51 protein-coding genes and 1 pseudogene (2 of these 52 running past the window's edge) are annotated in these 57,671 nt (G+C 54.0%); 33 read left to right on the forward strand and 19 right to left on the reverse strand.

Features of this window, described 5'->3' with window-relative positions; translation table 11 throughout:
• The 3 genes in view from H8B13_RS09340 to H8B13_RS09350 are tightly spaced (at most 55 nt apart) and all read left to right on the forward strand, a layout consistent with a single transcriptional unit that may run on beyond the window.
• A protein-coding gene (locus H8B13_RS09340; RefSeq protein WP_187310966.1) for a 3-dehydroquinate synthase crosses the window boundary here: on the forward strand, positions 1-130 show its 3' portion. It extends 1,028 nt beyond the left edge of the window; 130 of the gene's 1,158 nt are visible here — the last part of the coding sequence; its start codon lies beyond the left edge, outside the window; the stop codon is at positions 128-130.
• 49 nt (positions 131-179) lie between these two features.
• Positions 180-1,451, forward strand: coding sequence for a metabolite traffic protein EboE (gene eboE / locus H8B13_RS09345; protein WP_187310537.1), 1,272 nt, complete (start codon positions 180-182; stop codon positions 1,449-1,451).
• Between the two features lie 55 nt (positions 1,452-1,506).
• On the forward strand, positions 1,507-2,889 hold the full coding sequence (locus H8B13_RS09350; protein ID WP_187310538.1) for an alkaline phosphatase family protein: 1,383 nt from the start codon (positions 1,507-1,509) through the stop codon (positions 2,887-2,889).
• A 57-nt stretch (positions 2,890-2,946) separates the two neighbouring features.
• Here the strand turns inward: H8B13_RS09350 and H8B13_RS09355 are convergent, their stop codons facing one another.
• Positions 2,947-3,306: a transmembrane 220 family protein gene (locus H8B13_RS09355; RefSeq protein ID WP_315985119.1), complete on the reverse strand. Its 360-nt coding sequence runs from the start codon at positions 3,304-3,306 to the stop codon at positions 2,947-2,949.
• Positions 3,307-3,744: 438 nt separating this feature from the next.
• Between H8B13_RS09355 and H8B13_RS09360 the strand changes: the two genes are divergently transcribed.
• Complete coding sequence (locus H8B13_RS09360) at positions 3,745-5,877, forward strand: ATP-binding protein (protein WP_187310540.1); 2,133 nt, start codon at positions 3,745-3,747, stop codon at positions 5,875-5,877.
• A 47-nt stretch (positions 5,878-5,924) separates the two neighbouring features.
• On the opposite strand, the gene H8B13_RS09365 is transcribed toward H8B13_RS09360, so the two are convergent.
• Positions 5,925-7,322, reverse strand: a complete 1,398-nt coding sequence (locus tag H8B13_RS09365; RefSeq protein WP_187310541.1) for a mercuric reductase — start codon at positions 7,320-7,322, stop codon at positions 5,925-5,927.
• Between the two features lie 150 nt (positions 7,323-7,472).
• On the opposite strand from H8B13_RS09365, the gene H8B13_RS09370 reads away from it, so the two are divergent.
• Positions 7,473-8,219, forward strand: a complete 747-nt coding sequence (locus H8B13_RS09370) for a hypothetical protein (RefSeq protein WP_187310542.1) — start codon at positions 7,473-7,475, stop codon at positions 8,217-8,219.
• A 212-nt stretch (positions 8,220-8,431) separates the two neighbouring features.
• On the opposite strand, the gene sucD is transcribed toward H8B13_RS09370, so the two are convergent.
• Complete coding sequence (sucD, locus tag H8B13_RS09375; RefSeq protein ID WP_187310543.1) at positions 8,432-9,325, reverse strand: succinate--CoA ligase subunit alpha; 894 nt, start codon at positions 9,323-9,325, stop codon at positions 8,432-8,434.
• Positions 9,326-9,627: 302 nt separating this feature from the next.
• On the opposite strand from sucD, the pseudogene H8B13_RS09380 reads away from it, so the two are divergent.
• A pseudogene (locus tag H8B13_RS09380) lies at positions 9,628-10,602 on the forward strand (PLP-dependent cysteine synthase family protein); the annotation flags it as partial.
• Between the two features lie 66 nt (positions 10,603-10,668).
• Positions 10,669-11,100, forward strand: a complete 432-nt coding sequence (locus H8B13_RS09385) for a two-component system response regulator (protein ID WP_187310545.1) — start codon at positions 10,669-10,671, stop codon at positions 11,098-11,100.
• Between the two features lie 197 nt (positions 11,101-11,297).
• Here the strand turns inward: H8B13_RS09385 and ade are convergent, their stop codons facing one another.
• Positions 11,298-12,965: an adenine deaminase gene (gene ade, locus H8B13_RS09390; RefSeq protein ID WP_187310546.1), complete on the reverse strand. Its 1,668-nt coding sequence runs from the start codon at positions 12,963-12,965 to the stop codon at positions 11,298-11,300.
• Between the two features lie 96 nt (positions 12,966-13,061).
• On the opposite strand from ade, the gene H8B13_RS09395 reads away from it, so the two are divergent.
• The 3 genes from H8B13_RS09395 to H8B13_RS09405 all read left to right on the forward strand — a co-directional run bounded on the left by H8B13_RS09395 (position 13,062) and on the right by H8B13_RS09405 (position 14,409).
• A complete protein-coding gene (locus tag H8B13_RS09395) occupies positions 13,062-13,223 on the forward strand; it encodes a hypothetical protein (protein ID WP_187310547.1) in 162 nt (53 codons plus the stop codon).
• A gap of 11 nt (positions 13,224-13,234) precedes the next feature.
• Positions 13,235-13,906, forward strand: coding sequence for a hypothetical protein (locus H8B13_RS09400; protein WP_187310548.1), 672 nt, complete (start codon positions 13,235-13,237; stop codon positions 13,904-13,906).
• Positions 13,907-14,013: 107 nt separating this feature from the next.
• Entirely contained in the window at positions 14,014-14,409 is a 396-nt protein-coding gene (locus H8B13_RS09405) for a hypothetical protein (RefSeq protein ID WP_187310549.1), read from the forward strand.
• A gap of 195 nt (positions 14,410-14,604) precedes the next feature.
• Here the strand turns inward: H8B13_RS09405 and H8B13_RS09410 are convergent, their stop codons facing one another.
• Positions 14,605-14,853, reverse strand: a complete 249-nt coding sequence (locus H8B13_RS09410) for a hypothetical protein (RefSeq protein ID WP_187310550.1) — start codon at positions 14,851-14,853, stop codon at positions 14,605-14,607.
• Positions 14,854-14,942: 89 nt separating this feature from the next.
• On the opposite strand from H8B13_RS09410, the gene cmk reads away from it, so the two are divergent.
• The 4 genes from cmk to H8B13_RS09430 all read left to right on the forward strand — a co-directional run bounded on the left by cmk (position 14,943) and on the right by H8B13_RS09430 (position 18,434).
• Positions 14,943-15,689, forward strand: a complete 747-nt coding sequence (cmk, locus tag H8B13_RS09415) for a (d)CMP kinase (RefSeq protein WP_187310551.1) — start codon at positions 14,943-14,945, stop codon at positions 15,687-15,689.
• 209 nt (positions 15,690-15,898) lie between these two features.
• Positions 15,899-16,783, forward strand: coding sequence for a 4-hydroxy-3-methylbut-2-enyl diphosphate reductase (locus tag H8B13_RS09420; RefSeq protein WP_187310552.1), 885 nt, complete (start codon positions 15,899-15,901; stop codon positions 16,781-16,783).
• Between the two features lie 83 nt (positions 16,784-16,866).
• Positions 16,867-17,415, forward strand: coding sequence for a DUF502 domain-containing protein (locus H8B13_RS09425; RefSeq protein ID WP_187310553.1), 549 nt, complete (start codon positions 16,867-16,869; stop codon positions 17,413-17,415).
• A 218-nt stretch (positions 17,416-17,633) separates the two neighbouring features.
• Entirely contained in the window at positions 17,634-18,434 is an 801-nt protein-coding gene (locus tag H8B13_RS09430) for an alpha/beta fold hydrolase (RefSeq protein ID WP_187310554.1), read from the forward strand.
• Here H8B13_RS09430 and H8B13_RS09435 read toward each other — a convergent pair.
• The gene (locus tag H8B13_RS09435; RefSeq protein ID WP_187310555.1) at positions 18,415-19,002 is read right to left on the reverse strand and encodes an O-acetyl-ADP-ribose deacetylase; all 588 of its coding nucleotides are present in this window, start codon (positions 19,000-19,002) and stop codon (positions 18,415-18,417) included. The two genes, H8B13_RS09430 and H8B13_RS09435, sit on opposite strands and share 20 nt — an antisense overlap.
• 204 nt (positions 19,003-19,206) lie before the next feature.
• On the opposite strand from H8B13_RS09435, the gene H8B13_RS09440 reads away from it, so the two are divergent.
• From H8B13_RS09440 to H8B13_RS09460, 5 genes are all read left to right on the forward strand, one after another.
• The gene (locus tag H8B13_RS09440; protein WP_187310556.1) at positions 19,207-19,692 is read left to right on the forward strand and encodes an ATP-dependent zinc protease; all 486 of its coding nucleotides are present in this window, start codon (positions 19,207-19,209) and stop codon (positions 19,690-19,692) included.
• A 54-nt stretch (positions 19,693-19,746) separates the two neighbouring features.
• Positions 19,747-20,697 (forward strand): 30S ribosomal protein S6--L-glutamate ligase, encoded by a 951-nt coding sequence (gene rimK / locus H8B13_RS09445; protein WP_187310557.1) that lies wholly within the window; start codon positions 19,747-19,749, stop codon positions 20,695-20,697.
• A 48-nt stretch (positions 20,698-20,745) separates the two neighbouring features.
• Positions 20,746-21,795, forward strand: coding sequence for a succinylglutamate desuccinylase/aspartoacylase family protein (locus H8B13_RS09450; RefSeq protein ID WP_261990301.1), 1,050 nt, complete (start codon positions 20,746-20,748; stop codon positions 21,793-21,795).
• A 134-nt stretch (positions 21,796-21,929) separates the two neighbouring features.
• Complete coding sequence (locus H8B13_RS09455; RefSeq protein ID WP_187310558.1) at positions 21,930-22,598, forward strand: OmpH family outer membrane protein; 669 nt, start codon at positions 21,930-21,932, stop codon at positions 22,596-22,598.
• A 281-nt stretch (positions 22,599-22,879) separates the two neighbouring features.
• Entirely contained in the window at positions 22,880-23,215 is a 336-nt protein-coding gene (locus H8B13_RS09460) for a hypothetical protein (RefSeq protein ID WP_187310559.1), read from the forward strand.
• A gap of 77 nt (positions 23,216-23,292) precedes the next feature.
• Here H8B13_RS09460 and H8B13_RS09465 read toward each other — a convergent pair whose 3' ends face one another.
• From H8B13_RS09465 to H8B13_RS09480, 4 genes are all read right to left on the reverse strand, one after another.
• Positions 23,293-23,832, reverse strand: a complete 540-nt coding sequence (locus H8B13_RS09465; RefSeq protein ID WP_187310560.1) for a hypothetical protein — start codon at positions 23,830-23,832, stop codon at positions 23,293-23,295.
• Positions 23,833-23,911: 79 nt separating this feature from the next.
• Positions 23,912-24,574, reverse strand: coding sequence for an NAD-dependent epimerase/dehydratase family protein (locus H8B13_RS09470; protein WP_187310561.1), 663 nt, complete (start codon positions 24,572-24,574; stop codon positions 23,912-23,914).
• A gap of 164 nt (positions 24,575-24,738) precedes the next feature.
• A complete protein-coding gene (locus H8B13_RS09475) occupies positions 24,739-25,575 on the reverse strand; it encodes a S1 RNA-binding domain-containing protein (RefSeq protein ID WP_187310562.1) in 837 nt (278 codons plus the stop codon).
• A gap of 158 nt (positions 25,576-25,733) precedes the next feature.
• Positions 25,734-27,653 (reverse strand): hypothetical protein, encoded by a 1,920-nt coding sequence (locus tag H8B13_RS09480; RefSeq protein ID WP_187310563.1) that lies wholly within the window; start codon positions 27,651-27,653, stop codon positions 25,734-25,736.
• Positions 27,654-27,958: 305 nt separating this feature from the next.
• On the opposite strand from H8B13_RS09480, the gene H8B13_RS09485 reads away from it, so the two are divergent.
• The 5 genes from H8B13_RS09485 (at position 27,959) to H8B13_RS09505 (ending at position 31,969) form a co-directional block, all read left to right on the forward strand.
• Entirely contained in the window at positions 27,959-29,224 is a 1,266-nt protein-coding gene (locus H8B13_RS09485) for a putative DNA modification/repair radical SAM protein (protein ID WP_187310564.1), read from the forward strand.
• Between the two features lie 226 nt (positions 29,225-29,450).
• Positions 29,451-29,633, forward strand: coding sequence for a hypothetical protein (locus H8B13_RS09490; RefSeq protein ID WP_187310565.1), 183 nt, complete (start codon positions 29,451-29,453; stop codon positions 29,631-29,633).
• A gap of 62 nt (positions 29,634-29,695) precedes the next feature.
• Entirely contained in the window at positions 29,696-30,580 is an 885-nt protein-coding gene (locus tag H8B13_RS09495; RefSeq protein ID WP_187310566.1) for an alpha/beta fold hydrolase, read from the forward strand.
• A 95-nt stretch (positions 30,581-30,675) separates the two neighbouring features.
• Positions 30,676-31,026, forward strand: coding sequence for a hypothetical protein (locus H8B13_RS09500; protein WP_187310567.1), 351 nt, complete (start codon positions 30,676-30,678; stop codon positions 31,024-31,026).
• Between the two features lie 109 nt (positions 31,027-31,135).
• Positions 31,136-31,969 carry a TIGR03915 family putative DNA repair protein gene (locus tag H8B13_RS09505; RefSeq protein ID WP_187310568.1) on the forward strand — a complete coding sequence of 278 codons (834 nt, stop codon included), beginning with the start codon at positions 31,136-31,138 and terminating at the stop codon, positions 31,967-31,969.
• Positions 31,970-32,141: 172 nt separating this feature from the next.
• Here the strand turns inward: H8B13_RS09505 and H8B13_RS09510 are convergent, their stop codons facing one another.
• The gene (locus H8B13_RS09510) at positions 32,142-33,065 is read right to left on the reverse strand and encodes an AraC family transcriptional regulator (protein ID WP_187310569.1); all 924 of its coding nucleotides are present in this window, start codon (positions 33,063-33,065) and stop codon (positions 32,142-32,144) included.
• 124 nt (positions 33,066-33,189) lie between these two features.
• Here H8B13_RS09510 and H8B13_RS09515 point away from each other — a divergent pair, with 124 nt between their 5' ends.
• The gene (locus H8B13_RS09515; protein WP_187310570.1) at positions 33,190-34,716 is read left to right on the forward strand and encodes an aldehyde dehydrogenase family protein; all 1,527 of its coding nucleotides are present in this window, start codon (positions 33,190-33,192) and stop codon (positions 34,714-34,716) included.
• Positions 34,717-34,778: 62 nt separating this feature from the next.
• Here H8B13_RS09515 and H8B13_RS09520 read toward each other — a convergent pair whose 3' ends face one another.
• Positions 34,779-35,153 carry a four helix bundle protein gene (locus H8B13_RS09520; protein ID WP_187310571.1) on the reverse strand — a complete coding sequence of 125 codons (375 nt, stop codon included), beginning with the start codon at positions 35,151-35,153 and terminating at the stop codon, positions 34,779-34,781.
• A 58-nt stretch (positions 35,154-35,211) separates the two neighbouring features.
• On the opposite strand from H8B13_RS09520, the gene H8B13_RS09525 reads away from it, so the two are divergent.
• Positions 35,212-35,613 carry a DUF779 domain-containing protein gene (locus H8B13_RS09525; protein ID WP_222841392.1) on the forward strand — a complete coding sequence of 134 codons (402 nt, stop codon included), beginning with the start codon at positions 35,212-35,214 and terminating at the stop codon, positions 35,611-35,613.
• An 85-nt stretch (positions 35,614-35,698) separates the two neighbouring features.
• Here H8B13_RS09525 and H8B13_RS09530 read toward each other — a convergent pair whose 3' ends face one another.
• From H8B13_RS09530 to pbpC, 3 genes are all read right to left on the reverse strand, one after another.
• Positions 35,699-36,163 carry a YybH family protein gene (locus H8B13_RS09530; protein WP_187310572.1) on the reverse strand — a complete coding sequence of 155 codons (465 nt, stop codon included), beginning with the start codon at positions 36,161-36,163 and terminating at the stop codon, positions 35,699-35,701.
• A gap of 89 nt (positions 36,164-36,252) precedes the next feature.
• Positions 36,253-36,810, reverse strand: a complete 558-nt coding sequence (locus H8B13_RS09535) for a YMGG-like glycine zipper-containing protein (RefSeq protein WP_187310573.1) — start codon at positions 36,808-36,810, stop codon at positions 36,253-36,255.
• A 256-nt stretch (positions 36,811-37,066) separates the two neighbouring features.
• The gene (gene pbpC / locus H8B13_RS09540) at positions 37,067-39,409 is read right to left on the reverse strand and encodes a penicillin-binding protein 1C (RefSeq protein WP_187310574.1); all 2,343 of its coding nucleotides are present in this window, start codon (positions 39,407-39,409) and stop codon (positions 37,067-37,069) included.
• Between the two features lie 794 nt (positions 39,410-40,203).
• Between pbpC and H8B13_RS09545 the strand changes: the two genes are divergently transcribed.
• Positions 40,204-42,936, forward strand: coding sequence for a S8/S53 family peptidase (locus H8B13_RS09545; protein ID WP_187310575.1), 2,733 nt, complete (start codon positions 40,204-40,206; stop codon positions 42,934-42,936).
• Positions 42,937-43,033: 97 nt separating this feature from the next.
• Here H8B13_RS09545 and H8B13_RS09550 read toward each other — a convergent pair whose 3' ends face one another.
• Complete coding sequence (locus tag H8B13_RS09550) at positions 43,034-43,804, reverse strand: protease inhibitor I42 family protein (protein ID WP_187310576.1); 771 nt, start codon at positions 43,802-43,804, stop codon at positions 43,034-43,036.
• Between the two features lie 283 nt (positions 43,805-44,087).
• Positions 44,088-49,691, reverse strand: a complete 5,604-nt coding sequence (locus tag H8B13_RS09555; protein WP_187310577.1) for an alpha-2-macroglobulin family protein — start codon at positions 49,689-49,691, stop codon at positions 44,088-44,090.
• Positions 49,692-49,800: 109 nt separating this feature from the next.
• Here H8B13_RS09555 and H8B13_RS09560 point away from each other — a divergent pair, with 109 nt between their 5' ends.
• From H8B13_RS09560 to H8B13_RS09585, 6 genes are all read left to right on the forward strand, one after another.
• Positions 49,801-50,232, forward strand: coding sequence for a hypothetical protein (locus tag H8B13_RS09560; RefSeq protein ID WP_187310578.1), 432 nt, complete (start codon positions 49,801-49,803; stop codon positions 50,230-50,232).
• Positions 50,233-50,329: 97 nt separating this feature from the next.
• On the forward strand, positions 50,330-51,139 hold the full coding sequence (gene blaOXA / locus H8B13_RS09565) for a class D beta-lactamase (protein WP_187310579.1): 810 nt from the start codon (positions 50,330-50,332) through the stop codon (positions 51,137-51,139).
• A 150-nt stretch (positions 51,140-51,289) separates the two neighbouring features.
• A complete protein-coding gene (locus H8B13_RS09570; RefSeq protein WP_187310580.1) occupies positions 51,290-52,195 on the forward strand; it encodes a LysR family transcriptional regulator in 906 nt (301 codons plus the stop codon).
• Positions 52,196-52,267: 72 nt separating this feature from the next.
• Positions 52,268-53,467, forward strand: coding sequence for a threonine synthase (locus H8B13_RS09575; protein ID WP_187310581.1), 1,200 nt, complete (start codon positions 52,268-52,270; stop codon positions 53,465-53,467).
• A 283-nt stretch (positions 53,468-53,750) separates the two neighbouring features.
• Positions 53,751-54,632, forward strand: a complete 882-nt coding sequence (locus tag H8B13_RS09580; RefSeq protein WP_261990302.1) for a M28 family peptidase — start codon at positions 53,751-53,753, stop codon at positions 54,630-54,632.
• A 254-nt stretch (positions 54,633-54,886) separates the two neighbouring features.
• Complete coding sequence (locus H8B13_RS09585; protein WP_261990303.1) at positions 54,887-56,299, forward strand: ammonium transporter; 1,413 nt, start codon at positions 54,887-54,889, stop codon at positions 56,297-56,299.
• A 5-nt stretch (positions 56,300-56,304) separates the two neighbouring features.
• On the opposite strand, the gene H8B13_RS09590 is transcribed toward H8B13_RS09585, so the two are convergent.
• Together H8B13_RS09590 and H8B13_RS09595 are read right to left on the reverse strand one after the other, a co-directional pair.
• Positions 56,305-57,102, reverse strand: a complete 798-nt coding sequence (locus tag H8B13_RS09590; RefSeq protein ID WP_187310582.1) for a ZIP family metal transporter — start codon at positions 57,100-57,102, stop codon at positions 56,305-56,307.
• Between the two features lie 325 nt (positions 57,103-57,427).
• On the reverse strand, positions 57,428-57,671 hold the 3' portion of the coding sequence (locus H8B13_RS09595) for a DUF167 domain-containing protein (RefSeq protein ID WP_187310583.1). 32 nt of this gene lie beyond the right edge of the window; only the last 244 of its 276 coding nucleotides appear in the window; its start codon lies off the right edge, out of view; it ends in the stop codon at positions 57,428-57,430.

Raw genomic sequence — 57,671 nt, forward strand, 5'->3', positions numbered from 1 at the left:
GGAATTTCGGGAGCACCTGGGGGGCAAATTGACCATTATGCTGCTGGAAAAAATAGGCCGCGGCGTAGAAGTCCACGAAATGGATGGACGACTGGTGGAGGAGGCTGTCAGAAAACTGCAGCAGTACTAATCAGCGGCCCAAATGGTAGTCGTTGGCGTTAACCTCGGGACTATAAGCTATGGAAATTCAGAACGGCTATCAGCTCACGTATTGCACTAATATCCACCCTGGCGAAACCTGGGCTGCTGTTTTTGAGAGCCTGCAGATGTATGCGCTGCCCGTGAAGGCGCGCGTTTCACCCAATAAACCCTTTGCAATTGGCTTGCGCCTTTCTGACGTTGCCAGCAAAGAATTGGAGCAAGGCGAGCAATTAACGGAGTTCAAATTGTGGCTGGCGGAGCACGATTTGTATGTGCCCATTATAAACGGGTTTCCTTTTGGCAGCTTCCACGGAGAAGCGGTGAAAGATGACGTGCATCGGCCCGACTGGACAACACGCGAGCGTTTAGAATACACCAAACGCTTAGCCCGTCTGCTCGCATTTTTGTTGCCTGAGGGGATAGTGGGGGGCATTTCTACGTCGCCGCTCTCCTACAAACCGTGGCTGGCGGGCAATGCACAGCAAACCCAAACGGTGTTGCAGAGTAGTACCCAGCATCTGGCGGAACTGGTGGAAGAACTCGTCAGAATACGGGCGCAATCTGGGCGGCATATTCACCTCGACATTGAGCCCGAACCAGATGGGCTGCTCGAAACGTCAGCAGAATTTATTGATTACTACGAAACGTATTTGCTGCCCCAGGTTTCAGGTCATTTAGAAGCACAGCTTGGGATAAGTCAGCAGCGCGCAGTTCAAGCAGTTTATGACAGCGTTCAGCTATGCTACGACGTGTGTCATTTTGCTTTGGCCTACGAAGATCCTGCTGCCGTGCTGGAGCAATTAGCGGCCAAAAGAATCAAGGTTGGGCGCGTGCAAATCAGTGCCGCGTTGAAGGCAGATTTGCCCCCCAATAGTGAAGAGCGACACGCTTTAGCTCAGCAATTCAGCGCTTTTTCTGAATCTACTTACCTGCACCAGGTGCTGGTTCGTAACTACGATAATAGCATTACCCAATATCCCGATTTGCCGGCCGCCTTACCTCATATTATGGACGCGCAGGCTACGGAATGGCGCTCACACTTTCACGTTCCCGTTTTTCTGGAACGCTATAATTTGTTGCAGTCCACGCAGCCGGAAATACAGAAAATATTACGGTTGTTAGCCGCGCAGCATTTTACTACTTATCTGGAAGTTGAAACCTATACTTGGGAGGTGTTGCCGCCTGAAATAAAGCAGGATTTGGTGTCCTCTATCGAGAGAGAATTGAACTGGGTAAAGCAAAATGTAGAGCTGTCTGAACTACAGTTAAACGAGTCAGATATCACTTATAAAATGGGCGTATCCGCATAAGACATTATTAGCGGAATTACATCGAATTATTCCGCCGATTAACCCCCAGATAGATATGCGAAAAACAGTCGTAATTGACGTTGTCGGCCTTACCCCAGCTTCCGTTGGAGAGAATACGCCTTTTCTAAAAAAGTGGTCAGAAGGTGCTAAAGTAGCTTCCATAGGCCATGTGTGGCCGGCGGTAACCTGCTCGGTACAAGCTACCTACCTGACTGGTAAATGGCCGACGGAGCATGGCATCGTTGGGAACGGCTGGTATTTTCGGGATGAATGTGAGCCTAAATTTTGGCGCCAGTCTAATAAGCTGGTGGAAGCGCCGAAAATCTGGGATGTTGCCAAAGCCCTTGATCCAACATTTACCTGCGCTAACATCTGCTGGTGGTATGCCATGTACAGCACCGCCGATTATGCAGTAACTCCGCGTCCGCAATACTTGTCGGATGGGCGCAAGATGCCAGATTGCTATACTTTTCCGATGGAATTGCGCCCCCAGCTGGAAGCCAAGCTGGGCACGTTTCCGCTGTTTGATTTTTGGGGCCCTCGCACGACCATTAAATCCAGCCGGTGGATTGCCGACGCCGCGATAGAAACGGATAAGCTTCACGACCCGACCCTGACGCTGGTGTATTTGCCCCACCTCGACTACAATACCCAGCGCTATGGCCCCGCCGATGCACGTGTTGCTGCTGATCTGCGCGAGATAGACGGGGTTTGCCAGCACTTGGCTACGTATTATGAAAGCAAAGGTGCCCATGTCATTTTCCTGTCGGAGTATGGTATTGCTGCCGCCTCCCGTCCGGTGCACTTAAATCGGGTGCTTCGGGAGAACGGGTACTTGTCTATTCGGGAGGAGCGGGGGCTGGAACTGTTGGATGCCGGCACCTGCCAGGCTTTTGCACTGGCTGACCACCAACTGGCCCATATTTACGTGAATGATCCGTCCAAGCTCACGGCTGTTCGGCAATTGCTGGAGGCGGTGCCCGGCGTGGAGAAAGTGCTTGGACCGGAGGAAAAAGTAACTTACCACTTAGACCATCCGCGAGCTGGCGAGCTGATTGCCATTGCTGAGAAAGGCGCTTGGTTTACGTACTACTATTGGCTTGATGATGCTAAGGCACCCGATTTTGCCCGCATTGTTGACATTCATCGCAAACCCGGCTACGATCCGGTGGAGATGTTTACGAACCCAAACATCAAGTTTCTGGTGCCTAAAATCGGCCTGAAACTGCTGCGCAAAAAGCTAGGCTTCCGCATGCTCATGGACGTGATTCCGCTGGATGCCGGCTTGGTGAAAGGCTCGCATGGTCGGCCACCGGAAGCGCCCGCCGAAGGCCCGCTACTCATGAGTCGCAGCGCCCACCTTATTCCGACGGATAGCATAGAAGCTCCAGCTGTTTTTGACGTCATTCTCGCGCATTTGCAGAGCAAGTACAACTGAGCAGACAGCAGGTGACAATATGGGTTTTGGTGAAGCGAATAAAGCGGTTGCAATTGCTTACACCTCCCCCATTTTTACTTTGAAGCGGGTCAGATAAAGCCAGTAAATGAATAAGGAAACCGCGCAAATAAGTAAGCCTAGCGCTTCGCGCCCTTCCTCAATATTGATATCCTTCATGCCATTCTTCAGGGCGACACCTTCCCAATGGGCTGGCCACTGAAAAAAGCCCCCCACAAAGAAGGCGATGCTTGCAAGGAGAATAGGTAAAGGGGATACTTTCCGGCCGGTAAAAATAATAGCAGACACAACGGCTGGGAAAAGGTATATCGGGACCCAGATATAGGGGTCGGGGTCATTGTATTGGACTGCGGCAAACCCAATAAACAGTATTGTCATTACCCCAGAGAAGAGTCGCATCAGCTTATAAAAGATTAGGTTTTAATTCTGGGCTTTGCCGGTCAATACGGTTGCCTTTAATAAAAGAGAAGGTAGCGCAATATTTCACACAGACACTTATTTTCTGTACCAATAAGATACTAAATGCACCATTACTTATTGACTTTATTAGCTTGAAAAGTAATTGTTTAATGCCCTCAAAATTGACGGCGCACATTTGCTGAGTGCGTTCAGCCAAACTGAATAGTATAAGCCGCTTCTATTCGACTGGGGGGCTTTTTAGCAAGCAATGCAATAGTCCATACCATATATCTGAAGTTCAGCTCAAAAAAATAGTTTTCAGGCTGGAATTAGCAGCTACTTCTGTACCGTTGTGTCTTTATAAGTATTGGTACAATTCATATCTTGTAATGGATTGTGCCGGTACTGTAAGTATTGGCCCACGAAGCGCTGGCCTGTATGAAGAAGCTCCTGTTCATCTGCTGCCTGAGCGTACTTTCGATAGGTGTAGGTGCGCAGGATACGGCCACCCAACTGCGGCACGTGGCAGTGCGAAGCTATCTTCAGCCCGACACAATCCGGGTAAACCGACTCATAGCGTTTGCGGAAAAGGAAAAGACAACCAGCAATGCTTTAGCGAGTTATCAGGAAGCATTAAGTTTATCTCGGCAGCTTAACTATAAATCTGGGGAAGCTCAGGCATTGAAGGGGCTGGGTTCTTATTATCGCTTCAGGGGCGAGTATAAAGAAGCATTTACCTATACACGCCAGGCTCAGGAGCTATTCCAGCAACTCGATGATAGGCTGAATCAGATCTCATGTCTATACAACTTGGCCTTTATCTACTATGGTCTGGGGGACTTTACCCAAGCAATGACCCATGGGCTTGATGGTTTGAACTTGGCTGAGTCTATGCAAAACCAGAAATGGTTGACACTTATGAATTACCAGATCGGGCTGGCGTGCGTGATTGTAGGAGAGTATGCCAAGGCCCGACAGTACTTGATGCGCGGCTTGAAGCTGGCTAACAAGGCAGGTGATACGGAAGGTGAGGCGTTTTGCCAGAATGGGCTGGGGAGACTGGCCGATGCTCAAGGCAAGCGTTTGGAAGCGCTTCAACATTTTGATAAGCAAATGGTCTTGGCTCATGAAGCGGGCAACGAGCGGTTGGTTACGCTCGGGCAATTGCGTAGCGCGGAAATGAATGAGCGACTGGGGCGCTATGCGGAGACCTTTGCCGTGGGGCGGCTCGGGCTGCGGAGGCTGCACCAAATGGAAGATGTAGGTAACATTCCACTTATCGAAGTCATTTTTGCGCGCGCCTTCCTGCATACCGGACGTCCTGACAGTGCGATGGTATATGGGCGAGCCAGCTTACGAGCGAGCCAGCGAAGCGGCACCAAACAGGTAATTCACGACGCCGCCGACGTGCTGGCCCAAGCGAGTGCCCAACTGGGGCGCTTCGAAGATGCCTACCGTTACCAAACGCTGTTTACGGCATACAAGGACAGCCTTAGTACTCAAGATATTATCCGGCGGACGGCCGCACTGCAGTATACCTATGAACTGGATAAGAAACAGTCGCAGATACGGCTGCTGACCCGCAATGAGGAGTTGAATCGCCAGCAGAGCCAGCAGCAGAAACTGCTGCTGATTGGGGCGTTGGTTGCTTTAGCGGTAGTGGCTGGATTAAGTGTGCTGCTCTGGAACAACAATCAGGAAAAGCAGCGGGCCAATGCCCAGCTTCAACGCCAGCAGGAAGAGCTACAAGCTGCACAGGCTCAACTAATTCAGCGGGAAAAGATGGCCTCGCTGGGCGAGTTTACCGCTGGTATTGCCCACGAGATTCAAAACCCGCTGAACTTCGTGACCAACTTTGCTGAGGTGTCGGCTGAGCTTGTAGGTGAGCTGGGAAATGCCCAACAAAGCCAAAACCGCGATGCAGCATTAGAGGCGGATCTACTGGCGTATTTAGCGCAAAATCTACATAAGATTCGGGAGCACGGGAGCCGCGCCGCGCGCATTGTGCAGAGCATGATGGAGCATGCCCGCCCCAGCACCGGCGAGCGCCAACTAACCGACTTAAACGCCCTCTGCGACGAGAATCTGCGGCTTGCCTACCACGGGCAGCGGGCCAAGGACCCCAACTTTGAGGTTAAATTCACCACCAACTTCGATTCAGATCTGGGCTTGGTGCCAGTGGTGCCCCAGGAAATAGGGCGGGTGCTCCTGAATCTGTACACCAATGCCTTTTACGCCGTAAGCCAACAGGCTGCCCGGCAGGAAAGTGGCTATCAGCCACAGGTGCTGGTAACTACCCGCCGCCGCAATGGACAGGTGAAAGTGCGGGTGCGCGACAATGGTGTTGGCATTCCAGAAGCTATTCAGGAGAAAATTTTCCAGCCCTTCTTCACCACCAAACCTGCGGGCGAAGGCACGGGTTTGGGCCTTTCACTGAGCTACGATATCGTAACAAAGGGCCATGGTGGCACGCTCTCGGTGGAAAGTCAGGAAGGCAAATACACGGAAGTAATTGTATCCTTGCCTGTGGGTAAAGTAGAGCAGGAAGAAAAGTCTTATTCCTACTTCTGATCGGAATCGGCTTTTGCTTCCCGATCAATAAGTAGTGCCTGATATATTTATTTTTTCGGCTTTTCCAGCTTGGAGAACGCATTGTTCAGTGCTTCAGCCCAAAGCGGATGCGCAAATATCATCTGCTGCAACACCTGATATTTAAGTTTGCCGGTCATGGCCAGTTGCAGCATCGTCATGATTTCGCCGCCTTCAGCGCACAGAATAGCAGCCCCGATGATCTGGTCTTTGTCATCAACCATCACCTTAAAAAAGCCCCCTAGACGGCCCGTTTCGCGGGCGCGGCCAATGTTGGATACGGGCATGACGGCCACGCGATAAGAAATGTTCTTTTCCTGTGCCTGCTCCTCCGATAAACCAATACGACCTAGCTGCGGGTCGGTGAAAACGGTGTAGGGGAGGGGGCGTTGCTTGGCCGAGCGCGATTTGCCCCCCAGCAGCGCGTCGCGGACAATACGGTAGTCGTCGTAGCTGAGGTGGGTAAACTGAGGGCCTCCGTGCACGTCGCCGAGGGCATACACGCCACGCACGTTGGTTTGGAGGCGGCTGTTTACCTTGATGTAGCCTTTATCATCAACCCGAACGCCAGCCGCCGCCAGATTCAGTTTATCTGAGTTAGGCGTGCGGCCGGTGGCAATGAGCAGGTGGGTGCCGCTTAAGCGTCGCTCGCCGCTGCGGGTGCGGGCCGTAACAGTGATTTGCCCCCCAGCGCCTTTAGTCGTGCGGTAAGCCTCAGCACCGAGCACAAACTCAACGCCTTCAGCCTCCAATAATTCCTGCAAGGTGGCGCATACGTCTTCATCTTCGTGCTCCAGCACCTGCGCGCCCGATTCGATAATAGTGACGCGACTACCGAAGCGCCGAAACATCTGACCGAACTCCAGCCCGATGTAGCCGCCACCCAGAATCAGCAGATGCTCGGGTAGCTCCGTCAGGTCGAGCAGCTCGGTGGTAGTCAGGAAGCCGGTTTCAACTAATCCTTCCATCTCCGGAATAGCGGCGCGAGTACCGGTATTAATGAAAATGAGTGGCGCGGTTAACTCTTTTTCAGGGCCGCTTTCCATGGCTACGCGCACGCTATGCGGCCCCGTAAAAACGGCGCGCCCGGCCAGCACTGTAATGCCGGGGTGCTCTTGGGTGAGATTTTTGCGCACGCCTTCTCGCATAGGTTCAATCACGGCTTCTTTGCGGGCCACTACGACGGCCATGTCTACGTGCGGCGCATTGGTTTGTATTCCAAAGTCGGCGGCGGTTCGCACTTGGTGGGCGCGCTCCGCTGAGGCCAGCATGGTTTTGACGGGCGAGCAGCCGTAGTTGATGCACGAACCGCCCAGTAAATACTCTTCAATCAGCACCACGCGCCGGCCGGTGTCGGCGAGAGCTGTCGCCAGTGGATTGCCGGCCTGGCCGGAGCCAATTATCACAACATCATAGGAATCAGGCATAGAATGCGGAAATCAGAGAGCGAGAAGACAAGTAATGCGCGGGGCAATGCTATTTTTGCCCCCCAGAGCTATTCCTATACGGGTCAGCTTGCCAGCCGACTACCATAGCGGTTTGTTGGCTCAGGTAACTTTAACAATAACTTCCGCCTTGTGGCTAACCGATTTTTGTGCCGCCTTGCCCTGTTTGCCGTTCTACCGGGGCTAGGCGCTTGTACGTCCTTGTACTTTCCGCCGCCGCCTAATGTGCCCTTGCTCACACAGAAAGGGGAATTTAGCGGCGGTATTCATACCAATCTGGATAACAACCTCGCTTTGCAAGGCGCTTATGCCATCGGCGAGCATATCGGCGCCATCGGCACGTTTACTACGCTGAATACCGACAAAAAACGCAAAGCCGAGGAGCACCGGTTTGCCGAAATAGGCGGCGGTTACTTCACCCGCCTCCCCGACAAGCGCGCGCTGGAGGTGTACGTAGGCCTCGGCGCCGGCTCCACCAAACGCACCGATTTCAAAACCGAGAATGATATTAAAACCGTGGAGCGCACGGTAGAGGGCGACCTGAACAAATATTTCCTGCAGGTAAACTATAGCTCGAAAGAGAAGAAGTCGTTTCACCTTTTCGGGAACGACTTTCCCGTTTCGTACGGCACAGCCCTGCGATTGAGCTACTTAGAGCTAAGCGACTTGCGCGTCGATGGCATAGCTACCACACCCGAAGACAACGTTTTTGTAGAGCCCATCACCTTCACCCGTGTGCAGGTAGCAGGCCCGGTGCAGCTGCAGCTGATTAGTGGCGGTATGTTTGGCTTGCGCAGCCAGAAGTATTTAAAAGCTTCTAACTCGGTTTTTAATTTTGGTGTGGTCGTGAATGTTGGGGGGCAAAGTGGGAGGAAGTAACATCGAGATTAAATATTAGATACAGCACCACTTAAAATACAAGCTGTCATCCTGAGGCACGAAGGACTCTCTGCCGTTGAAGCGAGTTGTTCAAATGTGAGAAGGTCCTTCGTGCCTCAGGATGACAGGCAATAACAGGGGCAAATCCTCAACACAAAAAAGCCCCCCAGAAATTTTCTGGGGGGCTTTTTTTACAATTAAAGCAGTCGGAACTACGCGGTAACCTGTTCGCCTTGCAGTACACGCAGCATCGTGTCGCCAATCTCGGCGGGAGAGTCTACAACGTGGATGCCGCACTCGCGCATGATGGCCATTTTAGCAGCGGCCGTGTCATCGGCGCCGCCTACGATGGCACCAGCGTGGCCCATACGACGGCCGGGAGGTGCAGTTTGCCCAGCAATAAAGCCTACAACGGGCTTCTTGTTGCCTGTTTCCTTGATCCAGCGAGCAGCTTCCGCTTCCATGCCGCCACCAATTTCACCGATCATCACGATGCCTTCAGTTTCGGGGTCGTTCATGAGTAGCTCCACTGCTTCTTTAGTAGTGGTGCCGATGATTGGGTCACCACCAATGCCGATAGCCGTGGTCTGGCCCAGGCCGGCTTTGGTGAGCTGGTCAACCGCTTCATACGTCAGTGTGCCCGACTTAGAAACGATACCGATTTTGCCTTTGGTGAAGATAAAGCCTGGCATGATACCCACTTTGCACTCACCGGCGGTCATTACGCCGGGGCAGTTTGGCCCAATCATACGCAGACCGTCGCGGCCTTTCAGATATTCCTTTACCGCAATCATGTCCTTGGTCGGGATGCCTTCGGTGATGGTCACGATGACTTTGATGCCCGCGTCGGCGGCTTCCATGATAGCATCGGCGGCGAAAGCTGGGGGCACGAAAATGATGCTCGTGTCGGCGCCGGCCTGCTCTACAGCTTCAGCCACGGTGTTGAACACAGGACGGTCGAGGTGGGTAGTGCCGCCTTTGCCGGGCGTTACGCCGCCAACTACGTTGGTGCCATATTCAATCATCTGCTGAGCATGAAACGAGCCTTCGGAGCCCGTAAAGCCTTGCACAATCACTTTAGAATCCTTATTGACCAGAACGCTCATTAGGAGAAAGGTTAGGAGGAAAATGCGATATAGGGTGGTAATGGGGAATGACTTAGCAAGTCATCGGTGCGCAAAAGTAGGCTTTTTTGGGGGGGAGGCAAGCCGAGCGGCCGCTTCCAGTACGGAAGGTAGCAGAGGAACAGATTACTTGCTAAACCCATAGGACATATTAGGGCACATCAGGGCTCTTTTTCTATCAAGGTTTGCGTATGCTTATAGCCATATGTTGACTAGCAGCGCGGGGCTAAGAAGGTAAATTCGTACCTTTGCGGTCCACCCAACTACTCTGCGTACCCAACTGTATGTATCTGAATAACATAGTTGAAGCCATCGGCAATACGCCCCTGGTCAAACTCAATAAAGTGGCCGACGGCATCAAAGGCACAGTGCTGGCTAAGGTTGAATACTTTAATCCGGGCAATTCTGTGAAGGACCGCATGGCCGTGCGCATGGTAGAGGACGCGGAAAAAGCCGGCTTGCTCAAGCCCGGCGGCACCATCATCGAAGGTACCAGCGGCAATACTGGTATGGGCTTGGCCTTGGCAGCCATTGCAAAGGGCTACAAGTGCATCTTTGTGATGAGCGACAAGCAAAGCAAGGAAAAGCAGGACATCCTACGTGCCGTGGGTGCCGAGGTGGTTATCTGCCCCGTAGATGTAGCTCCCGATGATCCGCGCTCTTACTACTCTGTGGCCCGTCGCCTGAATGCGGAGACGCCAAATTCTTTTTACCCGAATCAGTACGACAACCTTTCTAACACGGCTGCTCATTACGAGAGCACTGGCCCTGAACTGTGGGCTCAGACCGACGGAAAGATCACCCATTTGGCTTGTGGTGTAGGCACTGGCGGTACTATTTGTGGAACCGCTAAGTATCTGAAAGAGCAGAACCCGTCGCTAATTACGGTAGGACTTGATACCTACGGCTCGGTGTTCAAGAAGTATAAGGAGACGGGCGTTTTCGACGAAAACGAAATTTATCCTTACAAAACCGAAGGTATTGGAGAAGACATTCTGCCCAAAAACGTCGACTTCGACCTGATCGACCTTTTCATTAAAGTGACCGACCAGGACGCGGCCGTAATGACGCGCCGGTTGGCCAAAGAAGAAGGGCTATTTGTGGGCTGGTCCTGCGGATCGGCGGTGTATGGGGCATTGGAGTATGCTCGTGAGCATTTGCAGGAAGATGACACTATGGTGATTATCCTGCCTGACCACGGCACTCGTTACTTAGGAAAAATTTACAACGACGACTGGATGCGCGAGCAAGGATGGCTGTAAAGAAAAAATATCTTTATTGCCCGCTTCCGGTTTAATGTTCTCCTTATAGAAATAAAAAGACTTATGACCGTGACTAAAAAGCTGCGCAATATCGTGTTGGTGGATGATAACGAGACCACCTGTTTTCTGAACAATCGCTTGCTCACCCGCCTCGATGTGGCCGATAACGTGCTGGTTTTCACCCGTGCTCAGCAAGCTTATGACTTCTTCTGGGGCGAGGGCCGCAACCTGGTTGACCCGCTGCCCAACGAAACGCCAGCTTTGGTCTTTGTTGATCTGAAGATGCCCGGAATGGATGGCTTTGAGTTTTTGCAGCGCTATAGCGCTCTGCCTGAGGAAGTAAAGGCACGCACGGTGCTGGCGGTACTTACCACCTCCATGCACGCCGCCGACACTGCCCGCGTGGCGCAGTATACGGATGTGGAATATCTGGCCAAGCCACTTACGGAGGAGAAGCTGAACAAGCTGATGAGTAAGCGTTTCGCGGAGGTGTAATCTTTACGGTTTAATTTTTATCAAAAAGGCCGCAGCACTTTGGTGCTGCGGCCTTTTTGATTTGGTATTTATACCAACAGACCGTCATGCAGAGCGGCAGGGAAGCATCTCGCTCGCTTCGTTGAGTTAGCATCGCAACATCAGCACGAGAGACGCTTCGCTGCCGCTCTGCATGACGGTCTAATAATGTGTTAGACTTAAACCACTGCCTCTACGAACTGAAACGCTTCGCCATCAAACAGGCCTTTGTCGCTGAGCTTTAAGCTGGGGATTACTAGCAAGGCCATGAAGGACAATGTCATAAACGGCGCGGCGAGCGGCGAACCTAGCTCTTTGGCTAATGCATCAACGGCGGCGTACGCCTCGGCTACGCGGTAGCCGTCCTTATCGGACATGAGGCCGGCTACGGGCAAGGGCAGTAATATCTCTTCAGATTTGCCCCCCACGGCCGCCAGCCCGCCTTTCGCTTCGATAACCAGGTTTACGGCTTTGGCAATGCTCTCATCATCGGTGCCAACTGCGGTAATGTTGTGCGAATCGTGGCCGACGCTGGAAGCTAAAGCGCCACGCTTCAGACCAAAGCCGGTAATGAATGCTACCGCTGGCGGCGCTGCTTCATAACGGTTTACCACCGTGAGCTTGAGTATGTCGTGCGCTACGTCGGGTACGACAAGGCCATTTTCAACGCGGGCAGGTAAGTCGTGACGGGCGGTGATGAGCTGGCCGTCGAAGCACTCAATCACGCGGACTTCGGTTGGCTGTGTCTGGAGGGCTTTTTGCGGCGCCGGCAATTGAAAATCTTCAGCCGTAAAAGGCTGCGCGTGGAAGTTATTAACCACCGCTACCGGAGCCGGCGGAATAAGCGTTTCGCCGTTTTCGGCTACCAATTTGCCCCCCACGTAGGTTTGGCGCACCCGGAAATCAGTCAGGTTATCAACCACAATAAAGTCGGCGGAATCACCTTCGCGCAGCAAGCCTACGGGCAGGTTGTAGTGCAGCACGGGGTTCAGACTAGCCACGCGCAGCACTTTCAGCACGTCCTGGCCCCGCGCTACAGCCCGTTGTACCAACTGATTGATGTGGCCTAGCACTAGCGTATCGGGGTGCTTGTCGTCGGAGCAGAACATCATGTTCTCGTAGTGCTCCGGTAGCAGGTCAATCAGCGCTTCGAAATTGCGGGCCGCTGAGCCTTCCCGAATAAGAATCTTCATGCCCACGGCCAACTTGTCGCGGGCTTCATTGGCGGTAAAGCACTCGTGGTCGGTGCTGATGCCGGCCGCTGCGTAGCGCTGAGCATCCTGGCCGCGCAGGCCGGGCGCGTGACCATCTACGGGGCGACCATAGCGCTGGGCTAAGCCTATTTTGGCCGCTACGTCGGGGTCGTTGTGCAGCACGCCGGGCCAGTTCATCATCTCCGCTAGGTAGCCGATTTCGGGGTTTTGAAATAGCTGTTCAATATCCTGAACCGATATAACAGCCCCGGCTGTTTCGAAAGGCGTAGCTGGAACGCAGGAAGGGGCTCCGAAGCAAAACTTGAACGGCACCGTGCGCCCACTCGCCAGCATATACTCTACACCTGCTGTTCCCAGCACATTCCCGATTTCGTGCGGGTCGGAGACGGTAGCTACGGTGCCATGGACCACGGCCAACCGGGCAAACTCGGCGGGCACGAGCAGGGAGCTTTCCACGTGCACATGAGCATCCACAAACCCGGGCAGTGCATACGGCAACGCTGGATCAGGAGTGGGAGAGGAGAGAGGTTCGATGCGTTGAATTTGCCCCCCAGCCACATAAATGGTAGCCGGAGTTATGGTGTTAGCAAACAGGTTAATAACGTTGGCGCGCAGGTTGAATTCGGCGGGCATAAGGCAGGAAAGGTGAGGGTTGAGAATTTGCCCCCCAGGCCGGCGGACGGGTAAAGAACCTTATATTTGGTTAATTATCCCTGCCAAATTCGTCTCGTGAGAAAGATAATGACCTTGCTGCTGGCCGCAGTACTGACCGGTTCTGCCGTGGCTCCCATGGTCGGTTGCGCTCAGCGCACAGCCCAGCAAAAGAAAACCAAAGCCTTCAAGCGCCAAAGCAAAGGCGGCCGCATGCCCTGCCCTACGCACGACTGCTAATGCTGATACGAATGAGCCATTTGCGCATCGCCGGCAAATTGATGCTGGTTGTTGTGCTACTTCTAGCAGGTACTGTTGCTCACAGTCAGGGGAGGCATGCTAGGTTTATGCAAGTAACGAGCATAGGTAAGTTCAAGCCTGGTTTCTACACGCTGCTAGACGGGTCTCGACACGGCGGTAAATTACGTGTATGGCAGGATTTGGAACGTAACGTTGTTCAGGTTGAGCAAGGAAAAGCCGATCCAATAAACTTGCAAACAGCTGACTTGCAAGGATTCACTATTGGAACTGATAGCTTTGCTGTGGTGCGACAGGTAGCAATGGTAGGCGCGCCAACTGAAAAACCATTCGGTGAAGCAGAATTCTTTCGAGTAATGCTCACTGGAAGGATTCAAGTCTTGCAGCATGATCAATTGATGCGGAGCCACAATACTGTTGGGCACTTGAACATCTGGCTGCTACGGATGTCACCTGAGTCGGCTATTGTAGGATTACCCTATGAACAAAGCGCCTTTGCACAACATGCATCGACGCTTTTTGTCGATAATCCCTTGCTATGCCAACGTATCCGAGCCGGGTTGGTCGGACCGGATGATTTCAAGCGAATCATCTATGCATATCTATTTAAAAGGGAAATTGAGCAGGTCAGCTACGAGGAAGCAGCTAATATTTTCCGTCAATAGCCTTTGAGCAACAGTGTCGTATTTAATAACAACTGAGAAAGCATGAACCATCGTCCACGAATGAAGGATGCTCGATAGATTACTCTCTAATTAACGTCATTCCAAAAATGCCCCCCGAGCAAAACCCACTCACCGCCCTCCGTGCCGCTGCTGATGCCGTACGTGAACAATTGCAGGTCAATGGCTTTGATGCTGCCGGTGTGCAGCGCCTCTCCGAATTTATTGAAGGGCAACGGGCACAATTGCCTGAGGCGAGCCGGGAAGGTGTGATCAATGCTTTAGGTTGCTTTCTGGGCGAGTGCATCGCGCAAACTTATCAGGGCGAGTGGGCAACTGGGCCGGATGGCACTACGGGCATTGGCTTGCGCGATAAGCTGTTTCTAAATCCCTTTTATCGCGTGGGGCAACAGCTAAAGCATAGCTTGGCTGATTCAGTGATGACGTTTTTCGAGCAGATTCCGGCACGTTTAGAGGCTGAACCTGTCCGCAAAAATTGGATTTAATTACTATATTTTCCCTGAAATATTATTTTCTTCTGTTGTAAGTTTAAAACTTAACTAATCCGGTAGTTTTCATTTTGAACCTTGCTTGCGTCAGTTACCGGATGCTGCGTTTTTTCTACAATGGAAGAACTACGAAGCGCCGCCGAAGCCGTGCGGCAAAATTTAAACATCCCTTCTTTTGACGAAGTAGCAGTGTCAACGCTCACCGATTTCATTGATCGTGAGCGAACTAGCATTGAACACGAAGCCATGCCCGGAGTAGTAAATGCGCTGGGGTGCTTTTTGGGGGAGTGCATAATCCGTAGCTTTGGGGGCCACTGGCACCGCGACGCCTCCGGGCTGGTCGGCGTACAGATAGCTGGTTGTACCTTTATCAATCCGTTCAGCTACGTGGAGCGGCAATTGGTGCATGGTGCGGTTGAGTCCGTAATGGTACTCTTCCACTCTGTGCCCACCCGCTTAGCCGCGGCTGCCGCACCACGTCGTCGAACTTGGATTCCCGTCCCCTTGCCCCCGCGCCGAACGACTTCCCCATGAGAAAAATCGTCATTGCCATCGACGGCTACTCTTCGTGCGGTAAAAGCACCACCGCCAAAGCCGTAGCCGCCGAGTTAGGGTATGCCTACATTGACACGGGCGCCATGTACCGGGCCGTGACCCTATATTTGCTCGAACACGAAATTGCTTTTGACGATTTGCCCCGTATCGAGCGGGCCCTGCACGATATGCACATCTCCTTTAAGCGCAACCGCCGCACAGGGCGAAACGAATTGTGTCTGGACGGCGAAATCCGCGAAGATGAAATTCGTCAGATGGTTATCTCTAACTCCGTAAGTGAGGTGTCGGTGATACCAGCCGTGCGCCACGCCATGGTCAGTCAGCAGCAGCGCATGGGCCGCAAGCGCGGAGTAGTGATGGATGGCCGCGACATTGGTACTACGGTGTTCCCGGATGCGGAAGTAAAGGTGTTTATGACCGCCGAAACCCGCGTGCGGGCGCTACGTCGGCAGGAGGAGTTGGCTATGAATGGGGAGCATGTGGAAGTGGAGGCTATTATCGACAACCTCACCAAGCGCGACCACATTGACTCGACCCGCGCCGAAAGCCCACTGCGGCGTGCTACCGATGCCATCATGCTCGATACCACGCATATCACCATTGATGAGCAGGTAGATTTCGTGTTGGAGCGCGTATCAGCTGCGCTATTTTCGTTAGCCGCAGTTGGCGACTTAGCCGTGCCCAATGACGAAAAAATGCCCCCCACGATCCATCATACCTAAAAGGTATTGAGGTAATAAGGGCTCCGTGGGCCTGTAAGTCACGTTAGGGAAAACTATATCGTTTTGGGGGGCATTTTTTTGTGCTGATCTTCGTATTACGCATGAGTTTACTCGGGTAAATGCCAAAAAGATGAACAAGGTCTGGCGCTGTCGGCGGCCAGTTAGGGCACTAAAGTTGCAGCTACAACTGCCGAAATATTTTCCCTGTCATGAACATCACTATCGATAAAAATTCCGGCTATTGTTTTGGCGTTGAGTTCGCCATTCAGATGGCTGAGGATGAGCTGGAGAACGAATCAACTTTATACTGCTTAGGCGATATTGTCCACAACCGCATGGAAGTGGAGCGCCTGCACCAGCGCGGCCTGCGCATCATCGACCGCGAAGAGCTTCAGCAGATACACGATAGCAAAGTACTGATACGCGCCCACGGGGAGCCACCGGAGACCTATGAACTGGCATTGCGCAATAACCTGGAACTGATCGATGCTTCATGCCCCGTGGTGCTCAAGCTGCAAAACCGTGTGAAGCACGCCTACGACGTAAGTCGGCGGCACGAAGGCCAGATTGTCATCTACGGGCAGCCGGGCCATGCCGAAGTTACTGGCCTAGCTGGCCAAACCGGCAATCGCGCCCTAATCGTGATGACCGAAGCCGACCTCGACCAAATCGACTTTGCCCGCCCCGTCACGCTGTTTAGTCAAACGACGAAAAGCACCGCCGGCTTCTACCGCATGAAGCAGTTGATTGAGGATCGCATTGCCGCAGCCGGTGGCAGCTTGGATAGCTTCGATGCTAACGACAGCATCTGCCGCCAGGTAAGTAACCGCGAGCCCGCGCTGGCAAAGTTTGCCATAGAGCACGATATCATCGTGTTTGTGAGTGGACGCAAAAGCTCCAATGGCAAGGCCCTGTTTTCGGTAGTTAACCAGACGAATGAACGCAGCTACTTCGTGGAAAACGACCAAGATCTTAATGATGATTGGTTTGTGGGGGCCAATTCTGTCGGGATTTGTGGCGCTACCAGCACGCCTATGTGGCTGATGCAGCGTGTCGCCGATCGTATTGCCCAGGTAGCTTTGGAGGCAGTATAGTCCCGCACGGATTTCTGTTTAACATCATCGTTATTTGCCCGACCGGTTTCTGGTCGGGCATTTTTGTTTACCTCTGCTGCCGTATGCGCAAACTCTTCAATTACTTCCTCAACGGCTTCCTGATTGTGGCGCCGGTTGGCCTCACCATCTACATTCTGTTTGCTACTATCCGGTGGCTCGATAGTTTGTTTCGTATGGATAATGTGCCCCCCGGCATTGGCTTGCTGACGGCTATTGTACTACTAACTGTAGTAGGGTTCATTGCCAAGTCGTTTATGGTGCGGCCCTTCCTCATTATTGCTGAGCGAGTGCTGCACCGCACGCCTCTGGTGAGCATTATTTACTCCAGCCTCAAAGATCTGTTTGATGCATTTGTAGGCGATAATCAGAAGTTCAATTGCCCTGTCGTCATGTGTGTTAACCCCGAAGCCAAGATTTTCAAAATGGGGTTTGTAACGCAGGAGAACATGGAGCCCGCTAACCGCCCCGACTTAGTAGCTGTTTACTGCCCACACTCTTACAACTTCTCCGGCGAGCTATTTTTAGTGCCCAAGGAGAATGTCACTTTCCTGGAGCTGCCCAGCAGTGAGGTCATGAAATTTGTGGTGTCGGGGGGCGTTTCGCGGCTTTAAAAGCACTAAGCCAGTAATTATAAGTCCTCCCGTCTGTCATCGTGAGCAGCGCGAAGGACCTTATCACACCCGAACAACTTGCCGAGCAACGACTCGTGCTGTGGTGAGAAGGTCCTTCCTGCGTCAGGATAACAGACGGAGGGATATTAAGAAGTAGCAACACTTCACCTAAGCGCCGTATACGCTAATCTTAGAACGTAAAAGGTTAGCATTAGTCAGTGAAAACAACTTTGCATTATCGGACCTATGGCACCGGCCCGCGAGTGGTGCTGGCTTTCCACGGCTACGGGCAAAGCGAAGGCCACTGGCGCAGTGTAGCCGCCGTGCTGGGCGATAGAGCCACCATCTATTCATTCGATCTATTTTATCATGGCAATAGCCGGCTTGCTAAGGCAGATGCTCCGATAACCAAAACGCGCCTCGGCGAACTGTTGGAGGAATTTCTGACCGATAATAAGATTGAGAAATTTAGCCTGCTGGCTTTCAGTATGGGGGCCAAATTTGCGCTTACAGCGGTTGAGCATTTTCCTGGTAGGGTGGAGAAAATCTGGCTTATTGCGCCCGATGGTCTCCAACGACAGTTCTGGTACTCGCTGGCTACTTATCCGCCCTGGATGCGCGGGGTGCTGGGCCGGGCTGTATTACGCCCGCAGCGGTTGCTGCGCTTCCTAAATGCGCTGGGGGAGCGCCGCGTAGTGGATACCAACCTGATACGCTTTGCCGAATGGCAACTCGAAAGTCGCGAAAAGCGTCTGCGCGTGTACCGAAGCTGGGTCGGATTTCGACTGCTGGTGTTCAGCTTAAAAGACTTGGCTCGTATCCTGAACGAGCATAAAGTGCAGGTTGCCTTTTTTCTGGGAAAACAAGACCGGGTGATTCCGCACGCTGGTTTGCAACGCTTTATTGGCTCATTGCAGCATGCGCGCACGGTTATCCTCGACACAGGCCATGCCGGTCTTATTTACGACGTAGCGGCATATCTGCGTCGTCATCCCGAATTTATTGCGCCGACGTCTTAGCTGTTAGTTCGCGTTCATACAGCAGCTTAGTTTCCCCATCAAACACCACAAACACAACCTCCGCTGGCTGCTCATAGGATTCCAGAAAGGCTAGCACCTCGCGCACGGCAATGGTAGTAGCCTCGGGCTTGGGATACCCATAAATTCCGGTGCTAATTCCCGGAAAAGCGATGTTTGCCAGAGTATGTCGGGCGGCAATAGTAAGACTGTTGCGGTAGCAGTTGGCTAATAGTTCCGGCTCCTGCTTGTGCCCACCGTTCCAAACTGGCCCCACGGTATGAATCACATGCTTACTAAGTAAGCGGCCACCCGTGGTAATGACGGCTTCCCCTGTGCGCAAGCCTTTACCGTAATGACCAGCTCGTAAGCGGCGGCATTCTTCTAAAATTTGAGGGCCGCCGGCGCGATGAATAGCGCCATCTACACCGCCTCCGCCGAGTAGGGAAGAGTTGGCAGCGTTTACAATCGCATCGGTGTCGACAGTAGTAATGTCACCTTGGTATAATAAAATGCGGCCAAATGATTGGGCTTGAGAACGCCATAAGCCTTCGGAAGATTGGTTATGCATAGGAAGCGTGGAAACAGATGCTGGTTAGGATAACGAGAGTTTTGAGGGAACGGAAGAATGAATGGTTTAAGCTAAAAAGCCCCCCAGCTTTATACTTAACTATGGTAGATAAAGGATTAAGCGTTATCCTTAGGCAAGTCATCAGCGTCCTAAATCGGGGAAGCTTGGCTTCTAACCAGTGGCTTCCCTTATATTTCCTTTACCATGAGAAAACAGCGGGTTCCGAAACGAGTAGTAGGGCGAAGAGAGTTGGTTGATTTCCCACAATTCAAGTTGCGTGGGGTAGAAGCGAAAGTAGATACGGGGGCATATACAGGCGCTATTCACTGCTCCAATATTCACATCGAAATCCTGCCCGACGGCCGCGAGCTGCTCTGCGTACAGCTACTCGACCCCTCACATCCAAATTTTAATGGCCGGCCGCTACAGTTCGCCGAGTTTTCCCTGCGCGACATCAAAAGCTCGAATGGAGAAGTGCAAGAACGCTATGTTATTCAGACAGTTATTCAGTTATTTGGCGAAGATATTACCGCCGAGTTTTCCCTGTCCGACCGCTCCGATATGCGCTACCCCGTGCTCATTGGGCGGGTCTTATTGCGTCAAGCACAACTGGTAGTTGATGTGGCTCGCCTACATTTGTCGTATAAAAGTCAGGCCGTGGCCAAACATCCGCGGCAACAAATTGATTAGGCTTTTCCCTGTTTTCCTGCCTCCGCTCCCATTTACCTCTGACCTATCTTTCCAATGAAACTGGCCATTCTCTCGCGCGAGCCGAGGCTGTACTCCACCATGCGCCTTGTCGAAGCAGCCACGCTGCGCGGCTATGAGGCGGTGGTCGTCGACCATCTGCATTGCAACCTGGTGCTGGAGAAAGGCGACCCAGGTATAATTTACGAAGGCAAAAAACTGACGGGTTTCGATGCTATCATTCCGCGCATTGGCGCCTCGGTTACGTTTTACGGCACGGCCGTAGTGCGGCAATTTGAGATGATGAAAGTGCGCACGGCCATCGATAGTCAAGCTATTGTGCGCTCCCGCGATAAGCTGCGCTCTATGCAGATTCTGTCGCGGGCCGGGGTAGGAATGCCCAAAACCGCCTTCACCAACTACTCCGATGAGGTGCCCGAAATGATCAAGCAGGTTGGTGGCGCCCCGGTGATTATCAAGCTTCTGGAAGGTACGCAAGGCCTTGGCGTTGTACTGGCTGAGACCGAGAAAGCTGCCCAATCGGTGATCGAGGCCTTTCATAACCTGAAGGCCCGCATCATTGTGCAAGAGTTTATTGCCGAAAGCAAAGGCGCCGACCTGCGGGCATTTGTGGTGAATGGCGAAGTGGTGGGTGCCATGAAGCGCCAAGGCAAGGAAGGCGAGTTTCGCTCCAACCTGCACCGGGGCGGATCGGGTAAGCTGGTGAAGCTGAGCCGGGCCGAAAAAGCTGCCGCTTTGCTGGCTACCAAAGCCCTGGGCTTGGGCATTGCTGGCGTCGATATGTTGCAGAGCAAGCGCGGTCCGTTGGTATTGGAGGTGAATTCGTCGCCGGGGCTGGAAGGTATTGAGAAGGCTACCGGCCTAGATATTGCCGGCAAAATCATTGAATACACGGCGGCGCTAGTGCATAGCAAGCGTAAGGATTCCGCTAAAAAAACGACCAGAAAAGCCCCCCAGCCCGATACCCAACCTGATGTAGTAGGGTAAACGGTTTGAAATACACCTGTATTTGTTCCACTCTTAACGCTTCAGCCTTTGCCTCATACCTACGGCCCCACCGACATGCTAATCAATGGCTTGGTCATCAGGCCGGGCGAACGGGTGCTGACACGGTTGGTAATTTCGCGCCTGCCTTCCCGTACCGTCATTGATGTGCCTGTATATGTGTATCGGGCGCAGGAACCGGGTCCAACGGTGCTGCTAATGGCTGGTATGCATGGCGATGAGGTAAATGGGATTGAAACGATTCGCCGCTTGGTGCGCCGCGATTTGCTGCAGCCTTTGCGCGGCACTATCATCGCCATTCCTATCCTCAATATCTACGGCTTTCTCAATTTCTCGCGTGAGGTGCCCGATGGCAAAGATGTGAATCGCAGCTTTCCGGGTAATCCGCGCGGGTCGCTGGCTAGCAGAGTTGCCCACCGCTTTATGCGTGAAATCATGCCGCTTATCGACTACGGCATCGATTTTCATACGGGTGGCGCGGCGCGGGCCAACATGCCTCAAGTCCGCTGTCTGCTGGGCGAAGACGATCAGACCGATGCATTAGCTGCCGCTTTTGCGGCTCCGTTTACCTTGCACGCCTCGTTGCGGCCGGGTTCCTTGCGCGAAGCGGCAATGCAGCAGGGGCGCCGCATTATTGTGTACGAAACCGGCGAATCGTTGCGCCTCGATGAGGCCGGAATAGAGCTAGGTATGGCCGGCACTTTTCGGGTACTGCAACACTTGGGAATGCTGGCTACGGCCGCTACGCCCTTGCAGCCGAGTGTTGTATGTAGGCGACATACGTGGCTGCGGGCTAAGTTCGCGGGTCTATTTCGGAGCCATGTACAGAATGGGCAGTTCCTGGAAAAAGGGGAGGTGTACGGTAGCGTAGCCGACCCATATGGCGAAGGCACCGTGCGGCTCGAAACGCCGACGGCGGGCTACGTAATTGGCCTGAATCATATGCCGGTCGTGAATCAGGGCGATGCGCTGGTACACATTGCCTGGCCTGATAATTTGCCCCCCAGCCGCACATCGCATTGGCCCCACTTGTTGGAACCGCCTCCTAAGTCGAAGGAAGAGGACGACGACCAGATTTAACGCCCATTTACGCGCCTGACTCAGGTATTAGCCAAGCAGCACAAGACACGCCGTTGGCGCTTAATTTCTGATCCTGCTGGTTTCTGCGTTTCTTTGAGGAGCCGACGAGGTGTCGGCCGCTACTATTTTTTTGAATGAAGACGAATTCATTGCTTTTAGCCATCAACGCGGTCCTGGTTGTCGCCGTGGCAGTATTGTTTTACCTGCACTTTGCCCAGAAGCCCGACAGTGTACCCAGTGCGGCTAAAATCGCGGCCGTAGCTACTGCTTCTGACAGCGCTAGCACCGCCCCCGATGATACAACGGCTGCCGCCGCAGCGCCTGTAGTAGCGGCGGCACCTGAGCCCGTTAAAATCGGCTACGTAGAGTCAAGTAAACTGCTCGATGGCTACAAGGGCATGCAGGTTGCGCGCCGCAACTTCGAAGCAAAGGCTAAAGGTTGGGAGCAGCAGAACAAAACGCTGATAACCAACTTCCAGTCGGCCGTGCAGAAATATCAGACCCAAGCTGCCAGCCTCACGCCCGAGCAACGGGCTGCTACCGAGCAGCAATTGCAGCAGCAGGAGCAGAAGGTGGGCCAGGAGCAGCAGAAACTTCAGCGCCAGGCAGCCGAGGAAGAAGCCAAAATGAGCCAGCAGGTGTTGACCCGCGTGAATAAGCTGATCGAGCAGTATGGCAAAGAGAATGGCTACCAGTTTATTCTCATTGCGCAGCCTGGCGGCTCCATTGCCTATAGCCGCAAAGACCTCGACGTAACGGCTCCGGTATTGAAGCGCCTGAACACCGAATACGGAAAAAAGTAGTCGAGTTTTGACGTTTAAGAAGTCATGCAAGCGCCCGCTGCTCCAAAGAGCAGCGGGCGCTTTTTATTGCCATGGGCTGAGTTGATACACCATAAAAAGCCCCCCAGCTCAGGTTTTGGAAAGTACATATGATGTATGTGGTACGCTCATAACGATACTAGCTGCCAGGCTGTTGTGATGAAGAGGTGTCTGATATTTTTTCCATGCTTTATTAAACTCTGCGCTAAAATCTGTGTCTAATTATCAATGGCAGCCGAACCAAGGCCCTATGGTTGTAGACTATGAAAAAGCTGATAAAATCCTCTGTAGTACTGGTAGCGCTGGTGTTCTCGGCGGCCCTTATAACGGGTTGCGTGGCCTCGGCCCAACCCGGCGTTGTGGTAACAAGCGGCCCGGCCTATTACCCGCCGCCGCGCCCATACTACGGGTATCGACCACGACCTTATTACCATCGTCCATCGCGGGTAGTTGTGGTAGAGCGCCAGCCGGTTATTGTACGGCCGTACCGGCCGCGCCCAGTAGTCGTGCGGCCCCGGCCCGGCTACTATCGCCAGGATGGCCGCCAGCCCGCTCGTGATGGTCGCTATTACGGCCGTGATCGTGGCCGGATTCGCTAGTGACGGCTAGACTAACACAAAAAGCCCCCCAGACATTGTCTGGGGGGCTTTTTGTGTTTTAAATGAGATTCGCTGGCTTAGAAAACGAAGCGCAAGCTGAAGGCTGCATCCGAGTACAGACCGGTATATCCGTCAAATACTTCGAAGAATGGCTTGTAGTCCACGCCTACTACGAAGGGCAGATCCGGCAATTTATACTCCAGACCCAAAATCAGGTCGGCACCAAAAGCGATGTAATTGCGGTCTTCCTCGTAATAAACGTAGTAATAGTCCTTGCCTTTACGGCCGTAATAGCGTCGATCGGAGAAGTAGTAGCGGCCGTTGTATGAACCAACGTGGCCACCAGCACCATAGTAAAATTGTAGGCCCTTGATGTCACTCACGGGCAGATGCTTTTCCAGCAGCAGGGTCAGCCGGCCGCCGCGGGCAGCGTACTCTCTGGTCAGCAAGCCCTCAAAGGCTACATTGTTCTTGCCGCTCAAAAAATGCTTTACGGTGAGGCCCGAAGAGTAGCCGCCGGCACGCAGACCGACACCAGTGGTGTAACCGCCCTTCTGGGCGTAGGCAGCCGGGGCCGTTAGAAGGAGTAATAAAACAAGACGGTACAAAAACTTCATTACTGAGATGTTAGGGTTAAAAGTCAACTGACTCCCTAAAGCACAAACTCCGTGCTGAACTCATCCTCACGTATTGGTTTTAGCGCGCCTGAGCAATTTCATCCGATAGATGCACACGTATTCCGCCGCCGTCTTCCTCGGCTGCGCGCAGCATCGCGCGTGCAACTGTAACTGCTTCAACAGGCTGATACTTACGCAGTGGTCCTACCATCAGCGGACGCAGCGCTTTCAACAAAACGGCGCCAATCTGCTCGCCTAAGCGCTTTTCCGTGCGGTTGCCCAGCAATAAAGAAGGCCGAAAAAAGTGGATGGCCCGAAAAGGCGTTTGCCGCACCGCCTGCTCCATCTCGCCCTTCACCCGATTGTAGTAAATGCGCGAATTTGCGTCGGCCCCCATCGCTGAGACCACTAAAAACTGCGCCGCAAAGTTACCGGCCGTAAGAGCCGCAAGCTTTACTACGTACAGGTAGTCGACCTTATAAAATGCCTCTTTTGAGCCCGCTTGCCGCATGGTGGTACCCAAGCAGCAGTATACATCATCGGCAATTAGCCCAAGACGGTGCTGATCCAAGTCATCAAGTTCGAATATGCGCTGCTCTAGTTTGGGGTGCACCTGGGGCAGGGGGCGCCGACCTATCACAATGACTTTGGCGTAGCGCTCAGAGGCTAGCAGCAACGTAAGGAGCTGGCTGCCGACCAAGCCGCTGGCACCGGCGATGAGAGCAGTTTTTTGAGGTGTCATAAGGTGATTGCAAGCACGAGAGCAGACAGAAGGGCAGCAGAGGTCCTTCTACGATAAATACCAATGAAGGGCAATGAAGCTAACAAACATCGCAACGAAAACGACGCGTCGTACGTCCTTTCTGTTGATAGTCAAGTTATTAGATGAGGGCTTGCATTGGCTATTTATTCCTGCCCTAGTAGTCGGGTTTCGTCGGGTGCTAGTTGCACCAGGCCGCGCTTATAAAGTGTGCCGAGCGCTTTTTTGAATACTTTCTTGCTCATGCCCAGGCGGCGGTAAATGTCGTCAGGCTCGCTTTTGTCGGACAAGGGCAGGGCGCCGCCGTTGGCACGCAGGGCCGTGAGAATGGTTTCGGTGGCGTCGAGCGCTTCGTCGTAGCCTACTTTCTGCAGACTCACATCTAGCTTGCCATCAGGCCTGATCTGGCGCACGTAACCAGTAGGCTTGTCGCCTAAGCGCAGAGGGCGAAATACTTCATTATGATACAACAGACCGAGGTAAGCGCCATTCACGATAACCGTGTAGCCTAAGTCCGTGTCTTGGGCAACAAATAGCTCTACCTGGTCGCCAGCCTGGCCCGGAAACTCTGCCTGCGGCAGATACTTCTCCCACTTGGACGAGGCCACAATACGGTCGGAGTTCTCATCGAGGTAAACATAGACGGTAGCGCGCTGCCCGACGCGCAAGGCCTGGCGCTGATTGCGGTAGGGGAGAAAAAGGTCTTTTTCGAGGCCCCACTCAAGAAAAGCGCCGTTGGATGATACGTCCTTAACGGTGAGGGCCGCAAACTCACCTACCCGCGCCAGCGGCTCTAACGTGGTGGCAATGAGGCGGTCTTCGGAGTCGCGGTACACAAACACGCGCAGCCGGTCACCGATTTGGGTGCCTTCAGGCACGTACTTAATGGGCAACAGCAAGTCGCCGTCGTCGGAGGTCAGATACAGGCCGAAATCCACGGCGCGGGCTACTTCAAGTTCGTTATAGTCGCCGAGGGCAAGCATGGGATGGACTTTTGGGTGAATTATGGTAGGAAGCCAAAGGTACTGAAGCCTGGGGGGCAAATTTCGCTCGGGTGTATCTGCCTCTTACGTATACACCACGACGAGGCGTTGGGTAGATGGCAAAATGCTTCACCCATTACGTTCTAGCCGCGGCCTTCTCACTGGTACGGCGCGACACCAGGGCGGGTAAAGTTGAAGTCGCTGAAGTCATAATACGCCCCCGAATTCTCGAAGATCCGGTAGCCATTATTGGTCAGCTGGCCCCGCGGATAGAAGCCAAACAAAATCTGGATGGTGCGGAGCGCCGTGTACTCGTTGCGAAAACGCAAGCCTAGGCCGAAACCGGTAAATGGCTTGTCGAGAAATGGAGAGTCGCGACCGGGAGTAGTGGCCAGCCAGGCAGCATCGGCGAAAGCTACGCCAGCTAAGCGGAAGCCTAGGAAGGAAACGGGCGTGTACATGGTAGCTTCATAGTTGAGCACAAAGCGACTGGTGCCGCGCAGGGTGCCATCGGAGCGGAAGCCGCGCAGGCCCCGTTCGCCCTCAATGGACAAAAGCTGCTCGCCGGGACGCCGGTCGAAGCCCAGGTCCATGCGGTTCCACAGAAAATGTCGCCACTGATAGTTGCCTGTAGTATAAAGGCGCGTAAAATACAGGGCCTGCGTGCTTAGGAGGCCTTGCTGCCAGTCTCGGTCGCGCTGGCGCACGAAGGTCCCGAACTCCCCGCTCAGATACAGGTAACCCCGCCGCACGCTATACAGGCCGCTAGCGGCTCGTACGCCGTAGTAGCGCCGATTGCCCAGTTCGTTCAATTCGTAGCCGGCGGTAAGGCTGAGCAACGTGCCCGTCGGGACGTCCTCGGTACGACCGAAGCCGAAGAGATATTTGTCCTTATAGTAGCGCCGAACGCTATAGCCGATAGTGCCCAGAAAAAGGCTCGCGTCTGCATAGTCCTTGATGGGCCGCTCGCCATAGGTCGTATTCAGAAAGCGCGCGGAAACGACAAAACGGGCCGGATTCTCATAACCCAGATCGTAACTTTTGAGGCGTAAGGCACGCCCCAGCCATATATCGCGGGTGCTGTAGCGCAGCCGCTCCAAGCGAAACGGATCGATGGGGGGCAATTGTGGCAGTTGAATTAGCCGATCGTAGAAATCGAGCGCCACCGCACCAGCATACTGGGTATTAATAGAAACAAAGTCGCGGGCCACGTAGGCGCCTATCTCCTTGTTTTCGTACTCATTGCGGTAGCGCACCTGCGCATTGACGAAGTTGCGAAAAGGCACTAGGTAGCTGCCCCGGTAGCGCCAGGGCTGGGGGCTGGCGCGGCCATATTCGTAGCGATTCCGGAACTGGTGGCCCAGCCCCATAAAGTTTACATCGTTCAGCCCAATGACGGCCGCATCTACATCGCGAATCTGAAGCGAGCCGCTCAGACTAAATACATCCTTGGTAATAATCTGCACGTCTACGCTGTCGGGCGTGGTGGTAGCCTCATTCACGAATACGCGGGCATCTAGCAACTCCCCCGTCTGGCGCAGCAAACGTTCAGTTTCACTAAGTTCCTGGGGCTCAAGTTCTTCACCCACCCGAAATAATAGCAGTTGGCGCACCCGTGAGGGGGCTGTGCGTATGTGAAACACATTGCCGCCCTTTTCGAGAAAGTTATTTGGCTTGCGGTCGGGGTTATTGATGCTGTAACCAAAGGCGTCGAGGGTAGTAATGTTGATGCTGCGCACAATCTTATAGTTGTGCTGGCTGTATTGGCGGTCGAGCAGGGTAGCATCGAGGCCGGCCCGCTCCTCAGCGCGGGCCGTGAAGTTGAACAGCGCCGCCACCGCCTTGCCGGCAATGGTTTTACGCTTGGCATACGCTTGCAGACCCGTGAGAATACGCTCCTCATCGAAGCGCCGCCGTAGGGAGTCGGGGCGGGTTTCGAGCGGGGTTAGCACTGTATCAGGCACGGATGGCTGCGGATCCTGCGCCTGCGCCATGCCTGCCAAAAATACCAACGGCAGTACCAGCCGCCACCGAAAACGGCACAGCAACTGGAAAGCAGACACGAGGTGAGCAAGCATAAAGCGAAACAATACAAAAGCCAAGTGGCAACCTGCAAGGTACAAACGTAGCCGACCACTAGGTAAGTACGAAGCTGAAGCCTACCTGAAATCATCAACCAAGTTATGAGGGGATACTTCCCCAAATCAAGCCTAAAAAAGCACCAGGCGCAATAGTCTGAAGATTGCTGGTCTGGGGGGCAAATTCTAGTACAAACCGGCCATTTTGAGCAATGCTTTTGAAACCTTTCCTAAAAAAATTAGCTTAAGGTAGTATTGTGTATATGAAGTGTAGTTGCTATTTTTAAGCCATCAAAAGCCCTCGGATGAACGAACGAATTCAGGAAAAGCTAAGTATTTTGGCAGACGCCGCGAAGTACGATGTGTCGTGCTCCAGCAGTGGCGGAAAGCGCAAAAACGAGAACAAAGGTTTGGGCAATGCTGAGGGCATGGGCATCTGCCACAGCTACACCGAAGACGGGCGTTGCGTGTCGCTGCTCAAAATTCTGCTGACCAACTACTGTATTTTCGACTGCGCTTACTGCGTGTCGCGGCGCAGCAACGATGTGAAGCGTGCCGCCTTTACAGTAGACGAAGTAGTCGATCTGACGATGAACTTCTATCGTCGTAATTATATCGAAGGGCTTTTTCTAAGCTCCGGCATTTTTAAGGATTCCGACTACACGATGGAGCGCCTAGTACGCATCGTGAAGAAGCTGCGCACCGAGCACAAGTTCAACGGCTACATCCACGTCAAGACCATTCCGGGTGCTTCGCCCGAGCTGATTGCGGAAGCCGGCCTGTATGCCGACCGCTTAAGCGTGAACATCGAGTTGCCTTCGGAGCTAAGTTTGCAGAATTTGGCCCCCGAGAAAAACTACAAAGAGATTCTGACCCCGATGAAGCAGATTCATCAGGGCATTGTGCAGAACAAGGAAGAGAAGGCGCTTTTCAAGAAAGTGCCGGCTTTTGCGGCGGCGGGCCAAAGTACCCAGCTTATAGTGGGCGCTTCAGATGAGAATGACCATCAGATTTTGCAGCTTTCTGACTCCTTGTACAAAGGTTATGGCCTGAAGCGGGTATACTATTCTGGCTATGTGCCTGTTACGGATGATGCGCGTCTGCCGCAGCTCACGCGTCCACCCGTTATTCGGGAGCACCGTCTGTATCAGTCTGACTGGTTGATTCGCTTCTACGGCTTCCAGGCTGACGAAATCCTGGACCCTCAGCATCCCCACCTCGACCTGGAAATAGACCCCAAGCTGGCCTGGGCGCTGCGCAACCGCCACGTTTTCCCGGTGGATGTGCAAACCGCCGACTACGAGATGATTTTGCGGGTGCCCGGCGTTGGGGCACGTTCGGCCAAGCGCATTGTGGCTGCTCGTCGCTTTGCACCGCTCACCTTGGATCATCTGCACAAGTTTGGCGTGGTGCTCAAGCGGGCCAAGTTTTTCCTGACTTGCCGCGGCCAGGCGCTGGACAGCCGCGAATATGATGAGCAGAGCCTGCGTCGGCAAATTCTATTTGGGTCGGGTGCGGTGCGCTCCGCTCTTGTTACCCAGCAGCTCGATCTTTTTGCTCAGGCTTCCTAACGCGTGAAAATCACTTCTCATTAAAATCTATAGATAAAAGTATAGGCATAGTCCGGTACCATTCTGGTATTGGAAAAAGCCCCCCAGAAAGCAGTAAGCCGCGCCGCAGTGACCGAACAGCCTCAAGCACTGAGGTGCGGCCTACACTTTCTCTCTCATTCTGCCACCCAAACGCCGCCTGGCGGCTCTTCATACAACCAACCATTAGCGACCAACAACTACTACCATGACTGTTTCTCACCGCGGCGCCGACGCGTCGGCCGCTCCTTCCGAAGCCCCCAAAACAATGAAAGTGGCACGCCTGGCCTGCTGCTGCAAGCTCAGCGACCTGTTGCCGCTTGTTCGTCAGCTGCACGAGTCGGTGCGCAACACCACCGCCCGCGACGAGTCGCACCCGGAGGCTGCCTGATGCTGTAAAGTTGGTTTGTAGCTGAGCGGCAACTTCTTACCGCAACTGTAGTAAGACGGGTTGTGCGCTACGAACTCGAACATCACGACGTCATCACCAATGGCATTACGCTGCATGTGGTGCAGTGCGGCCCTCAAGATGGCCCGCTGATTATACTGTTGCACGGTTTTCCTGAGTTCTGGTACAGCTGGCGACGCCAAATCCCGGCCTTGGCGGAGGCAGGTTACCGAGTGTGGGCGCCAGATCAGCGCGGCTACAACCTCAGCGACAAACCTACCCAGGTTGCGGCTTATAAGATGCCCGCTTTGGCGGCCGATATTATCGGGCTGATTGATGCAGCCGGGCACGAGCGTGCCTTCTTAGTCGGACACGACTGGGGCGCGCTCGTAGCCTGGAACCTAGCGGCTTATTTCCCGGCTCGGGTGGCGCGGGTGGCTATTCTGAATGTGCCGCACCCGCGGGTGATGGCTCAGGAGCTACGGCACAGCATTCGGCAGCTGAGCAAGAGCTGGTATATTTTCTTTTTTCAGCTCTCGTGGCTACCCGAGAAGGCGTTCAGCTTTAACAACTACCAGCTCGGCGAACAAACATTGCGCGGTACCAGCCGCCGGGGGGCTTTTAGTACCGAAGATTTAAAGCTTTACCGAGCAGCTTGGGCGCAGCCTAGGGCTATTACCAGTATGCTCAATTGGTATCGGGCAGCGGCGCGCTACGTGCGGCAATTGAATCCGCCGGGGCGCGTGCGGGTACCGATACACATCGTGTGGGGCAAGCACGATGCTTTTCTCAACCCCAATATGGCGCAGGAAAGTCTGGCGTGGTGCGAGGCTGGCCGCCTTACCTATTTTGAAAAATCTACGCACTGGGTGCAGCACGAAGATTCTGAAGCCGTCAATGAGTTGTTACTGCGGTTCTTTGGTCATCCGCACGAAAATGGCGGGCAATAAAGAGGAAGTAAAATACGGTTGATTCCTTCATTACTTAACCTCAGAGCGCCAGATGCAGTAAGAAAGGCTAGTGTTCACCTAAACCCAACCGATGTATGAGCATTTCCCAATCTGCCGCCGCTACTCACTTAAACGCCTCTCTCGGGATTCTTAAGGGGAATATTACCAACGGTAAAACCCCAGCTATTGGCAACATTAACAGCTGGAGTGAACTCCTGGAAACAGGCGGCGACCCAGCTTATAAGACTATTGCCGACGATTTAAGAGAGCTGGAAGGTGTTATTAATACAGGCGATGTAAATCAGGTCAGCAGCCTGCTTCTAACCTTGGCCGAGCACATCAACAGCGTGGTAGATGGCGCTACGCCCAACTTTATCGATCAGCTGCACGAACTGGCCCAAGCCCTCAGCGACGCAGCCCGCCAGCTGCAACCCGTACAAGGCTAAGCAACTGCCGAAACTGGCCCGTCATGCTGAATCTGGCTTTTGCCTGCAGAAACATGACGAGCTGTTAGTTGACTAGCTGGCTAATGTCGCCTTCTATTTACTCCCCTCTATGCACGATTATACTTACGATGGCTCTTTCGATGGCTTGCTGACGGTGCTGCTGGAGATGTATGAGCGCAAAACGCCCCCCAACAGCATTCAGCCAGCCGACGCGGCGCAGGGGGGGCTTTTTACGGCCACTGTGCCCATCGCCACCAGTGAGGAAAAAGCTGCCCGTGTGTGGCAAGGTTTACTCAAGTATATGGATAAAGAGGCGCGCGCTCGACTCTACCACGTGTTTCTATCGGAGCGCGCCGACCGCGAAATCATTATTTGCCGCTACGTGCAACTAGCCGTGGAGGCGAAGGGCCGGGTGGATATCTCGGAGAATTACACCAACGACAGCGTGCGCCTAGTGGCCGACATCGACAAGCAGATGTTTCGCGAAAAGCACCGCATGGAAGCTTTCGTGCGCTTCGAGAAAACCCAGGACGAGTTGTTTCATGCCACCATTGAACCCGATTTTGATGTGCTGCCGCTCATTGCGCCCCACTTCACCAAGCGCTACGCCGATCAGCGCTGGCTGATCTTTGACCGGCGCCGCGGCTACGGTCTTTACTACGACCTGCACCGCACCGACATCGTGCAGTTTGAGGAAAAAGCCCCCCAGCGCTCCACCGACGTGTCGGCCACTGTGCTCGATGAGCGCGAGCCACTATTTCGTCTGCTCTGGCAAACTTATTTTGACCACGCCAATATTCCAGAGCGCCGCAATATGAAGCTGCACCGGCGTCACATTCCGCTGCGCTACTGGCGCTACTTAAGCGAAAAGCAGCCGCGCGAAACCCGTTTTCAACCAATTAAGAACAAGACAATCGCCAAGGATTCGAATCAGCTGCAATAAGCATAGGACGCTATCAATATACCTACCAGGTCGTCATGCCGAGCGCAGCGACGCATCTCGCGTGCTGATGAGAGGTTAGTACTCCCACTAAACACGCGAGATGCGTCGCTGCGCTCGGCATGACGACCTTTTAAGCTGAATTAATTCTTAGAATACAAAGCTCCAGAGAGTTTTATCGGCACCGCTTTTTATACAGCCCTGGCGTGATGCCTTCGTACTTCTTGAATAGCGACTGGAAGTAATTCGTGTTGTTGAAACCAGCGCGGAAGCATACGTCGGCTACCGTCGTGAGAGGGTTGCGTAATAGGCGTTTGGCTTCGGCTAGACGCTCCTGAATAATATACTCAACTGGCGTAAGGCCAAACTCGCGCTTGAATAAGCGGAAAAAGGTAGCCTTGCTCATACAGGCTAGCTCACTGAGCTTTTCTACGGTTATTTGCTCGGTGAGGTGGCGCTTGATATACTGTACCACTTGGGCGAAGCGGTGGGTGCTTAGGTGTTGGGCGTAGTTGTGAAAAATGAGCTGACGAGCCTGGGTTTGCATCAGCCGAATCAGTAACTCCTGCAAGGTGAAGGATGCCAATACGTCTTTGCTGGCGTGCGTCTCCTGCGAAAGATGAATAAGCCGCTCCAGCGTGCCGGTTAGCTCGGGCGTGTTGGTGAGGTGGGCATTATCGGTCATTGCCAGGCTCCAGGGGGCTTTTTCCTCGGCTAGCGGCAGGCGCTCATTCAGTAAGTCAACTGTTTGGCGAATGGTATCGGCGGGGATGGCTAGGGCCAGACACTGGGTGGGATTGGTAGCGCTGGCTTCGGGAAAATCGATCTCCATGAGCTGCTGCTCGCCTACAATTACCGATTCGCCGGGCAAATAATCAAAGGCTGGTCGGCCGGCCAGGTGCATCACTTTCTTGCCTCGCAGCATGGTAGTCAGCACCAAGTTGCCCATGCTCAGCGGCACCTTGCTAGCCGTCTGGCGCGTCTCGAAGATGTTCAGCTCGAAGGCATCCAGCGAATACACGGTGCGGTTTTCAACCAAAGCATGAAGCTGATCGGGGTGGCGCAGCGCAACGGGCGACGGTAGAAAGGCCTGGGACATAACGGGTGGGACTAGGTAGCGAAAAACTTGCGACTATAGGCGGATAGACTGAGAGAATACTACACACTTTTGAGCAATAACGAAAGCTACCTTGGGGTAAGTGTTCATTCATAACTCCCACAGCATGGAAACGTTAGAAAATCCCACCACTCTCATTGCTCGCCCCCAGTTCAAATCCCACTACGACAACTTCATCGGCGGCAAGTGGGTGGCCCCCATCAAAGGCCAGTACTTCGAGAACCCGTCACCCATCGATGGCAAGGCGTTTTGTAAAGTAGCTCGCTCCACCAAAGAGGATATTGAGCTGGCCTTGGATGCCGCCCATGAGGCGTTTAAGTCATGGAGCAAAGCTTCGGCTACTACCCGCAGCAACGTGCTTTTGAAGATTGCCGACATCATGGAAGCCAATCTGGAGCACTTGGCGGCGGTAGAAACGGTAGAGAACGGCAAAGCCATCCGTGAAACCATGGCCGCCGACCTTCCGCTTGCCATCGACCACTTCCGCTACTTCGCGGGCGTGATTCGGGCTGAGGAAGGCTCGGCCACGGAGCTGAATGAGAACACGCTTTCCCTCGTCATTCAGGAGCCGCTGGGCGTAGTAGGCCAAATTATTCCCTGGAATTTTCCGCTGCTGATGGCTACCTGGAAAATTGCCCCCGCACTGGCCGCTGGCTGCTGCGTAGTGGTGAAGCCCGCCGAGCAGACGCCCGCCTCTATTATGGTGCTCATGGAGCTGATCCAAGACGTGCTGCCCGCCGGTGTAATCAACGTCGTGAATGGTTTTGGCCTCGAAGCCGGCAAGCCGCTCGCTAGCAACAAGCGCGTGCAGAAAGTGGCCTTCACCGGCGAGACGACTACTGGCCGCCTCATTCTGCAATACGCCGCCGAGAACATTATTCCCGTTACGATGGAGCTGGGGGGCAAATCGCCGAACATCTTCTGCAAATCGGTGATGGACCACGACGACGACTTCCTCGACAAGTGCTTGGAAGGTGCGGCCATGTTTGCGCTGAATCAGGGCGAAATCTGCACCTGCCCGTCGCGCCTGCTCATTCACGAAGACATTTACGATCAGTTTATGCCTCGCCTGATTGAGCGCGTAAAAGCCATCAAATTAGGCCATCCGCTTGACCCCGACACCATGATGGGCGCCCAGGCCTCGAACGATCAGTACGAGAAAATTCTGAGCTACCTCGAAATCGGCAAGGCCGAAGGAGCCGAGGTGCTGGTAGGCGGCGAAGCTCACGCCCACGATCATGAGGAGCTAACCGAAGGCTACTACATCAAGCCCACCATCTTCCGCGGTCACAACAAAATGCGTATTTTCCAGGAGGAAATCTTCGGGCCAGTGCTGTCGGTAACTACTTTCAAGGACAACGACGAAGCCATTGAGCTGGCCAATGACACACTCTACGGTCTGGGTGCTGGTCTCTGGAGCCGCGACGCCCACGAGCTGTACAAGATGCCGCGCGCTATTCAGGCCGGCCGCGTGTGGGTCAATTGCTACCACGATTACCCAGCAGGCGCCCCATTCGGTGGCTACAAAGCGTCGGGTTTTGGTCGTGAGAACCACAAGATGATGCTCGCGCACTACCGCCAGACCAAGAACATGCTCATCTCCTACAGCCAGCAGAAGCTAGGCTTCTTTTAGCAATGAGTGAATGGCTGAATGGCTGAATGGGTGAATATTCAGCCATTCAGCCATTCAGCCATTCACTCATTGCCTCGATGAGAGCTGCGAGCTTTTTCTAGCACGGATACTATTTCAAGGTATTCTTGTTGGAGGTCAGCTAAGCGGATTTGGGGTATGATGCCGGCTTCACCTAGTAACTCAAGCCAAAGCTGTGTTTCGTCGGCTTCTTCAACGCAAATGCACAGTTTAGCGTATTGCTCATTGCCCGAGCGGGCGCGGCACACAGCGCGGTAATTAGCTGCCACCGATGTTGCTGATCTCAGTAATTGTTTCCCAAGCACCTGCGCCTCTCCCGTGCGTGGCAAGCTTTGATACAGCTTAATTACACGCAAAGCAGCGAGTTTTGTCCGTTGCCTGAAAGCAGTAATAAAATCAACCTTCGCTGAAGAATTCATAAGTAAAGTCTGATGTTGAGCAAACATTCAGCCATTCACCCACTCACTCATTCACCCATTGTCTACTCCTCGCGTCCTCGTAACACCCGCTGCAGAAGCCACTATCGATTTGCTCCGCGATGAGCATGGCCCCTTGATGTTTCACCAAAGCGGTGGCTGCTGCGACGGATCTTCGCCTATGTGCTTTGCGGCGGGTGAATTTCGGGTGGGCGGAGCCGATGTATGGCTGGGTACTATCCACGGCTGCGACTTTTTCATGAGCGCCAGTCAGTTTGAGTACTGGCAACACACCCAACTCACGGTGGATGTCACGAAGGGGCGTGGGGCCAGCTTCTCGCTCGAAATTCCCTTGGGTGTGCGCTTTCTAATTCGCTCGCGGCTATTTACGGAGGAAGAGTCGAAGCACATGGAGCCGGTGCTGGACGGAGAAGGGTACCTAGCTCGCACGACCGATTCTTAAAAGAAACTGAAATGCAAAAAAGCCCCCCACAATTAGTTGTGGGGGGCTTTTTTATGCCTGTATCGTTCAAAACGAGCTTTGTTGTCTATTTAACCTTAACTGGCAAACCTTCGAGCTGTGCATAGCTGAGTTTCCAGCTGCCTTTGGGGTTCTTTTTCCAGAGCAGGATGAAGTTGCCTTCGCCTTCGCCCATGGGCGCGCCCGGCGTTGTGGGCTCTACATCCACGGAGTACGTGCCGGCCTCGTAGGCTATTTGCGCGTCGGTGCCGGTGCTTACCACGTTGGTGCGTAGGTTGGAAATGGTGCCCATGGTTTCGCGTACCCAACGGTTGGAAACCTCCGACTTGCCCTGGAAATGGGCTTCACCTTGTAGGAAATGCACATCGTCGGCGAAAAGGGTGTCTAGCTGAATGGCATTTTTGCTGTTCCAGGCACTGATAAACTGCTGATTGAGCGTTTGCGCATTTACGGCCGAGTCTTTCTCGTCGGTTTTGGTGCAAGATGCCGTCAGAAGTACGGAAGCGGACAAAATCCAAAGTAAGGATTTCATAAAGAGGGGAGTATTAGAGTGTGGACTGTAAAGAAATTCGCCGACTCCGGCGCAAGGCTAGAGTCGGCGAAAGTAGAAAAATTCCGGAGTTACCAGCTCTTTCTGCGCACTTCCGAAGAAGGATACGGCGTGTTGCGCTCGCCGTACGACTCATTGGGCAGATAAGCAGCATTGGAAGCGATAGGAGCACCATCGGCGCCAACCAGCATCAGAGGAGCAGTGGCGGCAAAGCCATTGGCCATCATAGGGTATTGCTGAGCCTGGGGCTTTGGAGCAGTAGCAACGGCGGCTTTCTTTTCGGCGGCTTCTACGCGGCGAGCCAAGGAGGCGCGCTCAGCGCGGTCTGCCGCGGCCCGGTTGGCGGCAGCGCGGTTGGCAGCAGCTACGCGGGCAGCTTCCTTACGCTTGTTGTCGGTGCGCTTACCAATGGCATAACCAACACCTGCGCCAGCCACACCACCTACTACACCACCCACGGGGCGGTTGCGCTTATGAATAATAGCACCAGCGGCTGCACCGCCTACACCACCAATTACGGCACCCTTCGCCTGGGGGCTCCAAGGCTTTTTCTCCTGAGCCTGAACGGCGTTCGTAAAGGTTGCCGTGATCAGCAAAATCAGCGTCGATATATAACTAAGCTTTTTCATGACGAATGTTTTAAGTTGGGAATCTTATACAAATTCTTAGCAGGTAAATACAAGCACCGTGCCACAATAGCTCCTCTGTTAATGGAATACTAAACGAAGTAAAATTCAAAAAGGATTACACGATTTAAAATAAAAGGCAGATAAAAGCAGTATTTGGCTCTGTTTTAAGAGATAATCACCTAAGAGTTACTGCTACCAAAGAGCAGTTTTTTGTAGGCACTAAATGGGCAACCAGACGACCGAAAATGGAAGTGCTCTAGAGCTCCGTTACAGTGATTTGAATATCCGTATTGCGGCCGTGGTCATCGGCGCAGGATATTTTCAGTGGGCCCGCCGAGGGTCGGAAAAAGACACGCTCCGTAGCCGGCGCGGCGCGCAAAAACTCATCATTCACGTACCAATATACCTGCCGAACTTCGCTGTCGGTGGTGCAGCTTAGCAGCAACTGCTGTCCTTCGCCTCGGTTGAGCACATAGTCGGTGCCGGCCAATGGGGAGACGATACTGGGGGCCATTTCGGGGCCACCTCGTACGAGCTGGCAAGCGGGATTGTGGGGCGGCAGGCGTCGGTAAGGCAATCCTTGGGTTTCGCGGAAAGCGGCCACGCCGGGGGGCAAATTTGGATACAACTCGCGCCTAAAACCGGCCGCTGGCGCACAGGCCCGGCAGTATACCATGGCGCCATCAGCCGCTAATAGTACTTCGCGCTGGTGCTGGCAGCGCTGCACTGATGATATGCCGGGCAGGAAATAATCGATGAGCTGATTGGGGCAATACTCGCCCGGAGGTCGGCCGCTCTCGGCGCACACTAACCGAAAATCCAGGCTGCTGGGGGGTAAAAACCAGTTGTTGGGCGAGTTGTAGGCCAATGAATTGAACAGGTCGAATAGGAGGGGAGTGGCAACCTCTGAGCCCGTAAGGGCCGGCGCCCCGTGCCCGCTGAAATTGCCCACCCACACCCCAATGGTGTATTCGCGGTTATACCCAATGCTCCAGGCGTCGCGGCGGCCGTAGCTGGTGCCGGTTTTCCAAGCAATTTTGGGCAGCCGCCGACTGGTTTCGTAGCCCACGGGCAAGTCAGGCCGCGTGAGTTGGGCAAGAATATCGGTGGTGAGGTAAGCGGCCGATTCAGAAAGCAGCGCAGTAACTTCTTTTTGCCCCCCAGCGGCAGTTCGGCGCTGATATATCTTGCTGGAGCCAGCAGGTGCGGTCCACGCCAGCGATGCATATTGTCCACCATTAGCCAGCGTCACATACAAGTTGGTCAACTCTTCCAGCGTAGCGCCACAGCCACCCAGAATCGTGCTCAAGCCTAAGTGAGGCGCATCACGGGCCACGCGCCGGAAGCCGGCTTGGCTGAGCTTGTCAGTAAATGCAGGAACACCTAACTCAGCCAGCACGCCCACGGCCGGAATATTAAGCGAGTAGGCCAACGCCCGTTCCACGGTTACCTCTCCGTGGCAGCGCTTGTCGAAGTTTTCGGGGCGGTAGCCACGGAAGTTGGTGGGCACATCAGGCAGGAGCCGTTTGGGCGTGAGGTAGCCCCGATCTAAAGCCAGTGCGTAGAGAAACGGCTTGAGCGTACTGCCCGGCGAGCGAACGGCCTGCACCCCATCATTTTGCCCCTGATTAGCAGCATCACCAAAGTCAGCGGACCCAACGTAGGCTTCCACGGCGCGGGTGCGGTTATTAATGACCAGCACCGCCGCATTGGTGATGCCCAGTGCGTGCAAGCGGCGCACATAATTGCGCGTTAAGTCTTCGGCTTTGGCTTGCTTGCCGCGCTGCAATGTGGAGCCAATACTAGCCTGGCCCGGAAAACGCTGGACCAGCCGCCGCGCCAGATGCGGTGCTAGGGCCGGTGCCGCGTGGCGCTGCACGTCCAGCGGCTCCTGCAGCGCGTCGGCTATATCCTGTTTGGGAAACAAATTTTGCCCCCCAAAGCGCCGCAGCCACCTATTTCTCTCCGTGAGAATAGCTGCATTGTGCTTGCCTAGCACCAAGCCTGTTGGCCGGTTTGGAATGATGGCCAACGTCACGGTTTGAGCCAGAGAAAGATAATCCGGAGGCTGCTGAAAGTACAGGAGTGCTGCCGACTTCACGCCTTCCACATTGCCCCCGTATGGTATCAGGTTCAGGTACAGCTGCAGGATTTCGTCTTTGCTATAATGCGCTTCCAGTTGCGTAGCGCGCAGCATTTCCAGTAGCTTATTACCTACCGTGCGCTCTTTGGGTTCGAGCAGGCGTGCCACTTGCATGGTAATCGTGCTGGCCCCCGTCGTGCGGCCTTCCTGGAACAGGTTACGCATCGCAGCTTTGACAATCGCCAGCGGATTAACCCCAAAGTGGTAATAGAAGTAGCGGTCTTCTTTTTCGATGATGGCCTTACGCAATACGGGTGTTATTTCCCGTAACTCGGTTTTCATCCGCCACTTCTGCGTGGGGTTGAGGTAGGCGTGCAGTACTGAGCCATCGGCGGCTGATATAATGGGCGAATATTGGGGGGCGGGTGGTAGCGGAAATAGGCGGTCGAGCCCAAGCAATGCCAACAACCCGGCCAGCAACGCCATTACCATTCGCCATGTGTGCTGCCGAGTCATGGTCAAATATAACCGTGACCAGGCTCCTAAACCAGCGTGTGGAGCTATCTGACTGGTGAAGAATCATTGCCGCCGCTGCAGATGCTTATCTGCACCTGCTACAAGCACTCGGTATGCTATATTATGTAATTGCTATGTCACAAACGTGCCTTATTTATTCCAGAAAGGCCGCTAAATAGTTGGCTTTTCACTAATCCAATTTGAGGGTTAGCATCGTAGATAAAGCCAGTTAGTAATTCAAAAAAGCCTGCCGATTCATTTCATGCGGATATCTCTATTTAATAATTAAAGCACAGAATAAAAAAGGGATTTTAATGCTGTGTGTCACAAAAGCAGTTTGGTATTCCTTTTTGTGCGTGTCCTGAGCAAATAATATTGTCACAGTTATAAGAGCTCATTTAAGCGATAGTAGCAGTAGTATTCGCAACGCTTTTTGTAACAGCATTTTGTAGTGATTTATTGCCGAATTTGACTCTGTAATAGCTAATAACGGAGAAGAAAACACATCGACAATACCTTGATTTTAAGGCAAAATTGCGGCTTTTACGCTGAATTCTTGCAAAGGTTTTGTAAAGAGAAAAATGATTTAAAATAAAATAAATCATTCTCTGAACAAATAAATCTGAGTGTAGAAAATCCAGTTGTAAATGACTAATCGTATATGTAGTTGGTTAAATATTGCTGCTTGCGCTTAAGGATTTTTGTAGCTGTTTTACAAGTCTTTCAAGCAGGTATTTAACCTGCATAATTTTTCAGTTCTCTTTCCCTCCCTCCATCTATTCCAAAACCTCTACATGAAAGGCAAATTTTTCACCACCCTTCTGCTGGTTGGCCTGAAGGTCACCACGTCTTTTGGGCAGGCAACCGTTGACCCAGAGTTGCGCGCCGCCCTCAAGACCAACCCTCTTGCACAGGTAATCGTCACCTTCAAAGGCGACGGTGCCCCCCAAGTCACCCAGTTGAGCTTACTCCAGCAACTCGGTATTACCAAAGGCATCACCTTTCGGGCCTTGCCAATAGCCGGTGTATTAGCAACCGCTACTCAGGTTGATGCGCTAGCTAGCAACCCTGAGGTTCGGTCGCTCTACATCAACAAGAAGCTCGATTACTACAACTTCGACGACACCAACCTGACGGGCGTGAAGCGTCTGCGCACGGATAAGGAGACAACCGCCCGCAACGGCGGCTCGCCTGTATCCGGAAAAGGCGTTGGGGTTCTCATCAATGATAGCGGCGTCGATGGTACGCATGACGATATCAAGTTTGGCCCGCACCTAGTACAGAACGTATTGGGCTCTACTAACCTGAATTCTCAGGATGCAATGCTGCCCGTCACATATGTGGAGGGTGTACCAAACACTGATACCAACTCTGGCCACGGCACACACTGCGCTGGTACTGTAGGAGGCAATGGTGCCAAGTCGGGGGGCAAATATGAGGGCGTAGCACCCGGCGCTAATCTTTTGGGCTACGGCTCGGGTGGTGCGCTGCTCGTGCTTGACGCTATTGGTGGTTTCGACTACGCGCTTACCCACCAAGCTCAGTACAACATCCGCGTTATCAGCAACTCTTTCGGCACCAGCGGCGACTTCAACCCTGATCAGCCTATAAACGTGGTTACTAAGAAGTGTTACGACCGTGGTATGGTGGTCGTATTTGCTGCTGGCAACGAAGGCCCTAGCGCCGATACCCATAACCCTTACGCAATTGCCCCCTGGACCATATCGGTGGGCGCTGGCGACCGTAATGGCTTGTTAGCTGACTTCTCCTCTCGCGGTGTGCGCGGCGAGCAAGGCACTTTCACTGTCGATGGTGAAACCTGGACTTTCAAGAACGAGCCTTCTATTGTAGCTCCTGGCGTAGACGTAGTATCTACCCGTGCTATTGCTCCAGTATCTTCCTTGGGTGCACAACAAGATGCTGAAGTACTTCCTGCCGGTCAAATTCCATTCTACACGCACAGCAGCGGCACTTCCATGGCTACGCCGCACGTAGCAGGTATTGTAGCTCTTCTGTTGGAGGCTAAGCCTTCCCTTTCGCCAGCTCAGGTAAAGGAATTGTTGATGAAAACTGCTACGAACATGCCTGGCCATCAGTCGTGGGAAGTGGGTGCTGGCTACGTAAACGCCTTTGCCGCCGTTGATCAGGCTTTCCGCTCTTCCGCTTTCGGCTCTACTGTGAATGCTACACGTCGCTTCAACAGCAGCGTAAACGCGCAGACTACTACAGTTCCCTTCACCATTAATTTCAACCCCATTCTGACCACGGGCAACTCGCTTACTTTCCCCGTAAACCCTGGCACGAACAGCGTAGAGGTGAAAATCTCGTCGAGAGGTATTTTGGGTGAAACTGGTAACCTGACTAACTTGGTTCTGATTGATCCGAATGGCGTTCGTTATACCTCAGGCACGCCTGTTACGTTCACGCTTACTACTGACCGCGGCGTAGCGGTAGCTTCTCCCATTGCTGGTACCTGGACAGTGGCTGTTGAAGGTTTGCGCGGTGTGGCTTTGCCCGAAACTGTTACAGGCAATATCTCGCTGCTCACGCCAAGCGGCACAACAAACCTGGCTGACATTGTTGGTCACCCAGCCGAGGCTGCTATCAAGATGGCTGTAAACAGCCGCCTCGTAGATGGCTTGACAACTGGTTTCCAACCAAATGCGAATCTGACCCGCATTCAACTAGCTGATTACCTACTGATGGGTCAAGGCATTCGCCAGTATTTGCCCACCAGCGGCGCCCGCACCTTCTCTGACGTGACCACTGCCAACGACATTCTGTTGACCGAAGCTGTAGCTGCCAAGGGTTCTGCCCAGCGCGACCGTTTCCACCAGTTCAGCGGCGTAATGCGGCCTACCGCAGCGGGTACTTTCTCACCTGCTGGCACCGTTAGCCGCGCAGAGTTAGCTTACTCACTTGTGCAGGGTTTGGGCTTCCAGCAGTTTGCGTTGGAGCGCAACGGCAAGCCAGTGACAGTTCAGGTAAACGGTCAGGCCATCGCTATCGACGACGCTTCTAAAATTCCAGCTGGTCTGGAAGGCTATGTGAGCGTTGCTTTGGAACTGAACCTGATCAATGCTTACTACACGGTAAAGCAGGGTCCGTTCGATTTGCAGCCTACGATTCAGGCTACATTCAAGCCTGCGCAAAACGTAACCCGCGCTGAGTTCGCCGTCATCGCGACTCGTACGTTCCCACAATACAACGCCCAGACGCAGCCAACCGCTGCAGCTAGCACGAGCGCTGCTACTGCTACCAAGGGCACAGTAGCCCAAGAGACAGTAGCTTATCCAAACCCTTTCTCTGGCACTACTACTATCAACTACTACGTAGCTGAAGAAGGTCCAGTAAGTGTGGAAGTATTTAGCACGATGGGTCGTAAAGTGCAGACTTTGGTATCGGGCTCGGAAGCAGCTGGCAACCACCAAGTGAAATTCGACGCTGGTAACCTGTCGCGTGGTACTTACCTGTACAAGGTGAAAACTGGTGCTAACGTGACGACTAAGCGCTTGGTAGTGCAGTAAAACTGCTCTATCAACCTATGTTAAAAAAGGAAGCCTGCTCCACGGAGCAGGCTTCCTTTTTTAGTTTTTGCGGACGAGATAAATCTAAAATGGCTGCTTATCGTGGTGGCTCAGGTACTTCTACTTCTAACTCAAAATCGCGCTTAGGTGGTGCCTCATTGTCGGTAGCATTGCGATACAAAAAGCGTAGCGTGGTTTTGCCAGGGTTTAGTGCTTGGAAGTTGAAGGTGACATCTTCCGGGTTATTGGCTTTATGCTTCCTTCCCCTTTTACCAGGTTTATCCGCCTCAGGCTGGGCAGTTACAAGCTGGATAACGTTGTCGGCGATGGGCATCACTTCCCACTTGTATTGGGCGCCGGCAGTGTTATCGAGCTTGATTTGAAGCTGGTCGCCCTTGTTCACTTTCACTCGGCTGTGGTTGCCATACTCGCTGATGTTCACGTTTTTGGCAACGCCCGGTTGGTCGATGGTAATGTATGCGTGAAAAAAGCCCCCCAAGGCCGTATAGCCAGTTCCAGGCAGCGCCGATACCAAGGCTAAGTCGAGGCCACCGGGGCCCGTGGCTTGAAAGTGGATCTCGAAAGTAGCCGGCGCCCCCGGTACGCCGCTGCTCACGCCCGGCAAATTATGGGTGCTTGTAACTGTTAGCTGGCCAGGGTAATTCTGCACCATCCGCCAGCCAAACCGCGGCGAAACCGTGGGTAAGCGCACTATCAGTTGGTCGCCGACGGTGAGCTGCACTTGCTTGCCGTTGTCAGCCGCCGTGAGTGTGACGATATCGGCGCGCGAAGGAGTTGAGGAAAGGAAAATGGTAATTATTAACAACGCTAGCAGCGCGTAGCGTGGGAGGGAAAGAAGCCGTTTCATAAGTCGTGTATAGCATAAGGTTGTATTAACAACACAGCCGGCGCTTACAAAGTCGCCGGCTGTGTTGAAGTATTGATAAAGTGTACAAAGTAAGTTTAAAAAGGCTTGTATTGAGCTTTTTAAGCGTTGTGCCAACGCACGTTATAGATCTAAAAAATCGTCGGTCATCCTGAGGCACGAAGGACCTTCTCACATCTGAACAACTAGCATTAGAAGAAGGCTTAGTTCATCGGTGAGAAGGCTTTCGTGCCTCAGGATGACCGACGATTATAGAAGCTTCGCATTACCGGACGCGTACCACACCGGCTCCATGATAGCTGTGATACTCCGCGTTGTACATGGCGTCGGCGCTGATGGGGCCTAATTTGAATGTGCCTTTGGATACGGCGCGGGCTACGTAGTAGAACGACTTGGGCGCGGCGGTGGCGGTGGTGAAGAGATTGAGGCGGTCGTCGCGGAGGTCGAGGTAGTCGGGTTGGGCGGCGTCGGTGGCCCAGGTGATGTCGCGGATGGCGCCGATGCGCGGGTTCTCGATTTCCAGGCCGGCGGGCAACAGGTCGGTGATGGCGACGTTGGGGATGTCGCCGGCGGCTTCGGGAGCTTGGAGGGTTATTTTGACGATGACCAGATCATTCTGCTGGAAGGTGTTGCCGATGGGTTGGCCGGCGCGGTTTAGGTACTGGCGGCGCACGCGCAGGTAGGCGTCCTCTTCCTGAATTTGCCCCCCAGGACTGATACCTTCTGTTGCCCAAAAATAGTAGAGGCTGCCGGTGCCGCTGGTGCGCAGGCTGAGCGCGCGGTTGGCCACGTTGTTTATCATGAGGTCTTTGCCCGAGAATTCTCCCAGCTTTTTACCGTTATCTAGCAACGTAGCGGTGGCGGTGCTGCGGGCGTTTTGGCGGGCTATTTTGCCTAAAGCCAACAAGCCGAAAGCCCGCTCCTGAGTGCTGAGCCAGCTGGCTTGTTTCATCTGGCGGCTGAGTTGGCGGGCCTGGGGGGCAATTTGGGGGTTGTTGGGGTCGGCGGCGAGCAGGGCGTTGAGGGTGAGAGCCTGGTCGCGGAGGGGCGAGGAGAAGCTGCCGTCGAAGTAGCGACGGGCGGCGGTTTCGGTGCCCAGGCGAGCGGGCAATACCGCCTGGAAGCTGCGCTGGTCGCCGTTCAGGGCGTAGGTAGCGGCCAGCAGCACGCGCGAATCCTGGGAGAGAAGCTGGCGGTTGGCTTTGTAGTAGTTCAGGGCCACGGCATCTTGGCGACCGGCCAGGGCCAGCACGTAGAGCGAGTAGGTGATTTCCTTTTTGGCGATGGTCTTGAGGTGAATCGTGTTTTGGGCGTCGAGGTAGTTGTAGGGCTCGGTTTCGCGTTTGCGGAGGCGGAATTGCAGGTAAGCGAGGGTTTTGTCGAGCACGGCTTTGTTTACCTGGAAGCCGGCTTGCTGGGCTTCGAGCAGGAAATGAGCGGCGTAGGCGGTAGCCCACCAGTTGTCGTAGTCGCCGCCGGGCCAGTAGCTGAGCGAGCCGTTGTAGAGCTGCTGGGCCTCCACCTTGCGGATGGCTTCCTGCACGTGGTAGTTCGGATTATAGCCCGCAGCTTTGGCTTGCTGGCCTTTTTGCTGACTCAAAGTAGCGGCCAAATCACCGTAGTACAGCTGCGGAAACGCCGCCGACACGATTTGCTCCAGGCAGCCGTAGGGGTATTGCAGCAGGTAGCGCAGGTCCTTGGCAAACTCCGTCATCGGTGAGCGACTGACAACCAACTGGCTCCGCATGGAAGCCGGTAGGAAGTCGGTTTTCAGATTCAGGTTCTGAATTTGCCCCCCATCCACTACCCCGGAACCCGTGCGCTTCTGTAACGGCGACGCAGGGCGGATGGGGAGTTCGGTGGTTTCAGTATACATGCCTTCCGAACCATCACGTTTTTGCGGAATCAGAACACCCTTCTGAGTTACTACCTTCTGAGTTATTACTCGAATATTCACTGTGCTATTCCCTATACCAGTTGCAAAAGCACCTAAAATAATTCTTCGTTCTGCATTAGGAACTAGAGTTACGGTTTGCTCTTTGTATTGCGCATACGGTACAGGTTTTACGTTTGGAGCATTAAAAACACCTTTGTCCAGATAAGCAGTAGGGGTTCCTAAAGGACCACTTAGCTTTGGTAGGACCCGCACATGAATAAAATTATCCGTCGTATTCGTCAGCGTCACTGGCACGTCAATCGTGTCGCCGGGGCTTAAGAAACGGGGGAGGCTGGTGCTGATGACCACTGGGTCGGCGACGCGCATGGTGTGCTCGGCGGCCCCGAACGCTTCGCCTTTGTAGGCCACGGCCATCACGCGCAGGGCGCCCGAGAATTGCGGCACGCGCACCCGGTAACGCACTTTGCCCTGGGCATCGGCGCGGAGAATGCCGCTCCATTTGGCTACCAGCTGCACCCGGCGCGAGGGCACAGGCGTGGTGCGGCGGCCGAGGTCGTAGCCGTCGCCGCCGGTGCTGGAATTGCCCCCCAGCTCGGGCAGCAGAAAGGGATACACATCGTAGGCCTGCACTTCCAGGGCGCGCTTCTGGTAGAAGTAGCCGTAGGGGTCGGGCGTGCGGTAGTCCTTCATCTGCAAAATGCCCTCATCTACCACGGCCAGGGTCACGGCAGCGCGGGGCGCGGTGGTTACTTCAATGGTTTGAAAAGTTTGCGAACGGCTCTGCTGGGGGGCTTTTATGGCTACAGAGAGCTTGGTGCCGGGCTTTTCCACGGCCAGCGGCACAAAGCCCCGCGCCACCGTGAGCGGCAACCGATTATCGGTGATGGCCCGAATGGCGGTGGCCGTCACGTACACGTTGGGCACGTGGCCGCCAGTAATCGGGATGCGCACGCGGGCCGATTTCTGGTCGGTGTTGACGTAGAAATGGTTCAGCACCTTGTCGCGCTCCACGGTCACGAGCACGCGGCCGGGAAAGGGCGTTTTGAGTAGCAGACTGGCCGTTTCGCCGGGCTGATAGGTGGCTTTATCGGCCTCAATTGTCACTTCGCCCTCGTTGTTAACCTCAAAGGAATTGCTCTGGGTGTCGCCGAAACCGTAGGCGTAGAAGCGGCTGGCCACGTAGGTGGCGGCGCCGGGCCGGGCCACGCGCACCTCGTACTCGCCGGAGTAAGTAGGAGTGAAGCTGAACGCCGTTTCCGCCCCGTATTTGCCCCCCACGGTGCGCGTCTGGGTGGTTACGACTTCCTCGCGCTTCTGCGAATTATAGATGTACCGCCCGCCCTGACGCTCAATCACCGTTTCCCAGAGCAAACGCACCACGCGCACCTGCGCCGGCGCGCTCGTCGGCTGACCTTGGGGCGTAAGAGCCACCAATTGCGTAGAAACCGCCTGCCGCGTGCTGACCAGCTCCGGCAGGTTTTTGATGCCAAACAGCACTGGCTGAGTCTGCACCTCAAAGGTCGCCAACCGATTCACCGGCCTCCCCGATTCGTCGAAAACGGTGGTGAAGGCCGCGCCTTCCAGGGTGCCGAGGTCTTCGTAGTCGGGCACTTCGTAGGTGGCGGTGCCGCGGCCGGCGGCATCGGTGGTGCCTTCACGGGTGGTTTTCTCGAAGCGGTCGGAGATGGGCGTGGCTTCTTGGACGCCGGGACCATTGCGCCGCCGCTCGCCGCTGCTGATTTGGAAGGTGTAGCCAGGGAAATTCTTGGGCTGGAAGGCTTTTTCCTTGAGCGAAAACTCCACCTCAAACTTGCGGTCGGCGGCCGGCGGACCGAATAAGTTGAGCGCCGTAATTTGGGCCTCCACCGACTGGCCGGGCTTAGCCACGGCGGGCGCGGCCTGCACAGTTACTTTCAGGCGGTCGGGAATAAATTCCTCCACGCTGATCTGGCGGGAGGTGAGCAGCACATCGTTGCCGGTGAGCACCTCCAGGGTGTACAGGCCCGTCATGATGGCGGGGGGCAAAATAAAGCGCGACTCAAACGCGCCGTCGGCCGACAGCTTCTGGCGCAAGCTCGCGTACTCCTTGCCCGTGGGCAGCAGCAGGCGCAGCTTCACCGGCAGATTCGCGGGCGGCGCCTGCCAGGCTTCGGTGCGCACAATGGTGTTGGTGCGCACCGTGTCGCCGGGGCGGTAGAGGTCCCGGTCGCCGTAGAGGAAAGCCTGGTAGCGGGCGGCGTTGCTTTGCAGGCCACCTACGTCGAAGCGCGAGGTCTCAACCCGACTTTGGGGTAAGTTCAGAAAGGTAAAATCGGCGTCTTTCTGGGCCGTAATCAGGCTCAGTCGAAACCGCGACGTAGCCGCTGTGCTGTCGAAGACTGCCACGCCATCACAATTAGTAGTACCCGTGCTGATTACCTGGTTATTGCTGCTCACGAAACGCACCGAAACGCCCCCCAGCGGCGCCGCCGACCGGATGGAATTGGCAAAAACCAGCGTGCGCCCCTTCAAACCCTGCTTCACGATCAGCCCGATATCCGACACGGTCACCAGCTTGCTTACTTGCAGCCACTGCCGCTCCGTATCCTGCACACGCACCACGTACAGCCCTTTCAGCGGCCCCGAAAACTCCAGGTCCTTCAGGCTCAAATTCAGCAGCCGCAAACCGCCCTGCTTGGGCAAACCGGCCACCGTGTAGGTGCGCTCGGTGAGCACATTGCCAAGGGTTTCAGTGTCGTAATAGTTGTAGGAACGGTCTTCGTAAGCGCCTTCTTCGCCCTCACCTTCGCCGCCCTCACTGTAATCATCTTCCCCGCCGCCGTAGCCATACTGTCGGCCGTTGCGCAAGAGGTGCTGAATATTATTGGCGTACACCTTGGCAATGCTCACCTTCACTTTCTCCACCTCCGACACCCGCAAACCTAGGTTGCGAGCCCCGAGCGCATTCAGGTACATGGCCTTGTCGCCGTGGGCAAATGCCAGACTAGGCCGCTCATCCACAAACGAAACCGACTGCGAAAACGCCTCTTCCAGCTGTCCGCCTAACGCCCCCCGAATACCGGTACCCAGCCCCAATTGGTAAGTTTTATCCACGTCGAAGTTGCCTTTCAGCTTGAACCCGCTTTCCAGCGCCTCCACTGAGTAAGTCGCCATTGGCTGCACCGAAAGCAGGCGCTCCACCTCGCTTGCCACTACCGGCTGACTGGTCAGCACCGTAATCACCGGCTCGCCCTCCACCAGTGCGCCCGTTGCTTCGCGTACCAGCAGTATCTCTTGGCTGGGTACGGCGGCCTGCGCTATCAGCGGTTTTTTGGTGGGTTGGTCGCTGCCCACTGCCCGCAGGCCCGGCGCAATTTCCAGCTGGAGCGGGTTGCCCGGTCGTAAGCTTTGCGTCAGCGTCACGCTCACGGTGCTGTCGGCCTCAGTCGAGGTAAGTTCAAACGCCACTGGCTGCCCATCCTGGCTTACCCGCAGCAAGGTCTGGACTTGGCTGGGCTGCACTGGGTAGTTGAAACGCAGGGTCGTGCGGGCTTCCGCCGTGCCCGCTGCCCGCCGACTCTGGCCCCAATACGCCTGCGCCTCCCGCAGTTGCAGGTAAGGGGTGTGAAACCGCGTCCGGTCTAGGGCTGGGGGGCTTTTTTGCTGATTGGGGGGCAAATACTGGGGTTGCAGCGTGGCCGTAAACGCCGTAGTCGGCCGAAACGGCTCCAGGGGCGAAAAGGTCAGCTCCCGCTCGCCGGTCCACTTGAACTTGCCCCGCACTGCTGGCTCGAAGCGCACGTACTGCGTCGTGTCCCAGCGGTTGAGTTGGGCTTCCGCCGCCACCGCCGCATCTAGCTGAAATACTAGGTTTTGGTAGGGGCTAATCTCCTCGCCATCAGCTGTATTGTTCTCCGCAGCCGGCTTGGAACAAGCACACAGCAAAGCCAGCAGCACCAGCAGCGGCAGGCGAGAATTGGTTCGGAACAACATAACTAGGGAGGCGCTTGAAAGGACTAGGGAAGGTATAGAGAAAACGCGATGAATAGTCCCGCTTTATTGATCGTAATTTGCTTTTCTACTGTAGAGATCCGATTCGACTATGCCAGTTGTTTTACCGCTTGATTCCTCAGATGAAGATCTTTTAAATGCAGTGCGTTTCTGGGTGCAATTATTACAAAATGAACGCTATGAAGAAGCCTACAATTACACTCATCAAAATCCTTATTACGAGTGGAGCCCTCAATTAATAAGAGATATAATCTATGGTTATGGAATCGCACAACTTGAACCGGGAGCAGAAATTTATAAAGTCACTTCTATTCAAAAAGACATTGGCGCCAATGATAGGCCGTATGCAGAAGTAGATTTTCATATGCCTCGAAAGCATAGATTAAAAAATACTCTTGTTGTGGCTGAAATATGGTTTAGCCTACCGTTAAATGATGAGTGGAGCGACCTTATAGCTACTTTTTCAGTGCTGTATATGTCAGATCGTGTATCTCTTGAGTTGCAAGAGATACATGTATTTTAGTCGGCAGTGTTATGATCCGTACGCACGGTTTTGAGTAGTTGCTCAGTCATAAATAGCAAACGTTGAACTCATTCGCTCCACATCTTCCTTGCTCCTCATGCGTCTGCCGCTTCTCTCGCTGCTCCTAGTTTTAAGTTCTTTCGTCGCGTCGGCCCAGCGCATCGTTGAGCGCGACTTTCAGAAATATCTCGACGAATACGATCTGCAAGGCTCCTTTCTGCTGTTCGAGGCCGACGCCAAGCAGTACACGGCCTACAACCTGAAGCGCTGCCGCCAAGGCTTTCTGCCCGCGTCCACGTTCAAGATTCCGAACACCCTTATCGGTCTGGAAACCGGCGCTGTGCGCGATACCAGCGAAATCTTCCGTTGGGACGGCGTGACTCGGACCATTTCGGCGGCCTGGAACCAGGATATGACATTGGCCACCGCCCTACGCGTGTCGTGCGTGCCGTGTTATCAGCAGTTGGCCCGCCGCATTGGGGTGGAACGTTACAACCTGTGGCTGCCGAAGCTGCAGTATGGACGCATGGTGGTGACTCCGTCCACGGTGGATATGTTCTGGCTGGAGGGTCCTTCGCGCATCACGCAGTTTGAGGAAATCGGTTTTCTGCAACGCTTGCAGCGCGACCAATTGCCGGTGGCGCGGCAGCATCAGGAAACGGTGAAGGCGCTGCTGGTATTGAGCCGGGGGGCAAACTGGACCTTGCGCGGCAAAACCGGCTGGACCTCCACCAAAGATTACAACAACGGCTGGTTTGTGGGCTGGCTGGAACAGAATGGTAAGCCGTACTTTTTTGCTTTGAACGTAGAGCCCAAAAACAACGGACCAGTTACGCCCAAATTCGTTCAAGGCCGCCGCGCCCTGACGGAGAAACTACTGCGTCAGGAGTTCAAGTTGATGCCATGATAGGCTGTAGAGACGCGACACTTCGCGTCTCCATCGTTGCTGACGTCGACAAAACCGCTTTTACCGAGTCGTTCAACGAGGAGACGCGAAGTGTCGCGTCTCTACAGCGACAAATCTCCATATTTGCCCCCAGCCACTCATTAGCGCCTTATGCTTTCCCACAAGCACGAAATCTTTCTGGAAGTGGCCCGTTTGCTGAGCTTTACCAAAGCCAGCCAGACGCTATTCATCAGCCAATCAGCCATCAGCAAGCAGATAAAGGCGCTGGAAGAGTATTATAAAACCGGCCTCTTCGAGCGCCTCGGCAATAGCGTGGTACTGACGCCGGGGGGCAACTTGCTGTACAAAAAGCTGCTCATAGCCAAGCAACTGCAACACGAGCTACATCAGGAGTTCGTCAAGATCAGCGAAGACTTCTCGCCCCGCATTCAGATGATGATTGGGGCCAGCACCACGATTTCGCTTTATGTTTTGCCCCCCGTGCTCTCGGCCTACCTGGAGCAGAACCCGAATACCCAGCTCACACTCAAAAACCGCAATAGCGAGAATATTCTCAAGGCGCTGCTAGATCATGAAATTGATCTGGGTGTGATTGAGGGCATTAACAAAGTCAGCAACGTCACTTACACACCCTTCCTGACTGATGAAGTAATTGCAGTGTGCTCGGCCAAGAACCCATTGAAGCAACAGCAGCTTAGCGCCCAGGATCTGTACAGCATTCCGTTGGCATTACGCGAGTCAGGTTCGGGTACGCTGGCTGTATTGGAAGAAGCTCTGGCACAGCAGCATGTGAAGCTGAGTGAGCTACCCGTGAAAGTACGTTTGGGTGGTACAGAAGCACTTAAAAACTTCGTGCGGGTAGATACTTGTCTGGCTTTTTTGCCCCGACAAGCAGTAGGGAAAGAGTTGATTTCGGGCGAACTGGTGCAGGTGCAGATTCCCGATTTGCCTATGGTGCGGCACTTCAATTTTATTCAGCGCAAAGGCACCGAGAACAATTTGCCCTACAAAAACTTTGTTCAGTTTACGAAGCGATATTATTCCAAAACGGAATAGCCTATTCCGAATCTCTATTTTGTTATCGCATAGCAACTAGCCTACTTGCAGGGGTATTTCACCCACCCCGCCATGTCAGTTAGCACCGAAATCACCACCCACCTTCAAGCGCTGGAATGCTCGGCCTGTGGCCTGCAGCACTCTGCCTTCAATCTTCAGAAAGTATCGACGTGCTGCGCTATGCCCTTAGTTGCCACCTACGATCTGCACCAGCCAATCCCCAAAAGCAGCATCAACCAGATCGACGGCAGCATGTGGCGCTACCAAGCTTTACTACCCCTGCTCGATGAGGCCAATAAAGTAACGCTGGGCGAAGGTTTTACGCCCATGCTCAACCTGTCTAGCCTAGCCAATCGGTATGGGCTGCGGTCATTGGTGCTTAAGGATGAAGGCCAGAACCCCACCGGCTCCTTCAAAGCGCGCGGCCTGAGCATGGCCATTTCTAAAGCGCTGGAGCTTGGCGTAAGCGGCTGCATTATCCCAACTGCGGGCAACGCTGGTGTGGCTATGGCTGCCTATTGCGCCAAAGCTGGCCTGAAGGCCGTAGTAGCCATGCCCCGCCACACCCCAAACGCTTTTAAAGAAGAGTGTTATTGGTACGGCGCCGAAGTACAGCTAATCGATGGCCTCATCAACGACTGCGCCGCCTGGGTACGTGAGAAAAACGCCAACGGCGACTTGCTAGACGTTTCGACCCTCAAGGAACCCTATCGCTTAGAGGGCAAGAAAACCATGGGCTACGAGATTGCCGAGCAGCTCAACTGGCAGTTGCCCGACGTGATTCTGTACCCCGCTGGCGGTGGTACTGGCCTTATCGGCATCTGGAAAGCGCTGCGCGAAATGCAGGCTATCGGCTGGCTGCCGCTGGGGGGCAAATTGCCGCGCATGATAGCCGTGCAAGCCGAAAACTGCTGCCCGTTGCTGGAGACGTATTTGGGCAAGCAGGCTAACTCGCATAATTATAATGGCAAACCCACTATCGCCAACGGCCTTGCCGTGCCGCGCCCGCTGGGGGAGCCGCTGATGTTACGTGTGCTGCAAGAGTCAAGTGGTACGGTAGTCAGTATCTCCGATGAAGATATGATAGAAGGGATGCGTGAGCTAAGCCACAACGAAGGGTTATTCGTGGCGCCCGAAGGTGGTGCCGTGTGGATGGCGGCTCGTCGGCTGCTTCAAGAAGGCTCCATTAGCCCCAACGAACAGATTTTGCTCCTGAATACTGGCTCCGGTCAGAAGTACATGGACAATGTAGCCGGCCGGTTTAATGATTAGAAAATCAGACCTAAGCCGAATATAAAGTTCATCTCGCGTGCTAATGTTACTCGTATAAGTGTTCAGAAATAGCGTTCTAAAATCATTGTCATCCTGAGGCACGAAGGACCTTCCCCGCAGCATTGACTTGTGCTAATGGGAGAAGATCCTTCGAGCCTCAGGATGACAAATGGAGTAGAAGGACTATACTGTTGGTTTAGGCTCAGCATAGCCGTCTATATGCAGTTGGTGCAAAACCGCTTACGGCTGACCTTCATATGGTGGCAGATTATCGTACAAAACGATGAGCCATACTGCCACCGCTATGCCAGCCAACCCAACCCGCCTCTACGCCGATGTTCAGTTCCTGACGTCCATTCAGCCGGCTCGCAACTACCTGAATATTGCGTCGTTGAATAAAGCAGCTAATTACATCAAAGCTGAGTTTGAAAAGCTGGATGTTCGAGTAGAGGAGCAGCCGTTTCGCGCCGATGGCCGCGACTATCGTAATATTATCGCCTCATTTGGGCCTCCCGATGCCGAACGCATTATTCTGGGAGCTCATTACGATGTGTGCGGCGACCAGCCCGGCGCCGATGACAATGCCAGCGCGGTAGCTGGCCTGCTGGAAACGGCCCGCCTGCTGCACGAGCAACAGCCCGTGCTGAAGCGCCGCCTCGATCTGGTGGCCTACCCGAACGAGGAGCCGCCCTACTTCGCTACCGACTTCATGGGCAGTGCTATTCACGCCTACTTGCTTCATCGGCAGAAAGTGCGCGTGCGGGCCATGATTTGCTACGAGATGATTGGCTACTTCAGTGATGAGCCGGGCTCGCAGCACTTCCCCGACGACAGCTTAGCCAAGATCTATCCTCATACGGGTAATTTCATCACTGTAGTGGGCAAAACAGGGCAGGAAGAGCTAACCGAGCGCCTCCAAACCCTTATGCGCAAGCACACTGATCTGGATGTGCAGCGCATCAATTTGCCCTCCAGCCTGGGTTTGGCCGGCCTTTCGGACCACCGCAACTACTGGACCTATGACTATCAGGCCGTGATGATTAATGACACCTCCTTCCTACGCAATCCCCATTATCATCAGCAGACCGATACCATCGATACGCTCGACTTTCAGCGGATGGCTAAGGTTGTAAACGGCGTCTGGGGGGCAATTTTGGAGTTGTAACGAAATAGGCTACGTATTGAGAAGTAACAGCGGCGTATCTACCTCCTGGGGTGGGTACGCCGCGTTATTTGCGAGAGTATTATAAAAAGCTAATTTCGAATTAATGCCTTTGAATTTAGGGTGTCTTGATTAAAATTTACTATATTTTACTATCAGTAACATTAGATTTTAGGGTGCATCATCGGAAATTATAGTATTTGACTTTATATTGCCATTGAAAACGATAGTGTACTGGTACTGTAGTTGTTTGTTTTATGGCTTCCTCTTCTCTTCCTCGCTCAACCTACAGTGTGGTTGCTATGCTCGGACTATTGCTCTTGAGCGGAATAGCGGCTTTTGTTCCAACCACGCACCCTAGTGCTGCTCCCGGCAGTCTGCAAGCGGCTGATGTGGCCTGGATGCTCACGGCCACCGCCTTCGTGCTCATCATGACGCCCGGCCTGTCCTTCTTCTATGGCGGCATGGTGCGACCCAAAAACGTGATTTCCACCATGCTGCAAAGCTTCGTAGCCCTGGGCGTCATTTCACTGCTATGGTATTTTGTGGGGTTCTCGCTGGCCTATGGCACCAGCTGGCACGGCTTCATCGGCAACCCGCTGACGTATGCCTTGCTGAACAATGTGGGCACGGCGCCGCATCCGGTGTTGTCACCGGGTATCCCGTTCGTGCTGTTTTTCGCCTTTCAGCTCAAGTTTGCCATTATCACGCCGGCGCTGATTACGGGGTCCTTCGCTGAGCGCGTGCGCTTTAAAGGGTACTTGGCGTTTATGGTGCTGTTTTGCTTGTTCATTTATTGCCCACTAGCCCACTGGACGTGGCATCCCGAAGGATTTTTGCGCCAATGGGGCGTGCTGGATTTTGCGGGCGGAACGGTAGTGCACATCTCGGCGGGCATCGCAGCTTTGGCCGGAGCTATGGTGCTGGGCCGGCGCACCGACCACGTGCGCAATACGTCCTTCTCAACGCCTAATGTGCCTTACGTGCTGCTCGGCACGGGCTTATTGTGGTTTGGCTGGTTTGGCTTCAATGCGGGCTCAGCGCTGGGAGCCAATGAGTTGGCCGCAGTTTCTTTCGTGAATACCAACCTCGCTTCGGCCGCCGCGCTTGTTGCCTGGCTGCTGATTGAAGTGGTGCGCGGCACCAAGCCCACGGCCGTAGGAGCCTGCACTGGCGCGGTAGTGGGCCTCGTTGCCATCACGCCTGCCGCGGGCTATGTGCAGTACGGACAGAGCATCCTGATCGGGGTGGTAGCTGCGATGGTAAGCCACGCCGCTGTGCACTGGCAAAACAGCCGCACCACCATCGATGACACGCTCGATGTATTTCCCTGTCACGGGCTGGGGGGCATTGTGGGCATGCTGCTCACCGGTGTTTTCGCCGACAAAGTGGGCCTGATTCATGGCACTGCCACCGTATTTGGCTACCACGTGCTGGGCCTGCTGATTGTGGTAGTCTATTCCTTCGTTGGCTCGTGGCTGCTACTCAAGCTGACAGCCAAGCTCTTCGGCCTACGCGTGAAGCCTGCCGAAGAACAGCTCGGCCTCGACCTCAGCCAGCATGAGGAATCGACCTACCATGTGGATGAAGAGTTTGAGCAAACCTATCAGAGCCAGCGGCCGACTACGGGAAAAATGCCCCACGCCCTGTCTGGCAGCTTAGTTAGCTAGAAAAACTATTCGACCATTTTGCTGAGAAAGAAGGAAGCCAGAAAGCCGAGCACGGTGATCAGGCCCGTAAAATTGTGCGCCACGGCGAAGGCTTCCGGAATCATGGTGTCGGCCAGCATAGCCAAAATGGCCCCCGCCGCTACAGCCGTAGTGGCCGATACTACCTGGGGTGAAAAATTGCTGAATACCGTGTAGCCGAGCAGGGAAGCCACGCCCGAAATCAGGGCAATGCTGCCCCAGAGCAGCAATACATAGCGCGACGAGCGCCCGGCCTTTTTCATGCCCGAGGCGCTGGAAAGCCCTTCGGGAAGATTAGACAGGAAAATAGCCGCCACTGCTACCGTACTCACCGCCCCACCGGCTAAGAGGCTCAACCCGATAACAATACTCTCCGGGATACCGTCGAGCAAGGCGCCTATGGCTATGGCCATGCTGTTATCATCGCCTGGCTCGCTGTTTTCTGTTTTTCCGGCTTTTACAGCCTTGCGTTCGACGTGCTGGTGATGGCCAGAGCGTTTTCGGTGCTTTGCACCATGGCGGGCAAGCAGCCAGTTAGCCAGTGTAAAAATGAGTGCTCCGCTAACAAAACCAATAGCAGTAGCACTGAAACCGCCTTTTTCAAAGGCTTCTTCCATGAGTTCCAACGAAAGCGTTGATATGAGTACCCCACTGCCGAAGGCCATAATTGCAGCAATGAGGCGTTGGGGTACATGCGCATAGTAGCCGATAGCTGCCCCGAGCAACAGCGCCGACCCCGACACTAAGCCCCAGAAGCCAGCCATTGCCCAAGTAGGGAAGGTCATAGGAAGGAAAAATAGAGTTGCCCAGAAAGCCCCAGTCAATAAGCACATAAAACCTACTAATACTGTACGCAAGTCAACAGCTATACGATGTGAAGCTGAGGTTTATGTCTAAAATTATTATAAATTTATGTTGACATAATTACAGGTAAATAGTACACTTGCCCGCAAGATTTATAGTACCCGAAAGTGATTTTGCTGCGTAGCCAAACGCAGCCTTTTCAAATCACACGCTCACGGTCTTCGATTATTCGAAGGAAAATTACTGCGCGAAGAAATACGCCCAATTCCATTAGAGACCACCATTTGGTCTTCTGGGGGGCTTTTTTTAGGTCTGATACCGCGCTAGCACCTGCTGGCATTCCTGCTCGCTCAGGCCATCGAGCCTGACCTTTTTGAACGGCGCCGTATGGCCCGTTATGATTGTGACGCTGGATTTTGATACCCCAAACACTTTAGCCAGAACCGCAACCAACTCAGCATTTGCCTGGCCAGCATGAGCGGACACTTTGAGCCGCACCGTAAGGCCGCCATCGGCCGCTACCTGCACCTGATTGAGGCGACCGTTGGGC

The sequence above is a fragment of the Hymenobacter sp. BT188 genome, assembly GCF_014333585.1.
Classification (GTDB): Bacteria; Bacteroidota; Bacteroidia; order Cytophagales; family Hymenobacteraceae; genus Hymenobacter.

Bases quoted from the DNA above. Each gene is read 5' to 3' on its own strand.
- H8B13_RS09480 (WP_187310563.1), bottom strand. From the start codon at position 27,653: ATGCTTGCTCACCTCGTGTCTGCTTTCCAGTTGCTGTGCCGTTTTCGG.
- rimK (WP_187310557.1), top strand. From the start codon at position 19,747: ATGAAACTGGCCATTCTCTCGCGCGAGCCGAGGCTGTACTCCACCATG.
- H8B13_RS09405 (WP_187310549.1), top strand. From the start codon at position 14,014: ATGCCCCCCGAGCAAAACCCACTCACCGCCCTCCGTGCCGCTGCTGAT.
- H8B13_RS09530 (WP_187310572.1), bottom strand. From the start codon at position 36,163: ATGAAATCCTTACTTTGGATTTTGTCCGCTTCCGTACTTCTGACGGCA.
- H8B13_RS09455 (WP_187310558.1), top strand. From the start codon at position 21,930: ATGAAGACGAATTCATTGCTTTTAGCCATCAACGCGGTCCTGGTTGTC.
- H8B13_RS09355 (WP_315985119.1), bottom strand. From the start codon at position 3,306: ATGCGACTCTTCTCTGGGGTAATGACAATACTGTTTATTGGGTTTGCC.
- H8B13_RS09585 (WP_261990303.1), top strand. From the start codon at position 54,887: ATGGCTTCCTCTTCTCTTCCTCGCTCAACCTACAGTGTGGTTGCTATG.
- H8B13_RS09510 (WP_187310569.1), bottom strand. From the start codon at position 33,065: ATGTCCCAGGCCTTTCTACCGTCGCCCGTTGCGCTGCGCCACCCCGAT.
- H8B13_RS09350 (WP_187310538.1), top strand. From the start codon at position 1,507: ATGCGAAAAACAGTCGTAATTGACGTTGTCGGCCTTACCCCAGCTTCC.
- H8B13_RS09475 (WP_187310562.1), bottom strand. From the start codon at position 25,575: ATGCTTGCCCTCGGCGACTATAACGAACTTGAAGTAGCCCGCGCCGTG.
- H8B13_RS09545 (WP_187310575.1), top strand. From the start codon at position 40,204: ATGAAAGGCAAATTTTTCACCACCCTTCTGCTGGTTGGCCTGAAGGTC.
- H8B13_RS09485 (WP_187310564.1), top strand. From the start codon at position 27,959: ATGAACGAACGAATTCAGGAAAAGCTAAGTATTTTGGCAGACGCCGCG.
- ade (WP_187310546.1), bottom strand. From the start codon at position 12,965: ATGCCCGCCGAATTCAACCTGCGCGCCAACGTTATTAACCTGTTTGCT.
- H8B13_RS09555 (WP_187310577.1), bottom strand. From the start codon at position 49,691: ATGTTGTTCCGAACCAATTCTCGCCTGCCGCTGCTGGTGCTGCTGGCT.
- H8B13_RS09560 (WP_187310578.1), top strand. From the start codon at position 49,801: ATGCCAGTTGTTTTACCGCTTGATTCCTCAGATGAAGATCTTTTAAAT.
- H8B13_RS09500 (WP_187310567.1), top strand. From the start codon at position 30,676: ATGAGCATTTCCCAATCTGCCGCCGCTACTCACTTAAACGCCTCTCTC.
- H8B13_RS09535 (WP_187310573.1), bottom strand. From the start codon at position 36,810: ATGAAAAAGCTTAGTTATATATCGACGCTGATTTTGCTGATCACGGCA.
- sucD (WP_187310543.1), bottom strand. From the start codon at position 9,325: ATGAGCGTTCTGGTCAATAAGGATTCTAAAGTGATTGTGCAAGGCTTT.
- H8B13_RS09435 (WP_187310555.1), bottom strand. From the start codon at position 19,002: ATGCATAACCAATCTTCCGAAGGCTTATGGCGTTCTCAAGCCCAATCA.
- H8B13_RS09490 (WP_187310565.1), top strand. From the start codon at position 29,451: ATGACTGTTTCTCACCGCGGCGCCGACGCGTCGGCCGCTCCTTCCGAA.
- H8B13_RS09580 (WP_261990302.1), top strand. From the start codon at position 53,751: ATGAGCCATACTGCCACCGCTATGCCAGCCAACCCAACCCGCCTCTAC.
- H8B13_RS09440 (WP_187310556.1), top strand. From the start codon at position 19,207: ATGAGAAAACAGCGGGTTCCGAAACGAGTAGTAGGGCGAAGAGAGTTG.
- H8B13_RS09425 (WP_187310553.1), top strand. From the start codon at position 16,867: ATGCGCAAACTCTTCAATTACTTCCTCAACGGCTTCCTGATTGTGGCG.
- H8B13_RS09360 (WP_187310540.1), top strand. From the start codon at position 3,745: ATGAAGAAGCTCCTGTTCATCTGCTGCCTGAGCGTACTTTCGATAGGT.
- H8B13_RS09385 (WP_187310545.1), top strand. From the start codon at position 10,669: ATGACCGTGACTAAAAAGCTGCGCAATATCGTGTTGGTGGATGATAAC.
- pbpC (WP_187310574.1), bottom strand. From the start codon at position 39,409: ATGACTCGGCAGCACACATGGCGAATGGTAATGGCGTTGCTGGCCGGG.
- cmk (WP_187310551.1), top strand. From the start codon at position 14,943: ATGAGAAAAATCGTCATTGCCATCGACGGCTACTCTTCGTGCGGTAAA.
- H8B13_RS09465 (WP_187310560.1), bottom strand. From the start codon at position 23,832: ATGAAGTTTTTGTACCGTCTTGTTTTATTACTCCTTCTAACGGCCCCG.
- H8B13_RS09590 (WP_187310582.1), bottom strand. From the start codon at position 57,102: ATGACCTTCCCTACTTGGGCAATGGCTGGCTTCTGGGGCTTAGTGTCG.
- eboE (WP_187310537.1), top strand. From the start codon at position 180: ATGGAAATTCAGAACGGCTATCAGCTCACGTATTGCACTAATATCCAC.
- blaOXA (WP_187310579.1), top strand. From the start codon at position 50,330: ATGCGTCTGCCGCTTCTCTCGCTGCTCCTAGTTTTAAGTTCTTTCGTC.
- H8B13_RS09365 (WP_187310541.1), bottom strand. From the start codon at position 7,322: ATGCCTGATTCCTATGATGTTGTGATAATTGGCTCCGGCCAGGCCGGC.
- H8B13_RS09470 (WP_187310561.1), bottom strand. From the start codon at position 24,574: ATGACACCTCAAAAAACTGCTCTCATCGCCGGTGCCAGCGGCTTGGTC.
- H8B13_RS09515 (WP_187310570.1), top strand. From the start codon at position 33,190: ATGGAAACGTTAGAAAATCCCACCACTCTCATTGCTCGCCCCCAGTTC.
- H8B13_RS09520 (WP_187310571.1), bottom strand. From the start codon at position 35,153: ATGAATTCTTCAGCGAAGGTTGATTTTATTACTGCTTTCAGGCAACGG.
- H8B13_RS09420 (WP_187310552.1), top strand. From the start codon at position 15,899: ATGAACATCACTATCGATAAAAATTCCGGCTATTGTTTTGGCGTTGAG.
- H8B13_RS09400 (WP_187310548.1), top strand. From the start codon at position 13,235: ATGAGCCATTTGCGCATCGCCGGCAAATTGATGCTGGTTGTTGTGCTA.
- H8B13_RS09550 (WP_187310576.1), bottom strand. From the start codon at position 43,804: ATGAAACGGCTTCTTTCCCTCCCACGCTACGCGCTGCTAGCGTTGTTA.
- H8B13_RS09575 (WP_187310581.1), top strand. From the start codon at position 52,268: ATGTCAGTTAGCACCGAAATCACCACCCACCTTCAAGCGCTGGAATGC.
- H8B13_RS09570 (WP_187310580.1), top strand. From the start codon at position 51,290: ATGCTTTCCCACAAGCACGAAATCTTTCTGGAAGTGGCCCGTTTGCTG.
- H8B13_RS09460 (WP_187310559.1), top strand. From the start codon at position 22,880: ATGAAAAAGCTGATAAAATCCTCTGTAGTACTGGTAGCGCTGGTGTTC.
- H8B13_RS09505 (WP_187310568.1), top strand. From the start codon at position 31,136: ATGCACGATTATACTTACGATGGCTCTTTCGATGGCTTGCTGACGGTG.